Here is a 57,671-nt window from a genome sequence, read left to right on the forward strand (position 1 = left end):
ATCGGCGCTCAACTTCCGGCCAATTGATCACTTCGTAAAATGCCGCAATATATTCAGGACGACGATTTTGATACTTCAAGTAATATGCATGCTCCCACACATCAAGCCCTAAAATAGGCGTGTGATTTTGCATCAGTGGGCTATCTTGATTAAGGCTACTTTCAACAACCAACTGGTTATTATCATCAACACATAACCACGCCCAGCCACTGCCAAAACGGCTTACCGCTGCATTAGTAAATTGCTCTTTAAACTCATCAAAGCTACCAAATGTATCAACAATGGCTGCATTTAACTCTGCACTTGGCATACCGCCGCCATTAGGTGACATAACTTGCCAAAATAATGAGTGATTATGATGGCCACCCACATGCTCTTGCACTGCTTTTTGTAATGACTCAGGCATTGATGAAATAGTGCGTAATAATGTTTCAGTATCTTGCTCAGAGTAATGACTGCCCTCTAGTGCAGCATTTGCTTTATTGATATAGGTTTGATGATGCAAGGTGTGATGAATTTTCATGGTTTTCGCATCAATGTGCGGTTCAAGTGCATCATAGTCATATGCTAAATCGGGTAATGTAAAAGGCATACTGATTCCTTATCGTTAGTGTAATAACTGCGTTTTATGGGGATAGTCAGCTAATAGCTGATTGATTCGGTTAATAAGTACCGGAAATGCCGATGCCATGCTGGCAAACTTAACCAGTTCATAATAGGTTTTATGGTGATGGTGCAGCACCAAGGTGCGAACCTGTTGCTCTGGGTGATTCAAAAGCACGCTTAATCGTTGATGAGCATGACAAAGCCACGTACAGGCTTTATCGGGTTTTTGCATTACTTTAAAGGTGTCAGCTAGATTCAAAGTAGCAACAACAAATGCTGCAATACAATGTTCTAACGAACGTGTTACAGACTGATTGATTGGGATATTAGAAAATTGCGCAAGAAGTGTTTCGGCGCAGCTGCTTGCAACCGTGTAATGATCACGTGCAGTAATAAGCTCGCCAGATTCAAATGCTAAGTTGCCTTGATAAATTGCACTTTGCCAAGGGGCAAGCGCATCATCAATGGCGTTTGCAGTTAAAGGTGTGTGGCGTGTTGTTTGAGTCATAAAAATCACCTGCACTTATACCAATCTTTGTATGTGTATTTAAACTACACACAGAAAAGTCTAAATGCAAATGATTTTTATTTATATTGGTATTTGTTAATTTTGAGCTATATCAAAATTACTTATTGATGCGCAAAGTCGATAAGCTCTTGGCCTGTCAGGCGGTAAATAATCCATTCGTTTTGTGGTTTAGCACCAATGCTGTCGTAAAAATCAATGGCTGGTTTATTCCAATCAAGTACCACCCACTCAAAACGACCACAGTCTTTCTCAAGTGCTTGCTTAGCTAGATATTGCATAATTTGCTTACCAGCGCCTTTACCACGGCTATCAGCACTGACGTAAAGATCTTCTAAATACAAACCATTTTTGCCAAGCCATGTAGAGTAATTATAAAAATACACTGCAAAACCAATTGGCGTGTCGCCCTCTAAACAAATAACACTATGAGCCGTAGCACCTTCACTGAATAACGTTTTTAAAATAGCTTGCTCGTCTGTTTTAACTGCGTCGGGTTCTTTTTCGTAAATAGCAAGTTCGGTAATAAAATGTAGGATTGTTGCAGCATCACTCGCGACTGCCGGACGAATTGTAATTGCGTTACTCACTCTGTATTCCTTTTTTACATCATTATTGTAACGCCCAGTTTATAAGGGCTTTAGCATGGTGTAAACGCCCTTTACAGAAATACACGGCATTAAAAAGGGGCTACTAAAAGTTAGCCCCATTTTGCTTTATTTACTCATCGACTTATAAAGTACCGGCAGTACAAATAAAGTTAAGAATGTTGCACTGACCAAGCCGCCAACAATAACCGTTGCAAGTGGCTTTTGTATTTCAGCCCCTATGCCTGTGCTTAGGAGCATTGGAATTAGTCCAAGCATTGAAGTAAGCGCGGTCATTAGTACGGGTCTGAGCCGTGATACAGCCCCTTCAAATACCGCTTTATCTTTGCTATCGCCGTGACTCACTCGGTGATTAATGCTTTCAACCATCACCACACCATTCAATACCGCAACACCAAACAGCGTAATGAACCCTACTGAACTGGGTACAGATAAGTATTGCCCAGAGACATACAATGCAATCACCCCACCAATTACAGCGAGAGGAACATTGACAAGAATAAGCACCACTTGCGATAAGTTACTAAAGGCAAAATAAAGCAATAACGCGATGAGTAATAAGGCCACTGGCACCACTATAATTAGCCGCTTTTGTGCCCGTTGTTGGTTTTCGAACTGGCCGCCAATCGCCACGCTGTAACCACTTGGTAACTGCACTTTATCAGCAATCGCAGTACGTATATCAGCAACCACAGAGCCCATATCACGCCCCTGTACATTCGCTTGAATGACTATGCGTCTTTGAACATCATCGCGACGAACTTGCGGAGCGCCAGACTCAATCTGTACATCGGCTACATCACCTACCCTAACAACGGCACCCGCGGGGGTACGCAGTCGAAGATCAGCAATCACATTTGGGTTTTGGCGATAACTTTGCGCTATACGCACATAAATATCATAGCGCTCATTGGCATTAATAATTTGCCCTGCTGATTGCCCACCAATACCGTGCTGGACTACATCCATTAAATCAGCTACCGATAAACCAAAACGCGATAACGCCAAACGGTTGGGTTTAACTATTAGCTGTGCTTCGCCGCCTATTTGCTCCATCGCGACATCTTTAGCGCCAGGTATTTGCTGAACTAGCTGCTCAATTTGTTGGCCTTTTTCACTTAAAACAGCCAAATCACTTCCGAACAACTTAATGGCCAATTGAGCCTTTACACCCGATAAAAGCTCATCTACTCGGGTTGCTATGGGCTGTGAAAAGTTAAACAAAAGCCCAGGGAATTGCTCAAGCTTGGCTTCCATTAACTGTTGCAATTCGACACGTGTTTTCGCGTTAACCCATTGCTCATGTGGCTTTAAACCTAAATAGATTTCTATGTTGTTAACCGGTTCAGGATCGCCCCCTACTTCTGCCCGACCGATTCGGCTCAGCGCATATTCCACCTCGTTAAATTCAAGCAACATGGCTTCAAGCTTTGGAGCCACTGAGATTGCTGTTTCGAGACTTGCAGATGGAGCAAGAGTCACACGTAGATTAATCGTACCTTCTTCAAGTTCTGGCACAAATTCAGTACCCAGCTTTGGTAGCATAACAGCCGCTACAATTAGTAATAAACCTGCAATAGCTAAAACGCTGCGTTTAGCCTGCAATGCTTTTTGTAAAGCCCGTTGATAAAGCATATCGATAGGTTTTAGTAAGATACTTTGCTTTACTGTCACGCCCTTAGCAAATAAATAAACACACAGTGCTGGCACCACAACTAAGGCAACAATTACAGCGCTAATAATCGCAAGCATGATACTCACAGCCATTGGCTGAAATAACTTAGCCTCAACACCTTCAAAGCTAAACAGTGGTAAAAATACCGTTAGAATAATCAAAGAGGCAAAAAAGATAGGCCGTGCGACTTCTTTTGCAGCAATTGCAACCAGCTCGGCGGGTAGCTTATGTTGATTGCGCTTCATCCCTAAGTGCCTAAATACATTTTCTACCATAACAACCGAGCCATCTACCAGCATGCCGATGGCAACAGCTATACCCCCTAATGACATTAAGTTAGCCGATAAGCCAAGCCATGCCATTACACTCAGTGCTAAACCAATCGAAATAGGGATCGACAATAACACCAAAAATGTTGCTCTTAAATCCAACAAAAATAGCGCTAATACTATGATAATAAATACAAAAGCTAAAAGCAGTGCATCAATAACTGTTTGTACCGCTTGGCTTATAAGCTCTGCTTGGTCGTAAATTGCTTTAAATTCAACCCCATTTGGCAGTGCTTGATTTATCATCTCGACACGCGCGTTAATGCCATCAATCGTTTGCTTGGTATTAGCGCCCATTCTTTTAAGCACGATACCTGTGACCACTTCACCACGATTGACTATTTCCCCTTGATCATTGCGTTTAGATAAGGTGACAGCGCCTTGGCGAATTTCACTGCCAAGCTCAACATTCGCAACGTCAGCCACTTTAACGACTGTACCATCAATGGTTTTGATAGGCGTTTGCGCAATTTCAGTAAGCCCTTTTTCGCCTGGGGTAAACCAACCTGTACCACGAATAACCAGCTGCTCTTGACCTCGGTTCATATACCAGCCACCCACATTGCTATTGTTAGCATCTAGTGCGTCACTAACATCTTGCTGTGTTAAGTCATAGGCTAGTAGCTTATTGGGGTTTAAGTTTACTTGATACTGCTTGACCTCACCGCCAAATGACAAAATATCAGTAACACCATCAATAGGTAATATAAGTAATTTAACCACCCAATCATTTAAGCTACGTAGTGCCATGCTATCTATGTTTGCATCTGGCTTTGCTTCAAGTAAATACTGATAAACTTGTCCAAGCCCTGATGTGTTAGGGCCCATTGTTGGCATACCTACACCGTCTGGGATCAACTCTTTAGCAGACTGCAAACGTTCAAAAACCAGCTGCCTAGCAAAGTAAATATCAACACCTTCTTTGAACACAACAGTGACGCCCGATAATCCCGTTTTAGAAATAGAACGAACTTGCTCTACATCGGGTAGTGCATACATAACCGCTTCTATCGGGTATGTGATCAGCTGCTCAACTTCTTCAGCCGCAAGCCCCGGCGCTTCGGTATTAACTGCCACTTGCACATTTGTCACGTCAGGAAAGGCATCTAAATTGAGTTTTGGGATCATAAATAAACTTACAGCAATCGCCGCAAGCAAGGCCAATAGCACCAGTAAACGATTTTTTATCACCGCTTCAATTAATAAATTAAACATGCGTCACCTCTAGTGGTTATGCGGATCAAATCCGCCTTTAGCTAGCTGTGATGCAATAAAAAATGCACCTTGGGTGACAACCTCAAGTCCGGCTTGAATACCAAATACTTCGCGATAATCACCAAAACTTCTGCCAAGGGTTACTTCTTGTGCGACAAAACCACCATCGTCATCAACAACAAATAATTGCCAGTCACCATCTGCGCTGCGAGTTAAAGCATTTTCTGGTACAGCAAGTACCGCTTGCTCTGTTTCAAACTGAAAATACACATCGGCAAACATGCCCGGATGCAAACTATGCTGAGTGTTTTTTACTTCGAGCCTAACGGTTCGTGAGCGTGTTTGTTCATCAATGGTATGTGCTTCTTGAATGACTGTTGCTTGATAGCGATTACCGTTTACTTCTAACAGCGCTGTCGAGCCATTATTAATAATACGGTCTTGGTTTGATGAAAGCTGAGCTGCAACCCAAAGCGCTGATTCATCAGCAATCAGCATCAACTCAATCCCCGAATCAACTCGCTGGCCTTGGGCGAAGTTATCGGTTAAAACAGCACCAGATGTTTGTGCAAATAAGGTATATTCGCCGAGTTTTTCTGGGCTTATAGTCAGTGTTTGAGCTATAGCTTGTTTTGATAAACCAAAGGCAACTAAGCGGCTATAAGCTACTTCATACTCGGCTTTGGCAGTTAAGATTTGCTTTTTGCTCACCGTGCCTGGTGTCATTTTAGTTAGCCGTTTTAACTCTGCTTCGGCCAATCTAAATTCAGTTTGCTGGCTGGCAACTTCGCCACTAAATAAAGTGACTAAAGAGTCACCTTTATTGACATGTTGCCCTAACAAGGCATGGCGCTTTACAACGATTGAATCAACGCGCGGTGACACCACATAACTGGCATAACCATTGGCTTTAATTTCGCCCGGTGCATATAAGGTTTGATTGTGTTTTTTCAGTACAAGGCGCTCAACCTTGATATTAGCTAGTTGCTGTTGCTGCTCAGTTAAATTGACTTCATTAGCATGCTCAGCTTGTTCATTTTCTTGATGTTCATGTGCTTCTTTCGCAGAATTATTTGTCACATACATAAAGCATACGCACAGTAATGCGTAACGCATAAAATTTCTTAAAAACATATATCGTCTCTTACTTAAAATGGGCTAAGCCCAAATAAAATCTAAAAAGGGTTTTGGATTAAGTAAGAGCTAAAATAGGTGGGCGATGTAACGGCGCTAAATCTGCTGATGTGAAGTTTAAATCGAGAGATTCAATTTTAGTAAAATAGGTATCAGCAGGCTCAGTCAATTGCAGCGAATCGACAAACACAGGGCTGTGACAAACATGACAATGGCCTTTTTCGGCTGAATCAGACAACTGTTTGCTAAGTTCGGTGTGCTCTAATTGGTGTAGCTGATGATCGCCATTGATAGCGCAATGGGCTTCAAGGTCAATTTCTTCAGATAGTAGTACCGAGGTGTGATTAAACGCAGCATTATGATCGGCCACATCAAAGCTATCCAGCAAGGGCTGGAGCAATAATACGCTAATCAAAATAATAAATGCAGCTTTCACATTGAGCCTAAAAATTAGAACTAAAAATTGGTACAACGGCGATAAATTAACAAATCGACCGGCATTTGAACAGTAAATTATAATCTGTACACGAACAAACTGTACACGAACAAATCATTACAAACATTTCAATACCACGGCACGCATGGTATAAAAATAAAGCAAATCAATAACTCGGTATTTTTATGGGACACGGACACCACCATCATCACGATACAAATAACCAAAGCACCCGCCAACTCATGCTGGCAGTTGCAATCAATGTGTTATTAACTGTCGCTCAGGTGATTGGCGGCCTTGTTTCTGGCAGTTTATCGTTAATTGCTGATGCACTGCATAATTTAAGTGATGCCTCGTCGTTATTCATTGCCCTAATTGCCCGAAAAATTGGTGCCAAACCTGCCAACGATCGTTATCAATACGGCTACAAACGCGCTGAAATTTTAGCAACCTTATTTAACAGCTTAAGTTTAATTGTGATTGGTGGTTACCTAATTGTTGAAGCCATCTCCAACTATTTAAACCCAGAGCCTATTGATGGTTGGATCATCATTTGGGTTGCAGGGTTTGCACTGGCTGTTGACCTAGTCACCGCCCTTTTAACTTACAAAGCAGGCGCAAAAGACAGCATGAATATTCGTGCTGCGTTTATACATAATGTGTCTGATGCATTAGCGTCTGTGGTGGTGATCATTGCGGGTACCTTAATTATTCTTTATCAATGGTATGTTGTTGATTTAATTGCCACCATGCTGATTTCGGTGTATGTCATTTACCATGGTATTTTGCTGCTAATAGCGAGCAGTAAAATTTTAATGCAGGCAGCCCCCGATAGTTTTGCGCTACCAGAAGCTATCACTGAACTTAAAGCCCAATTTGCAATCACTGATATTGATTACCTTAAAACATGGCAGATAGATGACCATCACATTCATTGTGAGCTTAAGTTTAGTGCCAAACAAAGCATTCAAAACGATGAAATACGTCACTTTTTACATGAAAACTTTGCTATTGAAAGCTGCACCATTGAACAAGTTTTAGTGTAAATGTTTCGCGTTATCATTTACAATTCAGTTTTGTTTTAACAGCAAACTGAAGGAACAAACCTTGTTGAAGTTGTGGTTACGTCGTACGCATTTATTACTTGCCTTAGTAAGCGGTTTATTTTTAATTTGTTTAAGCTTGACCGGCGCGTTGCTTATTTACGCAAAAGACATTCAATACCTTACTCAAAGCGATAAATGGACAGTAACGCCAGCACCTTCAGCACTTGATTTCGATGACCTCATCCAACACGTTTCAGCTACAACAAAACAACCCGTTACTCTGTTAATGCCAGAGCAGCGCAGTGATCTTGCCTGGCAATTACAGTTGGCCAATAACCGCTATGTCAGTGTTAATCCTTACAACGGTCAAGTGTTACATGAGTACGATTACTACAGTACAATTTATGGCTTTACCATGGCTCTGCACCGCTGGCTGCTTTATGAAGATGGCGATAAAAATCGCCCGCTAAGAAACTGGGTATCGGTGTGTGCGCTGATTCTTATTACTGAAATTCTGCTTGGCTTTTATATTTGGGTAAAGCCAAAAAATCGTATTAAGCGCTTGGCTATTAAGCGTAAAGCAAAGTTTAGAGTGCTGATGTATCAGCTACATACCGTTCTAGGAGTGTATTTTTTAATTCCACTCATTTTAATTGCATACACAGGTATGGCATTTAACTGGAAAGAACAAACCAAAGCCGTATTAGAATTTGTGATGCAAGGCACAGTTGAAGATAGGCCTAAACCACCAGCAGTTATTCCCCCTTCATCTGATACGCCTTTTCAAGTGCAAAAAGCGTTTGATAACGCACAAACTGTATTTCCTGAGGGTAAGTTATTTAGAATTTACTTACCGAAAAAAGCAACTGATAACATAGGTTTTAGAATAGAGAACCCGGGTGAAAGCCATGCCTATAGCTGGGTATGGGCAAACCCATATTCAGCAGATATTGTTGCAAGCTATGACGCCAGCCAAAGCTCATGGACCACGCAAACATGGAACTTTAAATATAAGTTTCATATTGGTGATTTTGCAGGGCCTATTGTGCAATTACTATGGTTACTATTTGCTTTATCACCGTTATTTTTCACGATTTCGGGTGTTTACTTTTGGTACAAACGGCATTACAAATGAACAACTTTTATCAATAAAAAATTGCTATTAACAATGAGCTCAAACATGCCTTTAGCACTGAAATGATATTGGCTAAAACTAGTTATGCAAAGAAGGATTACACAAGCGCTTTTTATCACTTAGAGCGGGCTCATATTCTTGGCCAAAGCTATATTATTCCGCATACTTTCTCACATTGGTGGATGTGTAAAATTGGTTTTAAAAACCATAATGCCAAGGAAATAATTGGTCAGTTTGCTCGCATGGCTGCGTCAATTGTGTTTTCGCGTATTTGGGTCCCACTCGGTAACACTGGCGGCACCAATGTTAGCCCTGTCAAACCAATGCCTATTCCTGATGACCTAAAACGTTACTTAAACTAGCATCAACTAGAACCGCACTTACTTGTACCCTTCTTATCGCGAGTAACTAAAAAGCCACAATTATTATTGCAAATAATTATCATTAGCCTTGCCTTTACACTTCTTTACATTTAGACTTCCGCACAATCACATAAAATAATTAATACTGATTTAACAAGGATAAACATGTTAAAAACTTCACTTACTCTGATTGCACTCGCACTAAGTAGCCAATCTTTTGCTGATGATGCCATTAATAAAAAACTCACCGCAGAAGAAATGGAACACGTTGTTGTATCAGGCAGCCGTGTATTTGAAAGCATTGATGAAGTACCCGCTTCAGTCACGATTATTAGCCAAAAGCAAATTGAAGAGCATTTAAAAGTTAATCCAGAACTACAAAGCTTATTGGCGCAAATGGTACCTGGCCTTGCACCAGATACGGGTAGCTCGAGTAACACAGGTCAGAGTTTACGTGGCCGTGCACCACTTGTGATGATTGATGGTGTGCCACAATCTACACCACTGAGAAACGGCTCTTTAGGGGTTAAAACACTCGACCCAAGTGCCATTGCGCGTATCGAAGTGATCAAAGGTGCGACTTCAGTTTATGGTAATGGTGCATCGGGCGGTATTATTAACTACATCACAAAACAAGCAACAAGTGATGGTAAGCCAGAGGGTGAAATCAGCCTTTCGTCACGTTTTAGTGCAGTAAAACTAGAAGAAAGCGCTGGTGCGCGAGTCTCTGCGGCAATTAATGGTCGTGCTGATAAAATTAGCTATTTATTTACCGCAAGTTACGAAGAAAATGGCGTTCAACGCGACGCAGAAGGCGATATTCTTGGCTTGCAATATGGTTTATCTGACGCAGTAACAGAAAACTACTTCACCAAGCTGGGTTATGATTTTGATGATGAGAAGCAGCTACAATTTAGCTATAACTACTTTAGCTCTCAGCAAAAAACCGATTTAGGTGATGTTGTAGGGGATCTTAATGATGGCGAAAAAACCTATGCCATTCATGTACCTAAAGAGCTGCAAAAGCAAGGTAAACCACAAGGCCCAGATGGTAACGAAAACATTACCTTAAAATACACAGACTACGCCCTGTTTAGTAATACTCAAATGACTCTCGACCTTTACATGCAAGATATCGAGAATGTGTTTTTCTTTTCTACAAGCTTAGCTAACCCAGACGAAGGCTACGAAGGCGGCCAATCAATTATTCGCTCTGAAAAGAAAGGTGCGCGCGCTACCTTCAATACCCTTGTTGATTTTGACAATGTTGAAGCCACTTTCATTTATGGCCTAGATGCACTTAATGATGTGACGTCTCAGCCGCTAGTAGATGGCCGTGTTTGGGTACCAGAAATGGATATGGAAAGCCTTGCTGGCTTTTTACAAACTAAGTGGGTAATCGATAATGATTTAGTTATTAAAGCGGGTGTACGCCAAGAAAGCATAGATCTTGCTGTTGAGGACTATGAAACCTTAAAACTGTGCCGCTCAGCAACACAATGCTCAGTACCACTTAGCGTAAAAGGTGACACCATTGATTACGATGCAACCACTTACAATGTAGGTGTGAAATACAATTTACTTGAGGCCTTCAGCCCGTTTGCTAATTACTCGCAAGGATCTGATATCTCAGATATTGGCCGCTTATTACGCTCTGCAACAGTAAACGATATTGGTCTAATTCAAACAGAAGCATCAATCATCGATAACTATGAAGTTGGTTTTACCTCACAGTTTGATGACTTGCGTTTTGAATTTGCAGCTTACCGTAGCACATCAGAATTTGGCACCACGAATAGCTTTAATGAAGCAACGGGTGTTTATGAGCCAGTACGTGCGCCGCAAGAGATTTGGGGTTACGAAACACTGGTTGATTATAAAATTAACCCAACCCTAAAACTGGTTGCAACTTACAGCTATGTTGAAGGTAAAAACACCGAAGACGATATTTACTTAGGTTCTCGCCAAATCAGCCCACCAAAAGGTACAGCTAACTTAAACTGGCAGCCTAATGATGAATTATCACTTACGGTGAGTTATTTATATGTGGGCTCACGCAAACGCTTTGAACCAAATGCAGACGGTGACTATGTTGGCGATCAAGGCCCAATTAGCAGTTACAATCTATTCAACCTAAGCGGCCGTTATAGCTTTAGTAAAAACTGGCAAGCGTTTATGGGGGTTGAAAACCTATTTAACAATGATTACTACCCTGCCCGCGCCCAGTCATACACCTACGGTGGCTATAACATTAAAGGTTTAGGTACCACTGTAACACTTGGTGCAACTTATCGCTTCTAAATTAATTTTTATTAGAACAACAAGCCCTTCTTAGTAAGGGCTTTTTTCATTTAAGAATAAAAACGATAAATTGTTCATTTATCAACCATTAACGCAAACTTAAACGAGAATCACACTCAATAGTAAACAACTGATTTACAAAGGAAAAAGTTTGCAATCTTGTTTTTATATACTACAATTACCGCAACTTGGAATTCGAGGACAGCATTATGAAAGGTAACCAAAAAGTCATCGATAGTTTTAACAAACTACTCGCAAACGAATTAGCCGCTATAGATCAATACTTTATTCATTCTCGTATGTATGACGATTGGGGCCTAAATAAGCTGTATGAGCGTCTTAACCACGAAATGGAAGAAGAAAAAGACCACGCAGATTGGTTAATTAAACGTATTCTATTCTTAGAAGGCGTACCAAACATGACTAAACGTCGTGATTTATTAATTGGTTCAGACGTTAAAAGCATGATGCAAAACGATTTAACACTTGAATTAGAAGTTGTTGATTGTGTTAAAGAAGCAATTTCTATCTGTGAACAAGAAAAAGACTATCAATCACGCGAAGTGCTTGAAAAGCTATTATTTGATACAGAAGAAGATCATGTGTACTGGTTAGAACAACAGCTTGGTCTAATCGACAAAATTGGTAGCCAAAACTACCACCAATCTCAAATGGGCGAATAGAGGCTAATTGTATGAAAGGCGATAAAAGCGTCATTGCTGCACTTAATAAAGTATTAGCGAATGAATTAGTGGGTATCAACCAATACTTTTTACACGCTCGTATGTTTAAAGATTTTGGTTTTTCAAAATTAGACAAAGCTGATTACAAAGTATCTATTCAAAAAATGAAAAATGCCGACCGTTTAATCGAACGTATTTTGTTTTTAGAAGGTTTACCAAATTTACAAGATTTAGGTCGACTACGTATTGGTGAAAACTCTGAAGAAATGATCGAAGCTAACATGAGCTTTGAACTTGATTCATTACCTGATCTTAAAGAAGCAATTAAACTTGCTGAAGAGAAAAAAGATTACATCAGCCGTGAAGCGCTCGATAACATCTTAAATGAGCAAGAAGAACAGATTGATTGGCTTGAAACACAGCAGCAGTTAATCAAAACCGCAGGGCTTGAAAATTACCTGCAATCTCAAATGTAATTTGCTAAAACTTCAAAAAGCAGCCTAGGCTGCTTTTTTTATAGCTAGTTTTTGCTATTAATCGTCTTCACGATCAATGATTGACACTTTATTACTTAAAATTAAAGAGTTAGGGATTAAATGCACAGCTCCTTCGCCTTTAATTGTGATATAGCGCAAATTAAGATCAATCACAGTGCCCTTTGAATTACTCACTTCTATGTAATTACCAAGCTTAATAGGTTTATAAAGCACAATCATGACACCAGCAACTAGGTTTGAAATTGCATCTTTCAACGCAAAACCCAGTGCAAAGCCCGTTAAGCCTAAGCCTGCAACCAACGCCGCAACATCAAAACCGAGTTTCGATAACGCAAGCACAATAGCAATGAATAATAAAATAGCGCGCTGCGAGTTAGAAATTAGCCGGAAAGTTTCAAGTGCAGTTGAATCAAACCGACGTTGAAACTGTTTAATTGCCCGGTCAATTATGAGGCTTGCAATATAAAAGGCAGCAAGCACTAAAAATGCTTGAATAAGTTGGCTAGTCATAAGGTTTTCAATTAAAAAATAAAGCCCATCATAGGCTTAAATTTGCATGAGGCAAACATTTATTGTTTTTCAAACACACATGAAACGTCAGGTTTATCCAATGTATAAGTGATATTGCCATTATCTTTAAAACGCAGATCTTCAGTTGTTGAGCCATTATCGTCTTCATTATCACAGCGAAAATAGCGCTTGGTTCTAACAATACCATTTACAAAGTACTTTAGCTTCGAGCTAACAACACAAAAGTTTGGGATTTTTTTTACCTGCGTACCGTTATGCAAATCACTAAAGTCAATTAGCGTGCCTAAACTAAAACCTTGTGTGGGTGTTTTGATTAATGAGAACGATGCATTTTGGCAAACTGCGTCACTGCCCTCTTTGGCTGCATACTCCCCTTGTTTATCTTTAATTAAAGACAAAAATTGGGTTTTATTACTAGGCTTAACATCTAGCAATGCACTTGCTAACGCTGAGTTTGAGAACAAAAAAGCAACTATCCAAAAGTAAGATCTCATTTAAATTCCATAAACTATAAACACTTAATTAGCATAGCATGCCATTTAAGCTTGGTGAATCTAAGAACCATATTGTTAATACGACTAAAATATGAATTTGGTTTTATTTAGTCATTTCTAGATAAGCAATTACTTTATTTATGTGCTATATCTTTGAATGATCATAATTTTGGAGGGAATCAAATGAAAATAATTAAACTATTAGCTTTAACTACTTTACTAACATTAGCCAGTACACATAGTTTTGCTGGTGATGACGAGTGGAAAACTATCGCTGAGAAAAAAGTTAGTTACAAGAGCGAAACTGATACCGTAAACCCTATCACCAGCAGCCGTTATAGTCACATTAAGGTTAAATGCACACATGGCACAGTGAACCTTAAAAGTATTAAAGTCATCATGAATAATGGTGAAGAAAAGGTATTTGAAAACCTGGGTGTTCTAACCAAAGGGATGTCATCACGTAGCTTAAGTTTACCAGACAAAAACGACGCTAAACTCGATAAAATAAAACTTGAATATGAATCTGTAGGCAGCACAGCACTTAGTATGGCTGGTGTGACCGAAAAAGCCGAGGTTGAAATCCTCGCGAAAAAAGCAAAGAAAGATGATTGAAGTTGCGAGTCAATGATGTTTAAGGCCATACACTTTCACAAGTAGCGGCCTCTTTATGCCGCTACTTTTTAAGTGCAGACGCGCGAAACAAGTTTCACGCCTTCGATTGCCCTTGCAGGTCGCCATTTATGGCGACAAAAACCGTGGAGATTTTCACGTAGGAACGGCTTCAGCCGTCAACCTTAGATGTTCGGCGTTAAAACGCCCTTGTAAACTTGTAACTCGATAACTTTACCCTTAATCGCGCTAAAGCACGACCTACAAACGCTCGAAACTCGCTAACTTTACTCTTGCAGCTCGTTACTCTCTCAACGCTTATAAAGCGCTTCAATTGTTGCTGAATCAAGCGAATAAGCATTGATCATATAACCTGCTAACGCACCTGATGCGTTCTCTGGTAATTCAAGCTTTTGTGATAACGCATGCAGTGTAAATTGATATCTGTGAGCGCCATGACCTTCTGGTGGGCAGGCACCGCCAAAGCCTTTAAAACCATAATCATTTGTTATTTGCATACTCCCTTTAGGCAAAGCATTCTTGTCAGCATTTCCAGCACCGCTCGCTAAGCTTGATACTGATTTAGGAATGTTTACAACTTGCCAATGCCACCAGCCACTGCCTGTAGGGGCATCAGGATCATAAACGGTCAATGCGAATGCTTCAGTCCCTTTCGGAGCATTTTGCCAAGCAAGTTGTGGTGATAGGTTATCGCCGTTACAACCAAATCCCTTGAACTCTTGCGAAGTACTCATAAACTCACCATGAGCAATGTCTTTACTTGTTAAGGTAAAAGACTCAGCGAATGTGGTGCCAGACAAACATAGCAGGAATAATGGCGTGGCAATTTTCAATGTTGATGATTTCATAATATTCTCCGATTAATAAGAATAATCATAATACCTAGCAAAGAGAGATCAAATTAGTACCAAAACTGTCAATTATTAGCCTACTTCGCTCATTATTGTTTTACGAAGAGCTGTTGGAGTCGTATTAAACAACAGTTTAAATTTATCTGTGAATCTAGATTGCGACGAAAAACCACATTGCTGCGCAATAGCTCCAATAGGCTCTGAGCTGCTTTGAATTAAATGTAGCCCATGGCTTAAACGCGCTTTGTCTTTAATTAACTGAAAACTACTTTCTTCTGCAGTTAACTTTCTTCTGAGTGTAGACTCGCTCATCGCTAAACTAGCTGCAATACTGTTTGCATCCCAATCTCGTGTTAAATCACTGATGATAATAGTATGCACTTTATGAGTCAGTGTTGGTGGCTCAATGATTGAACCTAAATCAATAAAGCCCTGCAAAAATAACACCTGTAGAAGCTCTTGCCTTCTAATTGGCCATAATTGTGGTGGTGTTACTGCAGCCCATTCAATAAATTGTTTTAAGGACATTTGAAACAAAGAATCTACTTGCCCATTAATGAACTTTTTCTTTGCTCCCGATTGATATTTCAAACACTCAAAGTCTGCGTAATCAAACTCAATCAATAACGCCATGTAACCAATATTTTGCGGAATGTTGCGCATGGCAACCTTAGGTGTATTTGCCATAAAGACAAAATCGCCTGCATTGCAGTTAACTTCTTCTGTATCAATTAGTCTTTTACTGCCAGACAACACAACGACAAGTAATGGTTTTGCGATAGGCACATTAACTATGTGCTGTTCATCATTAGCGCAATAAATCGAAAACGGTAAAGACTGATGTTGCTTTACTGCGCTTAAACCTATCTCTATCAATTCATTCATATTTTTCAGTGTTTTTTATTGGACTCGAAGGAACGGATTGGACCGTGATTCTTAGTTATTCGGCGTTAAAACGCTACCGGCTAACTTTACACTTTAATCACACTAAAGCACGACCTACAAAGGTGCTAAACAAGTTTCACGTCTACGGTAGGATACATTAGGTACTAGGGTTTAGGCTCTAGGACGCGATGTAAAATCGCTGCTACTTGTTCGGCGTTAGAACGCCTCCTACAAACTTTACTTTCACAACTTGCTAACTTTAACCCAATCAAACAAGCATACTGTTTAACATCATTCCTGGCATCAAAAATACCATTGCAAAAGAAAATGATCCGGTGAGTGCAATTGCAAGACAGCAAAATGCCGTTTGCATTAAAAATACGTTGGGTTTACCAGAGGCACTTTTTTGAAATGACACATAGGCAAGTAACAGGTTTTCTTTAATTTTTAGAAAGTAAGAGCGCACTACTCTGGTGATAGGTAAGCTGTACATTGCTAAAAAAGCAAATACAACTTCTATTCCACCAAAATGAAATAACAGTGCAATCTCAGGTGAGAACCAACCAACAATAGCTATCAAGCACCAAAATGCAGCTTTTTGATATTTATTTAGTTCTTGCCATTTGATCATCGTTTTCTTTGTATTTCCAGTTATATTTAAATTAAGTGAGCAGCTGATTTGTCTAATTTAGTTACATAAGCTTTGAGCTCTGCAAGCTGAAGTTTTTCGCCTTGGTGAGCATTCATCGCTTTGGCAAAATAGCTATTGGCTTGCTGCTGATCACCTGCATGCTCATGAATGATTCCAATTCGAAGATAAGTAAAAGCAAGATTATTTGGGCCTATTTCTGTTTGCAGAATTTTAGCGCTATCAAGCTCAAGAATTCTTGCAAGTGAATTTAACGCATAGAGCGCACTATCATGTGAGCCATTTATGTGCTGAGAATGAGCAAGTTCTAGCTCTTTTTTAAGAAACTCAGCTGTAATTTCATTTGCGTTTGTAGGTACTGCTAAAGAGACTAAAGCAGCTAAGGTTAAAACTTTAAACATATTAAACCTCCCTTTAAAATGTGTTTACAGATTAATCAAACCAGATTAACTGGTCAAACTTTATCCACAAGAAAGCAAATTATCAACGAGCTTAATCGCGACCAAAACCAATCAACTTTTTGCCATTTAGGCCATTTTTATGCCATCCGGTTTGCTCTTCACAGAAAATTTGCGCATCTAATTCTTTACTTGGCTCTTCGTTTAAACTGCCTGCAGGAACAAGCAAATAGCTGTTATCTTTTGCAGTGAATGGCAAAGCGGAACCACAGGTTTTACAAAACGCCCGTGATAACGCACGACCAGGGTAATTAAATCGCGTAATGTGCTGTTGACCTTTTACCCATTCAATAGCATCAGGGGAGGTAAACAAATTTGCGGCATGTGCTGTGCCTGATAATTTTCGACACTGCTCGCAATGACAAAAGAAAAAACGTTTAAAGTTGTCAGTTACTTTGTAGCTTACTTCACCACAACAACACCCACCGGTTAGAGTTTTTGCCATTATATGCTCCTTATTATTGTGTTATAAAACGGCGTTTGACAATGCGCTAAAAATTAATTTTAGGTAATAAAAAAGTTTATACTGACATTCAGTATAATCTATGTGATTGATACAGATTAGAAAACAATTTACGACGAAAAACTAAAAATCATTAATTTTCAATTAATTGAATTACATCTGATGCTAATTTGACTAAAATTTGAGTATCATTTTCAGAAAAATCTCTTGGCTGTGTATCAATAATACAAAGTGTCCCGAGTATAACACCAGTCTTAGCAATCAAAGGTGCTCCGGCATAAAAGCGGATATAAGGCTCCCCAGTAACAAGCGGATTATCTAAAAAACGCTCATCAAATAGAGCATTACTAACTATCAAGGGTTTAGTATCAAGGATTGCATGACCACAAAATGATATATCACGAGGGGTTTCGCAAACATCCAGCCCTACTTTAGATTTAAACCATTGACGGTGCGAATCTACAATACTAACTAATGCGATCGGAACACAAAACAGTTTAGCTATAAAATCTGTAATTCGATCTATATCAACATTTTCTTCTGAATCTAACAAGTTTAACGAATTCAGATATTCAAGCCTCAAAGTTTCATTTTCAGGTTGTATTGGAACCTTCATTTTCTCGCCATTAGACAGATTGTATTAATAAACTATAGTTTCCATTAACCGTTTTTGTTAGGACCTGATGTGAATTATTTTATTAAGTTCATTCTGTACTTTCTTTTATCAATTATTGGCATATCACTCTTTTATGTCGAAATTAACGAGTACAACCAACAAAAGGTCTTTAACAAAAGCCTTAATCAATACATTGTCAACCTTGAAGGGCTAGCTAAAGTAAATAACCTTATTTTTTCCCTGCAACGTGAACGCGGAATGTCAACTGGGTTAAAGGGTGAAAAGGATTATTTAGAGCGACTTAACACCTATATCAAGGCAACTAATTTTAGCATTGATGATGTGAAAGCGGCCGATCAGTCAGATTATTTTAAGGAGTTTGCGACGCAAGTTGAAAATGACATAAGGTCTATTAGAAATGAAAACCAACTAGCAAGTAAAAGCAAAGAAAGTATTTTTAAAAGCTACTCGGTTTTGATTAACCTGCTATTAAAAAAAGTACGAATTGTTGAAGCCGAGCAGCAGTTTTTTATTCGCCAAAGTAATGATAATAACCTTGAAGCGTTAGATTTATACACTTTACTAAGAGCAATTGAATTAGGTGGGCAGCTCAGAGCAAAAGTTGCAAGATACATAACATCTGAAGATGAACAAGTTAAATTAGTAGTCTTACGAGAAGCACTTAATCTTCATTCTCAACATAATTCATTGATTAAAAATTTATTTAATGACCAAGATGCTAATATCTACAATAATCAAAACAAGCTATTAATAGAAAATTTAATCAACTCACTATCTCAAGGCAAAGCAACTGGAAAAATCACCAAGTTTGAATGGTGGGATATCAGTACGGCTTATTTGAATGAGCTTATAGAACACAGTAATACCATCATCTCTGAAATGCGGTTGAGTGCACAAAAATTAAAGACGCAAGGTGAAGAAAAGACTTTGCTTGCACTTTGCTTTGCCGTTATTGGCGGGATATTATGTGTTGCTTCAATATGTATGATTATTCGGCTATTATCGCTAAGCAAGGACAAGCGTTTAAACTACAGTACTGCAACCACAATTCAACTTATTATTACCTTTGTGGGAATAACCTCTGTTTTGTTTGTTGAACACTATGCAAGTCAAAAACTTTTAAAATATCAATCAAACATTGAGATATTAAGAAACCTAAACCTTCAAGCGATAGATAATATCTATACATTTGACCAACTTTGGCAAAAGCAGAAAGCCAATCAAATGTTGAGCGCACTTTCCTCCATACAACATCAAAATCATTTAGATTTTAACGATATGGATCTAGATGAGCCTCGTGATCTTCAATTTCTTAATAGTATGAACCTGCAAAGTATCATCCAATCTGAGCGTGAAGCTATCAATGAAGGTCGAATTATTTCAAAAGCAATTGAGACACCTGCAAATGGTGTTATTTACCTCATCGCAGGTTTAAAAATCTCGCAAAGTGGATTAACTAATACACTCATAGTCTATGAGGTGAGTCTTAACCATTTGATAGCTAAAGCGCGAGAGAAAATAATCACATTAGAAAATATGCCCAGAGCTGGTTACTTTGTAGAAGACGACTTACTTTCATTTAAAAGCCTGATAAATAACAATTCTAATCAATATGATAAATCAGAGCTACTCAGTGCATATGTATGGGATCAAGAGCTAAATTTAGGGAGCTACTCATATGAAAGCTCAAAAAATAAAAATGCGTTTTTATCTACCATTCAAAGTAAATTTATCTGGCAAGTTAGTTCGTTGTTTTTCTTATTTCTACTAATCCTATATGTAAGTAATAAGTCACAACAAAAAAATAGAAAACAAGCAATACTCGCACAAGACAATATAAAAACAAGACAGCTATTTATGAGTGCTTCCGAACAGCTCGCTTCTATTGGCAGTTTTGAAGTAGACATAGAGACAAAATGGGTAAATACATCTGAGGGATTTAGAAACTTATTCAATCTTCCTTTAGATACTGAATTCGTAAAAATAAAAGCTATCCTAAAGCGTTTTGATCAAACTCAGCGAAACAAAATTATTAACCAATTAAAAAACCAAAATTTAATGCAAACCTCTGAGTTACAGTTAACGCTTGCAGAACGTCAAACAAGGCACTTCAACCTTGTTTCAAAAATACGCTTCAAAGAAAGCTCTCAAACATACACATTAGTTGGTGTTGTAAAAGAGACAACGACTCAAGTTTACGAGTCCGAAAAACAAAAAAGGATCCAGCTTGAATTAGACTCAGCTCGCAAAGAAGCTCTTAACAAAATGAGTGAAGCTGAAAAAGAAAGAAAAGAGACACAAAAACTACTGACAATTAAACGCTCTACAGAGAAGCTGCTACAAGAAGCAATAAATGCTTTTCCGGCTTCGATAATTATGCTTAATAGTGAGCAAGAAATTACGATGAAAAACCTTTACCCTGATCCGCTTATTACGAGCCAAGTTAATACAGCTACATTCATGGGGGTTGAAATATTAAAAGGAGATAACGTACTAAATATTATTAAAAATTTACCTTTAGTTGAAAAAGATGAATTACTAGATATGTTACATAGCTGTTCTGCAGCAGAAGAATATTGCTGCGAATTAAAATGCAAGTATCTCGTTGACTCTTTTGAGTATTGGTTTGAAATCTTATTAAAGAATATTGCCACTGATTCGGGAAAATACACCTTAATTTACCAAACGAATATAACCAGTAATATAAATTCAGCTAAAGAGTTACAAGCTGCTAAAGTGAATGCAGAATTAGCAAGTGAAGCTAAATCACGTTTCTTAGCAACCATGAGCCATGAAATTAGGACACCAATGAATGGCGTAATTGGAATGTTGGATATGTTGGGTGAGTCACATTTAGACCCTGAACAACAACATTTAGCACATGTAGCGAAAAGCTCAGCATTAATTTTACTTCGTATAATCAATGATATTTTAGACTTTTCTAAAATTGAAGCGGGTAAAATGCAATTAGAATACTTAGCATTTGATTGGCTAGACATAATTAAAGAGTTAGCTGAGCTGCTGGCCTACCAAGCTAATAATAAAAAATTAAAGCTAGCCTTTTACTTTTCTTCTGAATTAGCAATTAAACAGCTAGGTGACCCTGTAAGGCTAAGACAAATTTTACTTAACCTAGTAGGAAATGCGCTTAAATTTACTAAAACAACAGCGACTTTATCTGGGTTAATAGAAGTGTCTATAACGCCAAGTGAGCAGCCAGACTTCTATTTAATCGGTGTAAAAGACAATGGTAAAGGCATGTCGAATCAACAAGTAGATAAACTTTTTACACCTTTTGAACAAGCAGATAACAGCATTCAGCGCCAATATGGCGGCACAGGTTTAGGGTTATCTATCACCAACAAACTGGTTGGCATGATGCAGGGTGAAATTGATTGTCAAAGTCTCGAAGGTGTTGGTAGCCAGTTTGTTGTAAAGTTACCACTTAATGCACAGCAAGAAGTCGCAGATTTTCCGTTCAAGCTTACAGAAATAAAAATTGCCGTTGTCGGTGATGAAGATAAGTTTGAAACCGACTTAAATGCTCACCTCACTAGACTGCAAGCTAATTGCGAAGTGATTCCAAGAGAATTATTCAATGCGCAACTAGTCGATAGTCAAAGATATGACTATCTTATTATCACTGCAGAGTCTTTCCAACAGCTTACTACAGAAGGCAAAGACGTATTCATAGATGGTAGTCGTTGCCATTATATCTTACTTGATAATAACCAAGATAAATTACCTAAACCAAGCAATGTTAATATCTCTAGTCTGCCTTTATACCCATACTATGCCTCAAAGGTGAGTACACACATAGCACAGTTAGAAAATATCATCGCTAAAGAAAATGAAGACTCCCGAAGCTTAAACTCAGCAATGTCACTACCAAGTATTAAAGAGGCTGAGCGCTTGCAAGAGCTAATACTTGTTGTTGAAGACAATGTTTATAATCAAGACTTATTTAAACGCCAGTTAGCAACTCTGGGCTTTCAATCCGTCATTGCGGACAACGGCAAAATAGCACTGCAATTGCTAGAGCAATTTGATTTTGCGCTAATTATTTCTGATTGCCATATGCCAGTGATGGATGGTTATGAGTTCACAAAACAAAGGCGCATCATTGAAAAACAAAATAATCTGCCTGCATTACCAATTATCGCTGCAACTGCTAATGCTTTAGATGGCGAAGAGCAAATTTGCTTGGCGTGTGGCATGAATGACTATTTAGCGAAGCCAATATTACTACAAGAATTAAATAAAAAATTAAAACGTTGGTTAAATGGTAAATCGACACAACCAATTGAGAAGGAAGATCAAGCATCTCAAATTAGCAAGTTACAAACTGAGTCTAGAAACAAAGCTCCTTTTATACAATTAGACGTGCTAGAAAACTATGTAGGAACAGATAAAAGCCTCCAAAAATTGTTTCTAGAGAAATTTGTTAGCGACTCAGAGAAGCTAATTAACCAGTTGAATCTTGATGAGCCTAATAATATTAAAGATATTGCCCATCAGCTAAAAACTTCTGCTAAAACGGTAGGGAGCAACCAACTAGCTGACACACTTCAAGAATTAGAAGAGGTGAGTCAGAAAGCATCATTACAAGAAATCGAAATGTTAATTAACCAGTGTAAAATGCTGTTCAGGAGTGCACAAGATGAAATTACATCTATACTAATTAATACTGATTAAGACACCCAAGGGTAGAACGTATGTTGGAGCAACCTCCTTTGATTCTAGCCATCGACGATAGCCAACTTGTATTAACGCAATTAGAGTTTCTAATTTCTAATCAAACACCGTGTAAATTCATTGGTTTTGATTGCGGTTATAAGGCTTTATCAAGCCCCGAGATCCATCAAGCTTCTCTAATCTTATTAGACATGAATATGCCTTCTATTGATGGTGTAGAAATGCTAAGAAAGCTAAGCGAGTTAAACCTTCAGCAACCGTTAGCTCTATTAAGTGGTGAGAACAGCCTTTTTCTTAAAAATGCCGCTTCACTCGCCTCCCTGCACGGCTTGAATATTATATCATGCATTGAAAAACCATTATCAGTTAGTAAGTTGGCAGAGTTATATAAAGCACTATGTCAGTTTAATAAAGCTCCCCCTTCACAAAAGAAAGATATCACTTATCCAAGTGAAGAGATAATCAACGCACTTTATAAACACGAATATATCGCTTACTTCCAGCCTAAAGTATGTAGTAGAACTGAGAAGATTATTGGTGTTGAGACGCTTGCGAGATGGAATCACCCACAAAATGGTATTGTTTCACCATTCTACTTTATTGAGACACTAGAAAGTGCAAATCATACAGCTGAGCTCACCAAGCAACTCTTAAAACAAACTGTAGAATTTTGGTCTATCAACAGAACCTTATTATCGAACCTTCAATTTAGTATTAATATTAGTGCCAATGAACTCAGTGATGTTAGTCTTCCTGAAAAACTTGAGCGCATATGCACCGATGCTTCCATGCCCACTTCACAGATCACCCTAGAGCTAACGGAAAGTAATATTATTAACAATATACGTTCTTCGTTGGATGTTCTTTTACGGTTTAAACTAAAAGGCTTTAAATTATCAATTGATGATTTTGGAACAGGCTATTCTTCAATGAAGCAACTTAATGAGCTTCCCTTTGATGAACTCAAAATTGATCGCTGTTTTGTCAACGGAAGTGCCGAAGATCCAAGTAAAAAAGCAATAGTAGTAAGTACCTGTGAAATCGCCCATAAACTCGGTTTAGATATTGTAGCCGAAGGTGTTGAGAAGTTTGAAGATCTTCTATTGATAAAAAACCTTGGTGTTAAGTCAATTCAGGGGTTTTATTACTTTAAGCCAAGCACTCAAACTGAGTTTTTACAACTATTTCAGCAAAATAAAGAAGTTACTTACTCAAATTCTTTATAAAACGACTAGTAAATGAGCCACTATCAATGCAAATAAAAGTCGACCACGCGCAAAGAAGACCAAAAGTTATCATTTTATGTGACAAACCTACAGAGTTAGCTGGTGCAGTAGAAGTACTTTCTTCTCAAGTTGATGAATTTAGAACACTAACAAGCCATAAAGATGCTGAAGAGGTTATCGCTACCACAGAGCCAAAGCTCATTATTCTTGCCAGAGAGAGTGTCTCAAAAAGCATTGAAAGTTATAAATTACTTGCTGAGTCAGGATTATTAAATTATCCGCACGAAAATATTCTACTATGCGAAAATAAAGAGTCAGGGATCGCTTTTAAATGTTGTATTAAGGGTATTTTTTCTGATTACTTTGTTTATAAACCTATGTACGAAAATTATCGCTTTAAGATGATTTTACATAACGCACTAAAACGAACTCAAAGCCAAACTGAAGTCAATAAACTCAGAGATGAACACTTTGGTAAAATTGACGACGATTTAAAAAACTTAATTGATGAAGCTGCTAGTTATCGCAGTCAAGCCACTGAGACTTTAAATAATGCCCGTGAAAAGCTGAATAATCATAAGGGTATAAATGTCTTACAAGACCAATTACTACAAGACCTACAAAAAGAGCACCTGTCACCGTTAATCGACTCTTTAGAGTCTCAGCTTGAAAAAGTAGCTGAGGAGCTTAAAAAGCGGTTACAAGAAAGACGCTTTTCTCTTGCTGAACTTGCTGCGTTATTAAATGAAAAAGATAATTCTGACACAGCTGAAACCGTTCAAGAAACAAAAAATAAAACTGCTGAAATGAAAGATAAACCTTCTCCTACTCCATCAGAACAGCATAGTACCCTCTCTGAGACGCCACAAAAAAAGAGCGATATAAAAATTATGGTGGTAGAAGACAACGAATTTTACAGGGAAATGGTATCGAGGATTTTGATTGGAGAGGGATATCAGGTCGTCAGTGTTGAAAGCGGGCTAGATGCAATAAAAAAACTGAAAAAACAGCGCTTTTCACTCGTGTTACTAGATTTATTCATGCCTAATTTAGATGGGTATAACACAACTAAAAACTTACGCAGTATCCCAAATTGCAAAAACCTGCCAATTGTTGCAATTAGTGCCAACAAAAATAAAGAGATCATTCGCAAGTGGGCAACCTTTGGCTTAACTGCCTACATTACCAAACCTTCCACAAAGTCTTCTTTGTTAAAGGCAGTTGATAAAGCATTACTGCAAACAATATAACCAGCCCGTTTTTAATCAAAAACGAGCTGGTTTAGTATTTTATGCAAAATTAGAAATCTAAGTTTGCTAAAATTTCATCATCAACGTTATTCGATAAGGTCACTTTAAGTTTAGGTGTACGAGCCATTTCACGTTTAATCGCAAAATTAGCTTCTTCGTTACGCGCCCAACTACGACGAGCAATACCGTTATTCACATCAAATAATAGCATAGATTTCAAACGGCGCTCGGCAGCTTCACTACCGTCTAGTAGCATACCAAAACCACCGTTGATCACTTCGCCCCAACCTACACCGCCACCGTTGTGAATAGATACCCAAGTAGCGCCGCGGAAACCATCACCAATTACATTGTGAATCGCCATGTCTGCTGTGAAGCGGCTACCATCATAAATGTTTGATGTTTCGCGGAAAGGTGAGTCCGTACCACTTACGTCATGGTGGTCACGCCCAAGTACAACTGGCCCTATCTCGCCACGATTAATGGCATCATTAAAGGCTTTAGCGATTTCAGCGCGGCCTTGTGCGTCTGCATAAAGAATACGAGCTTGCGAGCCAACAACGAGTTTGTTTTGCTTCGCATCTTTGATCCAAGTGATGTTGTCTTGCATTTGCTGTTGGATCTCTTCAGGCGACTCCGCCATGATTTTATTTAAAACATCTGCAGCAATGGCATCTGTTTTATCAAGATCTTCTGGTTTACCTGAGGTACATACCCAGCGGAACGGGCCAAAGCCGTAGTCAAAACACATTGGGCCAAGAATATCTTGTACGTACGATGGGTATTTAAAATCAATACCATTGTCGGCCATTACATCGCCACCAGCGCGTGATGCTTCTAACAAGAACGCATTACCGTAATCAAAGAAGTAAGTGCCTTTTGCAGTGTGCTTGTTAACAGCATCAGCGTGGCGTTTAAGTGTCGCTTGTACTTTTTCTTTAAATACTTCTGGCTCTTCACGAATTAAACGATTTGACTCTTCATAGCTGATATCAACCGGGTAGTAACCGCCTGACCATGGATTATGAAGTGAAGTTTGGTCTGAACCTAAGTGAATGAAAATATCTTCTGCTAAGAAGCTTTCCCATACATCAACCACGTTACCGATAAAGGCAATCGAAACCACTTCTTCATTTTGCTGAGCCGTACGTACACGCTCAACAAGCTCTGGCATGTTATCGATTAGCTCATCAACCCAACCTTGTTGGTGACGCTTAATAGCCGCCTTAGGGTTAACCTCAGCACATACGGTTATACAGTTAGCAATGTTACCCGCTTTAGGCTGCGCACCACTCATACCACCTAAACCAGCAGTTAAGAAGATCTTACCTTTTGGTGATTCGCCTTTTTCAAGCACTTTACGGAATGCATTCATGACCGTAATAGTTGTTCCGTGAACAATACCTTGAGGGCCAATATACATAAATGAACCCGCAGTCATTTGACCGTATTGAGTTACACCCAGTGCATTGAATTTTTCCCAGTCATCCGGTTTTGAATAGTTCGGGATCATCATACCGTTTGTCACAACCACGCGCGGTGCTTCAACTGATGATGGGAATAACCCCATAGGGTGACCAGAATACATGTGTAACGTTTGGTCTTCTTCCATTTCGCTTAAGTACTTCATGGTTAATAAGTACTGCGCCCAGTTTTGGAATACCGCACCGTTACCACCGTAAGTGATAAGCTCTTCTGGGTGTTGTGCTACTGCGGGATCAAGATTGTTGTCGATCATTAACATGATAGCGGCAGCTTGCTCACATTTAGCCGGGTAATCGCTAATAGAACGCGCTTTAAGTTCATAGTTAGGCTTAAAACGATACATGTAAATACGGCCAAATTGCTTAAGCTCAGCTGCAAACTCAGCGGCTAAGTCGGTGTGCCATTCTTTAGGGAAATAACGCAATGCGTTACGAATCGCTAATTGCTTTTCGTCAGCCGATAAAATGTCTTTACGTTTTGGAGCACGGTTTGCATCACTTGGATACGGTTTTGGCTCTGGCAATACGCTTGGGATACCTTGCTTAATTTGTTCTTGAAAAGTCATTATTTGCTCCCTAAATTTACTGTGAACGCTTGCGATTTAACAAGTGTAACCATGGCATCAATGTCTGGTTTAAGTAAGCGGTCTTCTTCTAGTTTGGCAACTTTACTGCGAATTAATGCAAAGTTTTCTTCAATAATGTCTGAACACTTGTTAGGACGTCTAAATTCGATTGCTTGTGCGGCATACATCAACTCAATAGCAAAGATTTTATCTAGGTTACCTAAAATCTGGTTTAACTTACGACCAGAGATACTCCCCATAGATACGTGATCTTCTTGGCCCATTGATGTCGGTACGCTGTCAGCTGATGGCGGGAAACACAATGACTTATTTTCTGTTACCAGTGCTGCGGTTACATATTGCGGGATCATCATACCTGAGTTTAAGCCACCCGATGTGGTTAATAAACGTGGTAAGCCGTGTAAACCTTCAAGCAATAAATAACAACGACGATCAGCAATGTTACCAAGCTCAGCCGCAGCTATAGATGCATAATCTAAAGCCATAGCTAATGGTTGACCGTGAAAACCACCACCCGAAATCGCTTCTTCCTCACTAATAACAATTGGGTTATCAGTCACTGAGTTCATTTCTATCTCTGCAAGCTCTTTTAAGTGGTAATACGCATTGCGTGACGCACCATGAACTTGAGGAATACAACGCAGTGAATAAGGGTCTTGTACACGATCACAATTGGTATGTGAGGCCATATTCTCAGAATTAGCAAAAAAGCTACGCATACGCGCGGCAACTTCAACGTTACCTTTAAAAGCACGAATAGCGTGTAATTCTTCACGGAACGGTGATTGGCTACCTTGCATACCTTCAATGCTCATAGCGCCTGCAATATCTGCAAGGTCTAATAAGTAACGCATTTTAGTAAGCGCTGTAATGGCGTGCGATAAAATAAACTGAGTACCGTTGATTAACGCAAGACCTTCTTTAGCGTGCAGATCAAGTGGCTCTAAGCCATGCTCTTTTAATACCTCTGCCGCGGGTTTGATTGTGTCGTTTACCCAGAACTCGCCTTCACCTAAAAGAGGTAAAAATAGATGTGATAATGGTGCTAAATCACCCGATGCGCCAACTGAGCCTTGCTCTGGTACAACCGGGATAATATCTAGTTCAATAAACTTAAGCATACGCTCAACAACAGTTAAACGAATACCTGAAAAACCTTGGCTTAATGCATGTACTTTGGTGATTAGCATTAACTTTGAAATAGGCTTAGCAATTGGCTCACCCACACCAACAGCGTGTGTGATCAATAAGTTCTTTTGTAATAGGTTTGTTTCTTGTGGAGAAATTTGTGTATCACACAGTGGACCAAAGCCCGTATTGATACCATAAATGGCTTTATCTGAGGCAGCCATTTTATCTACGTTTTGGCGGCTTTTATTAATTCTATCAATAGCTTCTTTGCAAAGCTCTGCCTGTAACGTACCGGCTGCAATCGCATTAACGTTATCTATCGTTAATTGGTCAACACCATACTTAAATGTCATTTATAACTCCTAAAAAACAGGATTAAGTTTTAATTAGTGGCAGTCTAGCTTGCTCTAGTTGTTTTACAAATGCATAATTATCGTTATTCATTCCAGATTTATCGAACTAAAAGAGCTACTATGCAAGTTCATGATGTAGACCTACGATTATTGCGTGTTTTTGTAGCAATTGTTGAGTGTGGCGGGCTTTCAGCCGCAGAGTCACGTTTGAATATTGGCCGCTCAACGATCAGTGCGCATTTATCAGATTTAGAAGTAAGGCTTGGTATTAAATTATGTAAACGTGGCCGCAGTGGTTTTGAAATTACAGATGCAGGTGCTATTACCTACCAAGCATCAATTGAACTGCTTCAGCAATGCGAAGCCTTTGCTAATACCGTCGCAAGCTCTAAAAACGAGCTATCGGGGCGTTTAAGTATTGCTATGATAGATACCATGGTAAGTGACCCTCGCTGCGCCATTCCCCGCGCAATTGCAAGGTTAAAAGGCAAAGGTAAAAACATTCAGTTTGATATTAACGTCTGTGAAGCCCGTGAGGTTGAAACCGCAGTAGCCAATGGCCGTTCATTAGTGGGTATTGGTGTTAGCCGTCATCATATTCGCGGATTAGATTACACTGCCCTACATAACGAAACTAACTTTTTGTATTGCGCAGTTGGTCACCCACTGTTTGAGTGTGAAGACAAACAAATCAATGAGCTTATTAAAGAAGCCGAAGTTATTACCAGTAACTACATGCGCGATAAAGAAAGTAGAAACGATGGCTTAAACTACCAAAACAGTGCGGTAGCCTACCATGATGAAGGTATCGCACATTTGATTTTATCGGGTGAGTTTATTGGTTATTTACCCGACCACTATGCTCAGTTCTGGGTTGATAAAGGCATTTTTAAAGCTATTCAACCAAACAAATATCACTACGATATTCCTGTTGTATTAATAACCTCTAAAACAAATGCCAATTCACCACTCGCAAGCGCCATGATCAAAGAAATCAAAGACTGCTATGGTGTTTAATTCACTTATTGCTAGTTTCGCTGTTCTTGAGCTCGATTATTAGTACAGTACTAAACGCGATCAGCGCAAGATTTGTAGTCACCGGATTGAATGCTTCTATCAATAGCGCAGGTTGTAAAAAAGCTACAAACAGTATTAAACCTATTAACGATAAAATATTGACTATATTGATTAAAATTGAACGATAGAAAATAAAAAACAACACCGCAAAGATGATTTCACCAACCCCAGCAGCTCGTGTTATGAGCATTGAAATTTCGGCATTAAAACCAAAACTGGCTGTCATCCGTTGTTCAAGTGGAGAGATATGGATAATTTTTGGGAAAAGGCCATGGTAAAGCCAAGTAAAGCTAATAATAAACCGTGAAATTTGCACTACCGTTAGATTTTTCATAATACCCTATTAAACGCGTTGTGTGTTCTTTAAAAGAACACACAACAAATAAGTATTATACTGTTGGTTTTCCAAAACGGTTCTCACCTGCATCACCTGCTAGGAAACCATTTTCTATAAGTGCCCAGATCCCACCGATTACAGGAACAAAGCCAATTAGTACCCACCAGCCTGATTTATTACGGTCATGCCAGCGTTTAATTTGAATAGCTAGCGAACACCATATAAGTGGCACATATAAGATAAGCATAATTATAGAGATAGCTGATTCGCTACCACCCGAAAGCAATGCGGCAATAAACATTAAAACGAATGAAGCAGCAATCATTCCTAGTACTGAAAACCAATAGGTTTTGCGAGGAATGCGGCCGTTAAAAGAAAATAGTATTTCTTTTACACTAAGGCTTGTTGTTTCTGTTGAAGTTGATACTACATTTGATTCTGGGGCTTGATATACGTTTTCTGACACTGTCATTTCCTTTGAATTGTGTTTTAGTAAACTACTATTATTTGTTAGCTCACTGATTTATAACATTAACTAAACTAGTATTAGCAAGAATAAGATAACATAAATTTAGTTAATTTGGGTACTAATAAATTTCTTAGCTCTTTTTTATGTAACCTTTTACCCTAAGTTAGTAGCTTACAGAACATAAAAAAAGCACCATGAAGGTGCTTTTAATTAACTCGGTTGTTGCCAATATTTGGCATATAAATTTGGATAGGTTTGTTTTAAATACTTGGCTTTATCTTTAAAGCGTTTACCTTTTGGTTGCTCAAGACCTGATGGAATAAAAGGTAACTCGTCGTCATTACGTTCTTCGTAAAGCATACCGGCAATTAAATCGTATTCATCTAAATACGGGTAAGGCTGTTCGTTTAAATGATAAACCGGCGTACACTCTGCAATTGAGTCTGGGTTTTCAAGCGCCTTTAAAAACGCCTGTTCACCACGTGAAATAAGCCAACATAAAAACTCAGAAAAACCATAATCGTCATTACAACCGGCCATTACATAAGCGGCACCAAATAAGTCCCAGGTATAGGCTTTGCGCATACGTAGGTTAAACTGCTTATCAAATTCCATCAGCTGCTGGTCAGATAAATCAGTCAGCTTTGCTTTTAATGCATTACAAACAGACTCAGGCTCAGCAGTTTTATCTTCGGCGGTCACGAGTTGCCAAAATTCACTTTCGCTTAAAACACTCATGATAAAATCTCTTTCACGCGCCCTACTTGACCATCATCAAGTTGAACTTTAATGCCATGCGGGTGATTCGGTGATTTAGTTAAAATACGTGACACCACGCCTTGAGTTAACTGACCTGTTCGTTGATCTTGTTTTAATACAATGTTGACTTCGCAGCCAATTGAAATTTGTGAACGCGTAGGCACTGCCATTGCAAAATCTCTTTCAATAATTTTTGCCGATTATAGCTATTTGCGGCTGGCTTACCAAATTAAACCTGTTTGATTGGGCTGTTTTTAAGCAGCTCCTTTGGCAATATCTCATTTAAGCGTTTAATGATAGCATCAGCCTTGCCTTTAATTTGAAAGTCGTAACCTTGGCCGTTGCCATCTAATATGACGGCTAAATAGTTATCAGCAACTTTCAGTTGGGTAATACGGCTTAATTCAAGTGTCTCTTCTTTATCACCATAATAAACCTGCTTAACTGTTAGGCTTGTGTCTGTTGTCGTAAGTGTTTTACTAAGGGCTGTTTTGGCTGCGAACTTTTCTGTTGAGCGATAGGCCTGCACCATAAAACCGATTGCAAATATAAACCCATTATAAGATACAAGAGTATGTGGGCCTGATTGCACACTATAGACACCGAACCCAACACATAGCACAGCCAGTGCTAAATTTAGAGTAACTAACTTTTTTGAGGTTAAATTCATCATTATTCCTTTAAAAATGAAATTGCTTTTGCATTAATAGCTAAATCTACAGCGCTCAATTCTTTGATAATTAGATTGGTAATTAACTGGGTTTGCTCAGCGGTTAACGGCAGTTCTTTACAATAACAACTTACTTTTAGTGATTGCGGTAGCTTTTTTAGATCAGCAGTATGAGTTAACCATGAAAATTCGTGTACCTGATCTTTTGCTAGTTCACACGCTTGTGTTAACGCAACTCGAATTGCTTTGTCTTGACGTTTTTCAGTTTTAGTCATGTTCTGCTTGTTGTTTTTTAAACTCTTCGTAACTGTCCTGCTGGCGCTTTACACACTCGTGATACTCTTTATCAGCCATATAATTGCATTCACTTAAACGTGCCGATTGAATTTCATGATAACGGGCATCTGAGCTACACGCTGATAAACACACAGCAACAGTCGCGATTACGGCCAATTTTAAAGCATTAAAAAACATTTAATTTCCTTTATGTAGTTATACATTGGTGCTGCATTTTCCTGTATATTGCGTGGGTTTAAATATTATTACCAAAGGGTTCTATATGATGTTGTCGCAGTTACAACAGCTGTTTCAGCGTATCGATAAAAGTAAAATTTTTCAATCATTTGTTATTGCTGTTATTGTTATTTCGGCATTAACAGTCGGGGCACACACCTATTCACTTCATCCAACGGCCGAGCTTGCCTTACATTGGATGGACTTAGGCATCACGGTTTTCTTTTTAGTTGAGCTAGTGATCCGTTTTATTGCAAGCCGGGGCTTTAAAGATTTTTTTAGCAAAGGTTGGAACATTTTCGATTTTATAATCGTAGTTGGTAGCCTTTACCCTGCAGCTGGTTCAACAATTTTTATCGCTCGATTACTACGTATTTTCCGCGTGTTGCGACTTGTATCAATGATCCCAGAGCTTAGACTGCTGGTTAACTCGCTTTTAAAAGCCATTCCACAAATGGGCTATATCGCCCTACTCATGTTTGTGATCTTCTATATTTATGCCGCTATGGGTAGCATGTTATTTGCTGATATTAACCCGGTATTATGGGGCGATGTATCTATTTCTATGCTCACCCTATTCAGAATTGCCACGTTTGAAGATTGGACTGATGTTATGTATGAAACTATGGCTGTGTATGAGCTCAGCTGGATTTTCTACCTAACGTTCATCTTCTTAACAGCCTTTGTATTTTTAAACATGATGGTTGGTGCAATTTTAGAAGTTATGTCTGAAGAGCATCGCAACGCCCGCGAAGAGCAAACATCTGATGCCGACATGCCAGCAACTAAAGGGCAAATTGCTCAGCTACAAGCTGAAATGGCCGAACTAAAACAATTACTGAAAGAAAAACAGTAAAATTTTTAGAGCTTACTTTTTAGATAATAGCTTTTAGATATTAGGCGCTAGGGGCAAGACCTTAGCGCCTTTTTTATCCTCGTTTTTCTACCTTCCATGGTGGGTTTAAGCGGTTCTCTCCTGCCCAATACAATTTAATTTTATTCCCTGATGGGTCTTTTAGAATTGCTTCCGTCCATAAATAGCGCTGGGCGGTTGGTGGCTGTTCAAAACTAATGCCTTTTTCAACAAGGCTTGCGTAAAGCTCATCGAGCTGCTCATGTTCAAAGTATATTACCGCGCTATTACTAAACTCTTCAGTTTCTAATGACAGCGAAAATGTGGCATCACCATCTGGGCATTGAAAGCGTGCGTAATGCGGGGTATCCACAATCTGAATCATTCCTAATGCTAAATAAAAAGCCACCGCTTCGTTCATATCCTTTACAGGCAACGTCACCTGATTGAGCTTCATTTGTCACTCCAATGTAATGCTTTATTCGTTGCTTCAGCATATCGCGTACAGCTAATTAAGCAAAAGATAGGTAACGAGTTAGCGAGTTACAAGTTTCAAGGAGGAAAGTTAGAAAGCTACAAGGTGAAAGTTTGTAGGAGGCGTTTTAACGCCGAACATCTAAATTCACGGCTAAAGCCATTCCTACACGAGTTCCATATGAAATATTGGAAAAGGCTTGCCCATATCATCTAAAGGGGAACGTGAGGCAACTTTAAAACCCATGTGCTGATAAAACTCAACTGCAAGTGGGTTTTGCTCATTTACATCCACTTTGTTGGCAGCTAATTGCTCAATTGCATAGTTCAGAAGTGCTTTACCAACCCCCTTACCTCTTGCGGCATCTAAAATGAACAGCATTTCTATTTTGCTATCGTGTACACCAACGAAGCCTAAAATTGTTTTATGTTCACTCTTAATGCACTTTAAAGTTACGTTGGGAAAAGCTTGCTCAATAATAATTGGCTTAAAAAAGGCTATATCGTCTTCTGTTATAAAATCATGAGTCGCTCGTACTGAGTTTTCCCACACATCAAGTAGCTCTGGATAATCATCAGAGTTCACACTTTCTATTTTCACTGCAATCCTTTTTTCTCATCAAGTACTTTATGTAGTTCGGTTAATGATAAAGACTTATAAAAGTACCAACCTTGGACTTGATGATCAGAATTATATTCTTTTATAAAGCTGTATTCTTCAACCGTCTCAACACCTTCAAAAATGACCAGACGATTTAGATTTGAAACCAGAGACATGATGGCTAATACCATATCCTTTTTGAATTCATCTGTGATCGATTGGGTAAGTATTTTATCAATTTTAATGATATCGAAGTTAATCTCTGTCAGCCAAACAAGGTTAGATACTCCGGTTCCAAAATCATCAAGTGCTATGACGAAGCCAAAATCTTTTGCCCTTGTCGCAAAATCAGATAACTCTTTTAAAGGCAAACCTATACGCTCCGTTATTTCAATTTTAACTTGCTGAGGTTTTATCTGATACCTAACACAAAGCTTATTCAAGCGGTCTAAATATTCTGGAGTCTGAATTTCATAAGCATTTACATTAATAGCAACTGTGAATTCTGGGTCACGATGCAAAATCGGGGAAAGCTCTATAAATGCACGTTTAACTGAGTCATATGCCAACTTTGAGTACAAACTTAACTGCTCTGCAATACTTAAAAATAGTTCAGGTGATACGTTTCCATGAACCGCGTCTTTCCACCTAACCAAGCTTTCAACACCGACAATTTTACAATTTTTTAATTCAATAATTGGTTGATACTCTAAATATAAATCGCCGCTTTGAATGGCCTTACGCAGCCTAAACTCGATTGAATGATTCTTATCTAAAAATGAAATAATAGAGTAAGCAATTAAAAAGCTGACTAACCCGATCAAACAAATAAGTAATGCAGATACATACACAGGTAAATAAAGTAATCCAGGACGATTATTCGTTGTTTCAACACAGTATTGAAACTTTTTACTACATATTTCTAATACCTGAGATTTCAACAAAGTATTGTTTTTTAATTGGTACTGCGACGAGTAATTATGAAAAGTATGCTCCTTATTTTTTGACACAATTTTATAAGAAAACCCCTTATCTAAGTGATCAAAACTCTTAAATGGCTCATTGATTGTAAAAGCAATAACGTTATCTTTTTTTGTAATGTCATACCTAGTCGAAACTGGAAAAATACCGCTAACTTTGGTAGCAAAGTGATAACCAGAAGGTGAATGATAAAAAATCCCTTCAAGCAAAAATGGAGCATCTAATAATCCCCAGTTAGCTGAACACAAAACCCTATCATCAAAAATCAAACCCAAATCATGGGTGTATTCATATTTTGAGAGAATTATACGAAGTTCGTTTATTGTCTTTGCATCACACTGACTCGGTGATATTGATGAAACATCTTGCATCGAAGCTACTAAATCACTCGATATGCTTTCTGCTTTTAATAATAAAGAATTGGCAAACTGTTTTTGGTAGTTAAATTGTAGGTAACTGATAATAAGGTGGAAGGAAAATATAAAGAAAACCATGATAAAAACTATGTAGATAGTTTGTTTGTTCTTGTTTGTCTTAAATATTTTTCCTAGCATGTTTAACTTATCTTTTGATTATAGTATTACAAAAACTAAACCTTAATTATCATTAGATCAACAAATTCCAATAAAAAAGGAACAGAAAATCTGTTCCTGATATAGAAAATGCATTTTGACCCAATTTTAACTACACCTTAAATTTACCGACTAGGTCGGTAAGTAGATGAGATAGCTGATTCAACCGCTCGCCATTTTCACGCGCTCCCTGTGCAATATCACTAACATCGTCAGCGGCGTTTTTAATTTCTACAACATTACGATTAATATCTTCAGCTACGTGCTGTTGTTCTTCGGCTGCGGTCGCTATTTGTGTGTTTAAATCACTTATATTAACGATTGAAGCAGTAATTTCGCTAAATTGCTGCTGTGCAGAATGCGCCAACTCAACTGTTTTATTTGTGCGGTTCAAGCTGGTTGTCATTTCTTTAGACACCTGATCAGACATCTTGCGCAACGTATCGAGTTGACTTGCTATTTCTTCTGTTGACTCTGATGTTCTTTGCGATAGCGCTCGGACCTCGTCTGCAACAACAGCAAATCCTCGACCATGGTCACCGGCACGTGCAGCCTCAATAGCTGCATTTAGCGCTAATAAATTAGTTTGTTCAGCAATGCCACGGATAACACTAAGAATCGACATGATGTTTTCACTTTCAGCATCGAGTTGGTTTATATCTTGAGTTGCTTTGGTGATCACTTCTGACAAAGATACAACGCTATCAACCGTCTCAGTAATAACACTTTGTCCAAGTTCAGAGGCTTGTTGAGTTTGCGAAGCAAGTTCGGCTGCATTTGCACAACTGGCAGAAACCTCATTTGCTGTTGCCGCCATTTCATTAATGGCTGTTGCCGCCATTTCAAGAGCTTGCTGTTGTTGAGATGTTGAACCTGATAATTGAGAAGCTTGTGACGAGGTGTGTGCAGAAGTCTCACTAACATTCTGTGCGCAGTCATTAATTTGCTTAACCAAGTCCGATATCAAGTTTAAAAATAAATTAAAGCTGTTTGCTAGTTTTGCTGTTTCATCGCGTGTTTTAATAACTAAACGCTTAGTTAAATCACCTCCACCTTGGGATATCTCCGTAAGGCCATCACTTACCTCAACAATAGGTGCAGAAATTAATTTTGAAATATAGCTAGCAACAAGAATGAATACAGCAATCAGAATTGCACTGATGACTAAAATGGTAATTGTCGTTGCGTTTGCTGCACTCATTACTTCAGATTTTTCAACTAGACCTATAAATTTCCAGCCTAGCTTTTGCGAAGTATAAATATTAGCCAAGTAATCTTTGCCATTAATGTCTATTTCAAACTGACCATGATTGTTATTGGCAAGCTGTTTGTATTTACCATTATCAATCTGGCTTAATTGTTTAAACCGATAATCAGCATTTTTAACATCAACCAGCACATTGCCGCTATCTTCAATCAGCATTAGATAGCCGGTTTCACCAAGTTTAATGTTAGCAATAATATCTGTAAGGCCCTGCAAAGAGACGTCCATGCCCTGTACGCCAATAAACTCGCCAGCTTGTTTAATGGCTTTTACTGTGGACACTATAACCATGTCATCTGCCGCCCAATAATAGGCATTGGTTCTTACTGTTTTACCATTTGCTGCTTTACCCGTTTTATACCAAGGCCTAACTCTTGGGTCATAATTTGCTGTCACTTCACCCTCTGGCCATTGAATATAACCACCTTGCTCGTTCCCCATGTAGATGTAAGCAAGGCCTGGATGGGTTTTGCCAAAATGATCAAATAAGTTAAAAGCGGTTTTTTCTGTGTTACTGCCATTTACGTGATCAAGTTTCACTGAATTAGGCGATTGCATGTGGGTTTTAACGCCTTGCTCGGCGTCTAAAATAGCGGAATGAGAAGCAAGATAATCGACGTTTTTCTCTATTTCGTCAAAAAACATACTAATGCCGTTATCGACTTGTCTCGCCTCTCGTTCACTTAGTTCAGCGAAATTATCTAATGCCTGCTGTCTTAATTGAGTAGTGACTAAAACGGCAATAATTATAAGAGGAAGCGCAATGGCCGACGCAAAAGATAACTTTAATTTTTTAGAAATGTTCATGGAGAGTTCTCAGCTAGGTACTTACGAAAATATAGTTAATCACTTAACTTTCAGCAAGCTATTTAACTTATATCTAGTACAACAAAACCACCATTGATAGATTAATAAAATAAGCAATAAGAATTGATATGTACCTAGACTTTATATTGACACAAACTTGTAATGTACTAACTTTAAATATTGTGATTAACACGATTTTAACAACAATGGACTTAGCGGTTTCCAACCAATTGGCAGCATTTGCAGGAAGCAAAATTGCTGCCTATTCTTCTCTTGATTTAATAAACAGCAGTGCAGTATAGATAGTATTAAAACAACTTAGCGTAGTAAGTCTTACTGAATCGATAAATCAGCTAGCGTCTAAATTGCCTATCCCTACCCCATATTTAAGCATATAGCTAAGTAAAGCCTGAGCATCTGGGTGTTTATCTGCTTTTAACCCTGTTACAACACCTTGTTGATCTTCATCCGATTTATGCTGGCCTAACTTCTCTTTTGCCTGAATTGAGTCAAGTTCAATTTTAATACCCACTATGCCACGTAGTAACTTTGCTTGGTAATCGGCTGGCAACAAACTAGTGTCGTTTAAAATACTCGGCTCGTATTGGCTAATTAGCTCATCGAGGCATGCTAAGGTGTTGTCATCATCGAGGTACTCTACTTTCCCCATGGCATGAACCGCAGCGTAGTTCCAAGTCGATACAGCAGGTTTTTCTGCATACCAAGTGGGTGAAATATAACTATGCGGGCCATTAAAAACCACTAATACACGCGTATCTTGCAAGCTTTTACCATGACGATTCGCTCGTGACACATGACCATATAAAGTGCCCAACTCGCCTTCATCAGGTTTATACACCAATGGCAAATGTGTGGCTTCAAATTCACTATCTATCATCAGCGCAAAGCTATAGGTTTTTATAAATTGTGAAACTCGCTCTGGCGTCATTTTCCACTTGTTGGGTGTGTGCATGCTTTTCTCATATTATTAAAATTGCTCAGATTGTTTGAATCTATCATTGTAATTGATAAAGAATTTTCTACTAGCCTTTACCCGCTACTTCAATCACAAATGATGCCGTGTCCTTTAACCAGTTCGAAAAATTAACAAATCAAAACACCTTTAAGTTAGAGTAAAGTAGCTAAATGATAATTGTTTGCATTAGCATTTAATGCATGATACCTTGCTACTTATCGGTACAGGGTGTTGCGGATTTTAATTAATTAGAGACGGAAAAGCTCTTCTGGTCTCTTGGTTACTTAATCAATGTTAAAGGATATACATATGGAAAATTTTAAACCACCGCAATATCAATGGATTAATGATTCTAACTATCAAACAAAAACCAAACAAACTGCTGCCCCACTTTTTGGTGTTTCACCAATGGAGGATTACGCACAATTAATACAATTGGGTATAAGCACCCTCAGCGAGCGTATTAAAGAAGTTAATTCTCCTACCAGTGGAGTACAACCTGCACAGTTACAAGAAGAATTTGCAGCCATTGATCTAAACACACCTTTAAGTGACATAAATCAAGTCCTCGAAGAGCTAGATCACCTTTATTTAAAACACGCGATATACTTCCATCATCAAGATTACCTTGCTCACTTAAATTGCCCAGTAATGCTTACATCCCTGCTGGCAGAGTTGTTTAGCTCTTCGATAAACACCGCTGTTGAAACATGGGATCAAAGTGCAGGCGCAACACTTATAGAACAAAAAGTGATTGATTGGACATGCCAAAGAATCGGTTACGATGAGAGCGCAGACGGCGTGTTTACCACTGGCGGAACCCAGTCAAATTTAATGGCATTATTACTTGCACGTGAGTTGGCAGGCAAATTAGAACCACAAAGCCATACAAATATTACTTCTGGCTTAAGCAGTAATGCACATCGTTATCGAATTCTTTGTTCTGAATATAGCCATTTTAGTATTCAAAAAGCAGCCGCATTATTGGGTCTTGGTCATGATGCTGTTATCAGTATTGCGTGTGATGAAAATCGCTGTATTGATACCCATAGCCTCGAAAACACATTAAATGAACTTCAAAGAGCAAGTTTATTACCAATTGCGGTAATCGCCACGGCTGGTACAACAGATTTTGGCGCAATCGACCCGATAGCAAGCATTGCTCATTTATGTAAAAAGCATAACTGTTATTTACACGTCGATGCGGCTTATGGTGGCGCTTTGTTAGTATCACAACGCCATAACGAACGTTTGTTAGGCATTGATTTAGCTGACTCTGTCAGTATTGATTTTCACAAAACATTTTTCCAGCCAGTATGCTGCTCTGCCCTATTGGTTAAAGACAAGCGGTTATTGAGCTTTCTAACTTATCACGCCGATTACCTCAATCCAAAGGCTCAAGCACAAGCCGGCGTTCCTGATTTAATAAATAAAAGCTTACAAACAACGCGCCGATTCGATGCGTTAAAGCTCTGGTTAAGCTTAAGAACAGAAGGGCCTGATGCGATTGGTGCCATGTTCGATACCTTGCTTGAAAAAACACAACAGGTATACCAACGCTTAACACGTCATAGCCTGTTACAAGCTGCACAAGTTCCATCACTCACTACACTCGTATTTCGATTTAACGATAGCGCCTTGAGCCAAACTCAGCTTGATGAATGCAACCGCACTATTCGCAAGACCTTAGCTCAAAGTAGCCGTGCCATGATTGCAGCAACAAAAGTGAACAATATTCAGTATTTAAAATTCACTTTATTGAACCCTCACGCATCGATAGACAGCATAGACGACGTATTGAATGAAATTTGCAAAATTGGCGAACAATATGTGATCGACTGCAAAAGCAAACAACTGTGCACAGCTTAAGGAAAAGACAATGAAACCAGAAATTTATGATTTAATCGGAATAGGTGTAGGCCCATTTAATTTAAGCTTAGCAGCGCTTTCTTCGCCCCTTTCAGACTTGAAGACGCTATTTGTTGACAGTCGCCCTAAATTTGATTGGCATCCTGGTATGTTATTAGACTCTGCGAGTCTGCAAACCCCTTTTATGTCAGATTTAGTGACGATGGCAGACCCGACAAGTCAGTTCAGTTACTTAAATTTTGCCAAGCAGACTGGTAAATTGTATTCGTTTTATATTCGCGAGAACTTCTTTTTACCGCGACAAGAATATAATCAGTATTGCCAGTGGGTGTGCCGTCAGTTAAATAATCTCAAGTTTAATTTTCACGTAGAAAACCTCGAATACGAGCAACAGCTCGACTGTTACCGAGTATCTGGTAAAGATAAAGTGACTGGCAAGGTACAAGATTTTTATTGTAAACATTTAGTGCTTGGTACCGGTACTCAACCTTGGCTACCTGAATTTTGCCCAACCGATAAGCACATAACTCACTCTTCACAGTACCTTAATAACAAAGCAATGTTACAAAGCAAGTCTGACATTACTATTGTTGGCAGTGGTCAGAGTGCAGCAGAGATTTTCCATGATTTACTGCTAGATATTGATAAATTTGGCTATCAATTACGCTGGTTGACGCGTTCACCGCGGTTCTTTCCTTTAGAGTACACCAAACTTACTCTTGAAATGACATCGCCTGAGTATATTGATTATTTCCATAATTTACCAAGTGCGAAGCGACAACAACTTATCCACTCACAAAAGTCGCTTTATAAAGGAATTAATTCAGAGCTCATTAACGATATTTACGATTTGCTCTATCAAAAGAAACTGAATTGCGATTTCTTAGCCGAGCTTTTAACGAATACCTCATTAACGAACATTAAACAAGAAGGCCAAAAACTTGCCCTCTCATGCCTACATAACGAGCTAGAGCAAGATTTTAGCTTTAATACTAATGCACTTGTAATGGCGACAGGCTATCAATACCAGTTACCCACCTTCATTGAACCATTACGTCATAAATTAAACTTCGATGAGAACGGCGAGTTACAAGTAGAACGTAACTATAACATTGATGAGCAGGGTCGCATTTTTGCACAAAACTTAGGCCTCAACAGCCATGGATTAACCGTGCCAGATCTCGGAATGGTGTGTTATCGCAATGCCATCATTTTAAAACAAGTATTAGGTAAAGCGCCTTACAGCATTGAAGAGCGCATCGCTTTCCAACAATTTGGCATTCCTAAAACAAAGAGCTTTACGCCCTCACGTAGTAAAACAGCTTCAATGTCACAGGAGGCTATGTGAGCAGTTGTAACCACGCAGAGGTCAGTAAAAGCTTCGCTAGCCAGTGCCAAGCAATAATAAACACTGACGCCTTTGTTATTGATGACTTTCGTTTTTACATTTACCAAGCACAGAAGCACTTTTCCTTATTAAATAGCTGGCTTGCTCAAGATTATGCCCACTTTTGGGGAATGCAAAATATGAATGCAGAGCAACGCCAAAGTGAACTTGCTCCCGCACCTCATAAACTAGCACTTATAGCTTACCAAGATGCGACTCCTGCTTTTTTTATTGAATTGTATGACCCGCAGTTTGACGAAATCGGTAAACATTTTGAAAACCAGTCTGGTGATTGTGGGATGCACCTTTTACTTGCCCCCGTAATCACTCCGCAAAGTGGTTTTAGTCGGCGTGCTATTACAGCAACAGCAAAACTCATCTTATATAAATTAGGTTTTACTCGATTAGTTGTTGAGCCTGACATTAACAATCAAAAAATACATAAGCTAAATAAAAAAATAGGCATTCAAAGCAGTCATATCGTTCGCCTTACAAACAAAGATGCATGGCTAGGTTTTGCTGATCTAGCAAGCTTTGAAGCAGCTACAACACAAGGAGACTAATTATGGAAATCTTTAAAAATTCATTCCCTCAACATTTATCTGAATCTTTATGGCAAGGTGCTAATCAACATTTAGTCGCCAAAATACTGTGTGAGTTTAGCCATGAAAAACTAATAAAACCTATTGCAGCAAAAGAAGATAGAAAACAAACAGTGCAGCAATTTCAGTTATTATTAGAAAGCAACCAAGGGCTTTTAAGTTATGACTTTAGTGCTCGCCACTATCAACTAGATCACCTACATATTCACCCAGAATCAATCGTCTGCAAACTAGATGGCATTAACCAAGATTTAGATGCAGTAACGCTCATTATTGCCCTAAAAGATCGTTTAGGTATTACCGATAGCCTCTTACCAACTTATTTAGAGGAAATCACCAGCACCTTATACAGTAAAGCATTTAAATTGCTTCACCAAAATAAACCCGTTTCAGAGCTGGTACATTGCGATTATCAACAAATTGAAGCGGCCATGACCGAAGGCCACCCAGTATTTGTTGCTAACAATGGTCGTATTGGCTTTGATATGGATGACTGCCACGCGCTTACACCTGAAAGTGGTCAAGCAATGAAATTAGTCTGGTTAGCTGTTGCGCGGGTAAACACAAGCCTAGCAATGATAGAAGAGCTTAATTACGAGCGTTTTATTGAAAGTGAATTAGGCAACCAGCAAGTTGCAGCATTTAATAACATAATTGCTGAGCATGGTAAAAAAGCTGAAGACTATTACTTTATGCCCGTGCATCCTTGGCAGTGGCGCGAAAAAATTAGCCGAATTTTTGCTGCTGATCTTGCTCGTAAGCAACTTGTTTATCTTGGTCACAGTGAAGATGACTATCAGGTACAACAGTCGATTCGCACATTCTTCAACTTAGATAACAATAAGCGTTGCTATGTGAAAACCGCGTTGTCTATATTGAACATGGGCTTTATGCGCGGTTTATCTCCTTATTACATGAGCCGAACGCCCGAAATAAACACCTTTGTTGCTGAGCTTGTGAACAGCGACCCATACTTTACTAAAAAACGCTTTGTCGTTTTAAGAGAAACCGTCGCAATTGGTTATCACCATAAATATTACGAGCAAGCTTTAGAAAAAGACACGCCTTATAAAAAAATGCTCAGTGCACTTTGGCGAGAAAGCCCTTTCAATTTAACATTTCAGGGAGAACCGTTAGTTAAAGAAAACCAACAACTTTTGACATTAGCCGCCTTGCTACATCAAGACAGCCAACAAAAGAGCTTGCTTGTTGAACTCATTAATACCTCTCAACTCACAGCAACTGAGTGGGTAAGCAAATTGCTGGATCTTTATTTACAACCTCTATTACATGCGTTCTTTGCGTATGATTTAGTGTTTATGCCCCATGGTGAAAACCTCATCCTTGTTTTAGAAGAACACCAACCAGTTACTATTTTAATGAAAGATATTGGCGAAGAAGTCGCGATTCTAAACGGCAATTCCCCTTTACCTGGTCATGTCGCTGACTTAGCGGTGAGCCTAGAAGAGGACATGAAATTAAATTATATACTGCTAGATATTTTCGACTGTATCTTCCGCTTTATCGCACCTCAGCTTGATGCGCAAAATTGTTTAACTGAACATGATTTTTGGCAATTAGTCGCTGATAAAGTTTATCAGTATCAGCATGAAAACCCGCAATTTTCCGAAAAATACACACGTTACAACTTATTTAAGGCTCGCTTTACGCGTACCTGCTTAAACCGCATTCAATTGAATAATAATCAGCAGATGATTGACCTTGAAGATAGAGAGAAAAATCTCCGTTTTGCTGGGGATATCAAAAACCCACTGCATGATTTTGCCACTCGTCATGACCTTCAACATGACACAACAATGGCCTAAGCATAGGCCTCACTATTTATAGACGTAATAGGACTACGGATAAAAATGAAAAAAACTAACTACTTTAAACTCACGCCTGTCGCACTTTCTTGTTTAGCGATATTTAGCCACTCTTTACAGGCTGAGCAAAAAAAGCATCACGATATGGAAGTACTCACAGTCGTTGGTGAACAAAGCAATGCTCAAGGCTATAAAGTTGAGCAAATGAGTACCGCAACGGGTTTAGAATTATCATTTCTAGAAACACCACAATCAACCACGGTCGTGACAGAGCAAGCGATAAAAGATCAACAACTAAACTCAGTTATTGAAGTGATGAACAGCGTAACAGGGATTAATACCCGCCCTTCTGACAACGACCGCTACTCAATCAGTGCCCGCGGTATTGGCGTAAGCAGCATTTTGTATGACGGCGTGGCAACAACCTACGATACACGCTTTAACTATGGTGACAACTTAATGGATAGCGCAATTTATCAGCGCATAGAAGTTGTTCGTGGTGCAACAGGTTTGATGCTCGGGGCGGGTAGCCCATCGGCTGCGATTAATTTAGTTCGTAAGCGTCCGACAGAAGCGTTTCAAGCAAGCGTAAGCCTAAGTACAGGTTCATGGCAACAGTTACGCGGTATTGTTGATTTATCGGGAGGCTTAAATCAAGACGCAAGTGTTCGAGGTCGAGTCGTCGTAGCGTATCAAGATCGTGAAAGTTATCAGCATCGTTACGAGCAGCAACGACAAACCCTTTACGGTATTATCGAAGCAGATATAGGTCGTAATACATTGCTGACGTTAGGTGCTGACTATCAAGACACCAAACCTGAAGGCTCTATGTCTGGCGGATTACCGTTATTCGACAACCAAGGCAATAGAACTAACTACAGCCACCATACGTCAACAGCCCCACGCTGGGCGTCATCCAAAACCAAAGCATTGAATAGCTTTGCCACGATTGAACATAACTTTAGTGATGACTGGCAACTCAAAGCAAGTTACATCTATGGTGATAACGATTTAGAATATGATGTGTTATGGGCTACAGGTCACCCAGACCCAATAACCAACGAAGGGATGATACCTGGCTCACTGGCATTTATTGATGGTAATCGAACCCAACATACATTCGACTTAAAATTAACGGGCCGCTTTACCCTCTTTGATCGCTCACAACAAATTCTAATTGGTGCAAATCAACAGAAGCAAGAGTTTGCCAATCCATATTATGGCTCTTTAGATGAGGCTCCACCTTTAGGTGACTTTAGAGATAAAGATTTTACATATCCGACCCCTACATGGAGCGATGAAGTTCTGTATGGTTCATGGGGGGAAACAAAGCAACAAGCAATATACCTTGCCTCTGATATTGCGTTAACCGACGCACTTTCAATGGTAATAGGTGGGCGTATTGATAATTGGGAAACTGACCAAGACAATTTTGGCACCGTTCATGATTACGAAGTTGATAATGAATTTACCAGCTATGTCGGCGCCACCTATGCTATTGGGAAAAATGTATCACTGTATGCCAACTACACAGATATTTTTACACCACAAAGTAGAGTGCAAGCTGATGGCAGTTACCTCGATCCTGTTAAAGGAAAGAACTATGAAGCAGGTATAAAAGCCAGCTTATTTGAAGAAGCGTTAGACACCTCACTTTCGGTGTTTGAGATCCGTCAAGATAACGTTGGTGAAGCAACGGGAGAAACCTTACCAGGAACAACAGTTCCTATATACCGCGGTATTGATGGCACTAAAACACAAGGATTCGAATTTGAAGCCAATGGTTCAATCAATGAACAATGGAACGTCTATTTTGGTTATAGTCAATTTGAAACAGAAGACCCTAATGGTGAAAAAGTAACGACCACCAGCCCAAAACATCAAGTAAAGCTCTTTACTACCTATGAATTGGATAACTGGGTAAATGGCTTACAACTGGGTGCTGGTGTTAATTGGCAAAGTGAGATCCGCAGAGATGTCACTAAGCCAGATAGAAGCTCAGTGGAGGTTAGCCAGCAAAGTTATGGGCTTGTTCGATTAATGGCAAGATACAATGTAAACGATCAACTAACATTGCGCGCTAATTTAGACAACGCATTCGATAAACGTTATTACAGCCAATTAGGCTTTTATAACCAGTTTCAATATGGCGCACCACGAAACTTTAGCATCACTGCTCAATATAGTTTCTAAGTAACTCGACATTATTGCGAATTGCTATTATGCCGCCTCTGTATGAGGCGGCATAATATACACTTTAAAGACGCAATTTTATGAAGAAACTTCCACCCCAGCACAATAAAAGTACAAATATACATGGCGTTACACGATACCACTGAGCTAAACTCTTTACTGGAGCGACAAGCTCCATTTTATAGTCAGCATTTTAAAATTATTGAGCCACATCAACCTCTCCCCGAAAACTGCCAACCATTATCACAACGATTAAATAAACCACATTATACCAAAGCGCTTATGACTTTTTCTAAGAGCTATCAACAACAGCAAGAAGCAATCGATCTTAGCGCTTTACATTCTATGTGGAGCCAATGGTTTTTCGGCTTTTTACTTCCACCACTATTAGAATACGCATTAAAAAGCCAGACGAGTGTATTACATGCTGCAATGAACCTTAAAAACTGGCATTGGACTTATCATCAAACGGGGCGAGTAAAATGTTTCTATTTAGTGCTTAAAGAAGATCAAATTCAAAGACCGACTGAGTTAGCTATCACATTGCTAGAGCGGTTACTTGTTAAGCTGATAAATCCTATTATAAAACAACTAAGTACCCTGTCGCCGGTGTCAGAAAAGTTATTTTATAGTCATGTTGCGTACTGTTTTTATTGGTATTTATCAGAAATGTCGTTAGCTCAGGAATTTAAACTTAATTTACTAAACCAGTTATTTAGTAAAGACACATTATTACTCGCTAAAGGCGCTACTTTGCCACACCCCTTATGGCGTAAAATTAGACTTAAAAATAGTGACTACCCGCGTATTATGTGTTGTTTACGGCATAAATTACCTAACACACCAATGTGTACTATTTGCCCATTGAACAAAAATAAACACAAGGTCTGTAAAACTGCGATATGAAGGCTCTGTAAAAGAGCCTCTATAGAATAGAATGTTTGAGCAAGGCTTTAATGCTCAAGCATAGCCTTATTTAGCCATCAACAATTATGCGTAACATACGACGAAGAGGTTCAGCAGCACCCCATAACAATTGATCACCAACCGTAAACGCACTGATATATTCAGGGCCCATCGCTAATTTACGAATACGACCTACCGGAATAGACAAGGTGCCGGTTACTTTTACAGGTGTTAAGTCTGTTGCAGTAATGTCACGATCATTCGGGATCACTTTCACCCACTCGTTGTGAGAGGCAAGGATCTCTTCAATTTTCTCAACACTAATATCTTTGCGTAGCTTAATTGTCATTGCTTGCGAATGACAACGCATTGCACCAATGCGCACACATAAACCATCAACAGGGATAGGCTGCTGGCTGCTACCTAAAATTTTGTTCGCTTCTACCTGCGCTTTCCACTCTTCTTTACTCTGACCGCTTGGCATTGGTACATCAATCCAAGGGATAAGGCTACCGGCTAAAGGCACACCAAACTGATCTTGTGGTAAATCGCTTGAGGCAATTTTTTCGGTAACTAATTTATCAATTTCAAGAATCGCAGCATTAGGATCAGCAAGTTTGTCTGCCACTGTTTCGTGAATTGCACCCATTTGCGCAATTAACTCTTTCATGTTGCGTGCACCAGCACCTGAAGCGGCTTGATATGTCATTGGGCTAACCCACTCAATCAAGTCTTGTTCAAATAAACCGCCTAGCGCTAGCAGCATTAATGATACAGTACAGTTACCACCCACATAGGTTTTAACACCTTGCTCTAGGCCTTGATCAATCACGTCTTTATTGACTGGATCAAGAACAATAATGCTATCGTCACTCATACGCAGTGCCGATGCTGCGTCAATCCAATAACCTTGCCAACCTGATTCGCGTAATTGCGGGTAAACGGCTTTGGTATAGTCACCGCCTTGGCAAGTGACAATAATGTCCATCTTCGCAAGCTCAGCGATATCATTAGCATCTAAAAGCGGTTTAGCAGGACCCGCAAGATCAGGGCCTAATTGACCGGTTTGTGAGGTGGTGAAAAAAGTGGTGTCGATTTTAGAAAAATCATTTTCTTGTTGCATACGTTCTAATAACACAGAGCCAACCATGCCCCGCCACCCGACTAATCCTACTTTTTTCATTGTTTGTTCCACTGTTTGATTCATTCCAATTACCTAAACTGTTAAAAATTAAAGTCCATTGCGTGAGAGTTTAATTTTTACAGGGATAATCTAGCATTGCGGCCAAAGCAAAACCAGCGCAAACCGAGTAACATCAAAATTTTTCATCATCGTATTAGCGGACAAGCATCTGGTAGCACCATGTTTAGCGCACCAGCATGCACTTCAAAACGTTGTTGTTTTGAAGTGATTGGCTCGCCATCTAAGTTTATTGGCATTTCTGTTTGTGTTTGCCATTCAAGCCATGGCACTTGAAAACGTTTTACCCATTGCTGTGATGAATTAGGGTAGTTGCTTAGCTCTTCGATAACCGCTGGTACATCTGAAATTGCAAATGATGTAAACGCCACTAAATCAACCAAGCCATCGTTTATGTATGCATGTGGTGAAAGTTGCTGACCACCACCTGCTTGGCGGCCGTTACACACGGCAGCAGCAATAATATCGCCCGAAGTTCGTTCACCATCAGGGAGGGTAAGCTCGCCACTGTAAGGTACAAAACTCAGCGCTTGAACAAGCCCTGCCAAGGTATATGCGCCACCACCGAGTAAGTTTTTCAGTGCAGGTGGTGTGGTTGCAGTAATTTTTGCCCCAAAGCCCGCACTGGCTACGTTTACAAAATAACGCTTATCAACCTCAACTGTATCAATTGCATACGGCTGACCATGTGCTGCAAGTTCAAGTGCTGGCAAGTATCCGTCAGGAATGTTAGCGGCTGTGGCAAAATCATTTGCCGTGCCCATAGGTAAAATAGCAAGCTCTAAACGCTGTGATTTTTCCATTTTCATTAATGCATTAACGGCTTCATTAACAGTGCCATCGCCACCAGCCACAACAACACGTTTCACGCCTTCGTCAGCGGCCTCATTAATAAAGCGCTCAATGTCACCCCCTTCATAGGTAACACGCACAGCAAGAGACTGACTGGCTCGAAATTGACTAATTGCTTCACGAAGCTGCTCATCAGCCGCTTTTTTGCCATTTAAAATTAATCGTAAGTCCATTTTTAATCCCTGTTTTAACACTTAGAACTACCATAACACGCAATGGTTTATAGACACTACAGAAACAAAAAAGCCCTGCTATTGCAGGGCTAAATCAACGTTAGGATTTATTATTGTATCCTTCCTTGGGGAGTTTAATTAAAACTCGTAGCTGAAGCCTAAGCTAAACTTAGTGCCTTCTTCTTTCTTCCAAAGTGATAAACCTTCTTGCTCAATTTCTTTATCTTGGCCAAGGATGTTTTCAATTTTGAACTTCACTTTTGTGTTAAAGTTCGGGAAGTAAGAATAAACTAAATCAAGCGAATGGAATGGCTTCTCTTCTGCATCTTCATTACCGCGAGTACCCGGTACAATAATACGCGGACCAAACACGTTATATACAAGCGATGTCGAGTGGAAACCATCAGCAGAGTCATAACCCATCTGTAAGTTTGCTACCCACTCAGAGTGACCCACTAAACGGCGCTCATCGTTAGTAACAATGTTAGACACGGTATCGGCATCAAGTGCATCTTTTAATTGCTGCTCAAACAACGAATCAACGCCGTCAGAATCATCAATACCTAGTTTCACACTTGAGTCAGATAGCGTAACGTTACCCGACAAGAACACACTCGACCAATCGGCACTGATAAAACTAAAATCAGTCAAGAAATCAACTTCAATACCCGTTAACTCACCCGATTCAGCGTTTGCAGTTAATAGCTGTGGCGCAGCACCACCTACACCTGCAAGCTCTACCATTTCGATAGGGTTTGTAATGTCTTTGTAGAACAATGCAACTGATAAGTTATTGCCCGATGCCATATACCATTCAAAACGGAAATCAGCATTTTTAAGTTTTGAGCTTTGTAATGTCGGTGAACCACGAACTAGAAATTCAGTTAACGGATCAACGAAGAACGTTGAGCTTACATCACGCATATCTGGACGAATGGTTGTTTCGCTTAAATTTAAACGAAATTGCATTTCTTCATCCATAATATAAGTCACAGCTAAAGATGGATAGAAATCATCTTCTTTAATTGCTACTTCAGCTAGCTCTTCTGTTGTCGCATCAAATAAATTACTGTGAGCCTTAAATGGAACCGATACTTGGGCAAAATCTTCCCAGCGAACACCACCAGTAATACGCCAAGTATTATTGATGAAATAATCAGCCATAAAGTAATAAGCATCTAACTTATGCGCCGCACTGTATTTATCACCGTCTGTTGTTCTGTCATCAAAAATGCCAGAACCGGTTGAACTTGCGTAAAAAGCATCATTGTTGATGTTATCGTAAGCAAAAATTTCATCTAAACGTGAGCCATAGGTAAAATCATCAGCAATACCACGGTGCGTAATACCAAATGTCGTATTATTTGCAGTACGTGTTTTCTCTGAGAAATCGCCACCCACTTTTAGTTCAAGCTCATAGCCTTCACCATAAAATGGCATGCCCATGTTCCAACCCCAAGTATCAACTTCGTCATGAAGAACTTGGAATTCACGGGTTACGTTAGTAGCTGAAACATCTTGTAATTGCTCAGAAACAAACGAACCATCGTCGTAGTTACGTTGGAAAACAGCGTCTACACCACCTGGTGCATCACGATTTGCACGGCTTGTGCCGGCATACCAATCAACAAACAAGTTGTTAAAGTCGATAAAGTTGTGTGTGCCTTTTAATTGGCTAGAGAACATTTCACGCTCTTCGTACACAACATCAACGCGACGAAGGTCACGAACACCTTCTTCAGTTTCGTTGGCATCATAGAAATTACGATTACGAACACGGTCACGCATGTCATGCAGTGCAATGTTTGTCATCTCAATTTTATGGTTTGAATTAAACTCATAACCAATATTGAATGTACCACTCCAACGCACATTTTGTTCCGTTGATGTGCCATCGTAATACTGAGCAAAACACTTGTCTTCACAACCTAAGCTGCCAAGGTTAGTACCACTTTTTTCTTGTGCTACTTCCCACTCATTTTCGTACGAAACAGCGGCAAGTACACCAAACGTACCCATTTCACTTTCAAAGCGGTCGCCTAGCGACACTGAAAAGCTCATTTCAGGATCAACGTCTTTTTCTGTTGCCGAAATATTCCAATCAAGTGACGACATCAATGCTTGGCGCTCAGCCAATGTTGTATTGATATCACCTTCTAGGCCAGTGCCATAAAAGGCATTAATTATTTCAGTAGGTAACGCACGAGTACCATCATCACGGCCCATCCAGTCATCATCGCCACCTTCATAAAAGTAGCCTGTATCACTGTTATTGGTGTTGTAAGAAGTACCAATGTCGACTTTAAACAAAAAATCAGTCGGGATTGATTTTGTTCTAATATTTACGTTACCACCACCAAAATGCGCAGGCATATCGGGTGAAAACGATTTTTGAACGCTTAAACTTTCAATAATATCCGATGGGAATAAGTCAAGCGGTACAACTGAGCGAGTTGGATCTGGACTTGGCACATACATACTATTGAGCTGAGTACTCGAATATCGCTCACCTAAACCACGAACATAAATGAACTTGCCATCAACCAGTGTCAAACCTGTTACACGACGAAGTGCCGATGCAGCATCGCCATCACCAGTACGAGAGATTTGCTCTGCACCCATGATATCAGCAACAAACGCTTGATTTTGACGCTCTTGAAGAACCGCGCCAGCACTCCCTTTTAAACGCTGTCCTACAGCAACCACTTCTTCAATTTCTTGTGCTTCATCCGCTGCGTAGGCAGTATTCATCGATAAGCCAACTAATGCTGCAAGCACTGCATGATTTATCTTTGAACGCACAAGTTTAGAGGGGGTAAAAGATTTCATTATTATACTCCGAAAACAAAACTAGAAGCTGGCCGGGGTATTCCCCCGACCATGGATTAGAAGGGCTTAGTTAAGACCTACTTTTACCCAACCTGCTGTCCAGTCTGTTTGCGCGTCCATTGCACCGATGTAATCTACTTTATCGAAGAAGCTATTTAGGCTTGAAGAATCGAAACCACTACCAAGTAGTGCTGATTCTGCACTTGGTTGATAACCGTTGTCGCTAAGACCTAACATAGCTGCGTCCATGATAGAGTTACCTTCTTGGCCTTCGAACCAAGATTGAACATTACCCGTACCAATTGCTTGGCTTGAGAAGTTATTATCTGCTGTACATGCAACTACTGAGTGGCTGATAGTAAGTGAACCATCTTCAGCGCGAGGAGCTGAATCCGCACCCACTCGTAAGCAGTTTTTATAACCTTCACCACCTGTTACTACCACGTTTTTCAGCATACCCGCAGTACCTGCACGTAAACGGATACCGTTTACACCATCTGCACCGATGATAGTTACGTTAGAGATAGTAGGTGTAGTTAAAGGTGATGCATTTGAGTCAAACTCTGAGTTATCAGCTTCAATTGCATTATCACCTTCTGAAGAAGATTGCTTGATCAATACGTATTGTGCATTACCAGTCCAACCGAATGACCAATCTAGCGAGTCATCACCGATGTTTGTCAGTACTAAGTGGCTGATGCTTGCAGTACCACCGAAGAACTCAACACCGTCATCCAGGTTTTCGTGAACGTGGATATAATCAAGTTCAGTTTGGCTACCAACACCTGCAAGTGAAATACCGTTAAGCTCATCACCGTTACCAAGTGTTTTACCTGCTTGTTTTACAACAACATACTTAAGTGTACCTGAGTTATCTTCTGGTTGGTTACCACCGAATTGACCAGCATCACCTTCTGCAGCAACACCACAGTTTGCAAGTTCATCAGCTGTTGTTTCACCCACTTGGTCACCACAAGAGTTAGCTGGTGCGTTACCAAGAAGTACCACACCACCCCATTGACCAATGCCCGTTTCAGCACCTGTCATATCTTGGATTGATGTCATCACGATTGGTTGAGTTGCGGTACCTACCGCTTCAATCTTAGAATCACGACGAACAACTAAGAAGTCGTCACCGCTTTCACCGATTAGCGTTGTACCAAATTGAACATAAAGAGTAGCACTATCAGTGCGGTCACCACCCACTGCTGTACGACCTTTAAGGATCCAGTGAGCATCGTTAGTTAGAGTTACGTCAGATGTGAAAACTACATCTTGTGCTAACTGATAAACGGGCTTATCGGTAATTTGTGGGAAGCTTGCTGAAACATCAGTCGCTAGACCTTGTTCCATTGCGTTTGTGATATCTGTAGGGAAGCTAGGGTTAACAGCAACTGTCCAACCTTCCATCCAGTTATTGTCACCGTCAAATGCACCAATGTAGCTTGTTTTAGTGAAGAATGGGTCAAGCTCTGACGCATCAACACCTGCACCTAATAGCGGCGAGCTAGATTTAGGTGTGAAACCATCTGTAGCAAGGTTTAGTGTCGCTGCAGTAAGTGTTTGGTTACCAGTTTGACCTTCGAACCAAGATTGAACATTACCAGAACCAATTGCTTCAGTACCGAAGTTATTCTCTGCACTACATGCTACCACTGAGTTTTCGATAGAAAGCTCACCAGACTCAGCATTTGCAACAGAGTCAGAACCTACACGTAGACAGTTTTTGTAACCTTCTGGGCCTGTGATAACCATGTTACGGATAACACCCGCTGTACCTGCGCGAAGACGAACACCGTTTTTACCGTCAGCACCAACAATCGTTACGTTTGAAAGTAATGGCTTAGTTAATGGTGTAGCGTTTGAATCGAATTCAGAGTTATCAGCTTCGATTGCATTGTCACCTTCAACTGATGATTGTTGGATATATACGTTTTGTGCACGACCTGTCCAACCAAATGACCAGTCAAACGCGTCATCACCAATATCAGTTAGTACAACGTTACGAACGTTTACAGTACCACCGAAGAACTCGATACCATCGTCAAGGTTTTGGTGAACTTGGATGTATTCAACTTTTGTTTTAGAACCAACACCCGCGAATGAAATACCATTTAGCTCATCGCCGTTACCTAATGTTTTACCTGCGTGTTTAACAACAACATAACGAACAACACCTGAGTTGTCTTCTGCATCGTCACCACCAAATTGACCTGCATCACCTTCAGCTGCAACACCACAGTTTGCAAGCTCCTCCGCTGTTGTTTCACCTTGTTGGTCACCACATGAGTTAGCCGGTGCATTACCAAGTAATACTAAACCACCCCATTGACCGATGCCTGTTTCTGCACCTGTCATATCTTGGATAGATGTCATAGTAATTGGTGCTGTTGCATTACCATTAGCATTGATTTGTGAACCACGACGAACAACTAAGAAGTCATCACCTGTTTCACCGATTAATGTAGTACCTGCTTGAACATATAATGTTGCGCTATCGGTACGGTCACCACCCACTGCTGTACGACCGTTTAAGATCCAGTGAGCGTCATTTGTTAATGTTACATCTGATGTGAAGGTTGTATCTTCAGCTAAACGATAAACAGGCTTGTCAGTGATTTGTGGGAATTCAGATGAAACGTCTGTCGCAAGACCTTGCGCCATTGCATTTTCGATATCAGTTGGGAAGCCACCATTGATAGCAACAGTCCAACCTTCCATCCAGTTGTTTGTTGCGCTAAATGCACCGATTTGACCATTTGCTAATAATGGTGAACCAGCTAAAGGCATATAACCATTATCATCTAGCATTAAATCAGCCGGTGTTAGAGTTTGGTTACCATCTTGGCCTTCAAACCATGCTTTTACAGTACCACCATTAATTGTTTCACTACCGAAGTTATTCGCAGGTGTTTGACAAGCAACAATAGAGTTTGTGATAGTCAGTGAACCATCTTCAGCGCGAGGAACTGAATCAGAACCAACACGTAAACAGTTTTCATACGTTGCAGGGCCTGTAATGAAAACGTTTTTCAGCATACCTGCAGTACCTGCACGTAGACGAATACCATTGTTACCTTCAGCACCCACGATTGTTACGTTTTCAATTGTAGGGTTAGTCAGTGGTGTAGCGTCTGAATCAAACTCTGAGTTATCCGCTTCAATCGCGTTGTCACCTAAGTTCGCAGCTTGTTGAATGTATACGTTTTTCGCAGTACCAGTCCAACCAAATGACCAATCTAGTGAGTCATCACCAATGCTTGTAAGTACCACGTTGCTTACGTTTACTGTACCACCAAAGAACTCAATACCATCATCTAAGTTTTCGTGTACTTGAATGTAATCAACAGTAGTTGCAGAACCAACACCTGCAAATGAAATACCGTTTAATTCGTCACCATTACCCAGTGTTTTACCTGCATGTTTAACAACTAAGTATTTCAATGTACCTGAGTTATCATCTGCAACATTACCACCGAACTGGCCTGCATCACCTTCTGCTGCAACACCACAGTTTGCAAGTTCGTCTGCCGTTGCTTCGCCTTGTTGGTCACCACATGAGTTTGCTGGTGCATTACCAAGAAGAACTAAACCACCCCACTGACCGATAGACGTTTCAACATTAGTCACATCTTGAATCGAAGTCATTGTGATTGGCTGGCTTACAGTACCTACCGATTCGATTTGTGAACCACGACGAACAACTAAGAAGTCGTCACCCGATTCGCCAATTAATGTAGTACCTTGTTGGATGTAAAGAACAGCATTATCTGCACGATCGTTACCAACCGCTGTGCGACCATTTAAAATCCAGTGAGCGTCATTTGTTAACGTTACATCTGCAGTAAAAGTAGTATCTGCTTTCAAACGGTAAACTGGCTTATCAGTAATCGTTGGGAATTCTGAAGAAACATCTGTCGCTAAACCTTGTGTTAAGGCATTTTCGATGTCAGTTGGAAAACCTGTTGTCGCATTTTGAGAATCATCACGACCTGACTGATCGCCGCCGTTATCACCATTGTCACCACCGTTATCGATGATATTAGTGATGTTATCGCCTTCATTTACAGTGGTGTCGCCTTCTTTAACGACTAAATCACCACCACAACCAGCTAAAGAAACTGCAGCAGCTACCAGACTAACTTTAAATAAGTCAGATAATTTCATTGTTCACTCCGTTAAGATAGATATTTAATTATTGTGTTAGCGCATAAACTCAAGTCACCGAAAAGCACTGAAACTTAATGCTTTTGGGTCACTTGAGTTTTAAACTGCGACTACCTTACGGGAGCTGTATGACAAACTAGTTACACTTTAATAAACATAAAATGACAATATTAATTATTTAAAAAAGAGTAAGTTAGTTAATTTTAAGAACGGAAAAAAGCCGCCCGAAGGCAGCTTTGGTGTTGCGATTATAAATTAGTTCTTTTGTACGCTTACCTGTTGAATACGATTTAGAGTAAAGCGGTACGTAATGTTTCGGCGTGCACTTTTTCACGCTTCACATACTTGATCCATTGCTCAGCTAAACGTTGTGACTTTTTGTGCTTTTCAGCTTGCTCAAACGCTAAAATCGAGGCATCAAAGTTTTGTAAAT

Annotated in this window: 51 protein-coding genes (2 of these 51 running past the window's edge); 18 read left to right on the forward strand and 33 right to left on the reverse strand. The window is 39.5% G+C overall.

Annotated elements, in window-relative coordinates; translation table 11 throughout:
- From AAEU31_RS04195 to AAEU31_RS04220, 6 genes are all read right to left on the reverse strand, one after another.
- Positions 1-592 carry the 5' portion of a superoxide dismutase gene (locus tag AAEU31_RS04195; RefSeq protein ID WP_421966542.1) on the reverse strand. It extends 23 nt beyond the left edge of the window, so 592 of the gene's 615 nt are visible here — the first part of the coding sequence; the start codon lies at positions 590-592; its stop codon lies off the left edge, out of view.
- A 15-nt stretch (positions 593-607) separates the two neighbouring features.
- Positions 608-1,114, reverse strand: a complete 507-nt coding sequence (locus AAEU31_RS04200) for a DUF2753 family protein (protein WP_421966543.1) — start codon at positions 1,112-1,114, stop codon at positions 608-610.
- Positions 1,115-1,236: 122 nt separating this feature from the next.
- Positions 1,237-1,722, reverse strand: a complete 486-nt coding sequence (locus AAEU31_RS04205) for a GNAT family N-acetyltransferase (RefSeq protein WP_054552102.1) — start codon at positions 1,720-1,722, stop codon at positions 1,237-1,239.
- Between the two features lie 126 nt (positions 1,723-1,848).
- Positions 1,849-4,959: an efflux RND transporter permease subunit gene (locus tag AAEU31_RS04210; protein WP_421966544.1), complete on the reverse strand. Its 3,111-nt coding sequence runs from the start codon at positions 4,957-4,959 to the stop codon at positions 1,849-1,851.
- A 9-nt stretch (positions 4,960-4,968) separates the two neighbouring features.
- Entirely contained in the window at positions 4,969-6,093 is a 1,125-nt protein-coding gene (locus AAEU31_RS04215) for an efflux RND transporter periplasmic adaptor subunit (protein WP_421966545.1), read from the reverse strand.
- 58 nt (positions 6,094-6,151) lie between these two features.
- A complete protein-coding gene (locus tag AAEU31_RS04220; RefSeq protein ID WP_421966546.1) occupies positions 6,152-6,529 on the reverse strand; it encodes a hypothetical protein in 378 nt (125 codons plus the stop codon).
- A gap of 185 nt (positions 6,530-6,714) precedes the next feature.
- Here AAEU31_RS04220 and AAEU31_RS04225 point away from each other — a divergent pair, with 185 nt between their 5' ends.
- The 6 genes from AAEU31_RS04225 to bfr (AAEU31_RS04250) all read left to right on the forward strand — a co-directional run bounded on the left by AAEU31_RS04225 (position 6,715) and on the right by bfr (AAEU31_RS04250) (position 12,532).
- Positions 6,715-7,575 carry a cation diffusion facilitator family transporter gene (locus tag AAEU31_RS04225; RefSeq protein WP_421966547.1) on the forward strand — a complete coding sequence of 287 codons (861 nt, stop codon included), beginning with the start codon at positions 6,715-6,717 and terminating at the stop codon, positions 7,573-7,575.
- Between the two features lie 64 nt (positions 7,576-7,639).
- Entirely contained in the window at positions 7,640-8,710 is a 1,071-nt protein-coding gene (locus AAEU31_RS04230; RefSeq protein ID WP_421966608.1) for a PepSY-associated TM helix domain-containing protein, read from the forward strand.
- A gap of 26 nt (positions 8,711-8,736) precedes the next feature.
- Positions 8,737-9,072 carry a DUF3703 domain-containing protein gene (locus AAEU31_RS04235; protein ID WP_421966609.1) on the forward strand — a complete coding sequence of 112 codons (336 nt, stop codon included), beginning with the start codon at positions 8,737-8,739 and terminating at the stop codon, positions 9,070-9,072.
- Positions 9,073-9,237: 165 nt separating this feature from the next.
- Complete coding sequence (locus tag AAEU31_RS04240) at positions 9,238-11,373, forward strand: TonB-dependent receptor (RefSeq protein ID WP_421966548.1); 2,136 nt, start codon at positions 9,238-9,240, stop codon at positions 11,371-11,373.
- Positions 11,374-11,582: 209 nt separating this feature from the next.
- A complete protein-coding gene (bfr, locus tag AAEU31_RS04245; protein ID WP_130052506.1) occupies positions 11,583-12,056 on the forward strand; it encodes a bacterioferritin in 474 nt (157 codons plus the stop codon).
- Positions 12,057-12,067: 11 nt separating this feature from the next.
- Positions 12,068-12,532 carry a bacterioferritin gene (gene bfr / locus AAEU31_RS04250; protein ID WP_062567995.1) on the forward strand — a complete coding sequence of 155 codons (465 nt, stop codon included), beginning with the start codon at positions 12,068-12,070 and terminating at the stop codon, positions 12,530-12,532.
- Positions 12,533-12,589: 57 nt separating this feature from the next.
- Here bfr (AAEU31_RS04250) and AAEU31_RS04255 read toward each other — a convergent pair whose 3' ends face one another.
- Together AAEU31_RS04255 and AAEU31_RS04260 are read right to left on the reverse strand one after the other, a co-directional pair.
- Positions 12,590-13,063, reverse strand: coding sequence for a mechanosensitive ion channel family protein (locus AAEU31_RS04255; protein ID WP_199526952.1), 474 nt, complete (start codon positions 13,061-13,063; stop codon positions 12,590-12,592).
- Positions 13,064-13,122: 59 nt separating this feature from the next.
- Positions 13,123-13,578, reverse strand: a complete 456-nt coding sequence (locus AAEU31_RS04260) for a hypothetical protein (RefSeq protein ID WP_138557665.1) — start codon at positions 13,576-13,578, stop codon at positions 13,123-13,125.
- 183 nt (positions 13,579-13,761) lie between these two features.
- Here AAEU31_RS04260 and AAEU31_RS04265 point away from each other — a divergent pair, with 183 nt between their 5' ends.
- Positions 13,762-14,193: a DUF2541 family protein gene (locus AAEU31_RS04265; protein WP_062567998.1), complete on the forward strand. Its 432-nt coding sequence runs from the start codon at positions 13,762-13,764 to the stop codon at positions 14,191-14,193.
- Positions 14,194-14,501: 308 nt separating this feature from the next.
- Here AAEU31_RS04265 and AAEU31_RS04270 read toward each other — a convergent pair whose 3' ends face one another.
- The 6 genes from AAEU31_RS04270 to AAEU31_RS04295 all read right to left on the reverse strand — a co-directional run bounded on the left by AAEU31_RS04270 (position 14,502) and on the right by AAEU31_RS04295 (position 18,133).
- Complete coding sequence (locus AAEU31_RS04270) at positions 14,502-15,059, reverse strand: YbhB/YbcL family Raf kinase inhibitor-like protein (protein WP_421966549.1); 558 nt, start codon at positions 15,057-15,059, stop codon at positions 14,502-14,504.
- A gap of 75 nt (positions 15,060-15,134) precedes the next feature.
- Positions 15,135-15,947 carry a helix-turn-helix transcriptional regulator gene (locus AAEU31_RS04275; protein WP_421966550.1) on the reverse strand — a complete coding sequence of 271 codons (813 nt, stop codon included), beginning with the start codon at positions 15,945-15,947 and terminating at the stop codon, positions 15,135-15,137.
- A 268-nt stretch (positions 15,948-16,215) separates the two neighbouring features.
- A complete protein-coding gene (locus AAEU31_RS04280; protein ID WP_421966551.1) occupies positions 16,216-16,578 on the reverse strand; it encodes a hypothetical protein in 363 nt (120 codons plus the stop codon).
- 26 nt (positions 16,579-16,604) lie between these two features.
- Entirely contained in the window at positions 16,605-16,997 is a 393-nt protein-coding gene (locus AAEU31_RS04285) for a hypothetical protein (protein WP_421966552.1), read from the reverse strand.
- A 91-nt stretch (positions 16,998-17,088) separates the two neighbouring features.
- On the reverse strand, positions 17,089-17,499 hold the full coding sequence (locus AAEU31_RS04290; protein WP_421966553.1) for a GFA family protein: 411 nt from the start codon (positions 17,497-17,499) through the stop codon (positions 17,089-17,091).
- Between the two features lie 151 nt (positions 17,500-17,650).
- The gene (locus AAEU31_RS04295; RefSeq protein WP_421966554.1) at positions 17,651-18,133 is read right to left on the reverse strand and encodes a GAF domain-containing protein; all 483 of its coding nucleotides are present in this window, start codon (positions 18,131-18,133) and stop codon (positions 17,651-17,653) included.
- A 69-nt stretch (positions 18,134-18,202) separates the two neighbouring features.
- Between AAEU31_RS04295 and AAEU31_RS04300 the strand changes: the two genes are divergently transcribed.
- Genes AAEU31_RS04300 through AAEU31_RS04310 form a run of 3 tightly spaced genes read left to right on the forward strand, consistent with a single transcriptional unit; the run spans position 18,203 to position 25,325 of the window.
- Complete coding sequence (locus AAEU31_RS04300; RefSeq protein WP_421966555.1) at positions 18,203-22,849, forward strand: ATP-binding protein; 4,647 nt, start codon at positions 18,203-18,205, stop codon at positions 22,847-22,849.
- A gap of 20 nt (positions 22,850-22,869) precedes the next feature.
- A complete protein-coding gene (locus tag AAEU31_RS04305) occupies positions 22,870-24,075 on the forward strand; it encodes an EAL domain-containing response regulator (protein WP_421966556.1) in 1,206 nt (401 codons plus the stop codon).
- Between the two features lie 26 nt (positions 24,076-24,101).
- Positions 24,102-25,325 carry a response regulator gene (locus AAEU31_RS04310; protein WP_421966557.1) on the forward strand — a complete coding sequence of 408 codons (1,224 nt, stop codon included), beginning with the start codon at positions 24,102-24,104 and terminating at the stop codon, positions 25,323-25,325.
- A gap of 49 nt (positions 25,326-25,374) precedes the next feature.
- Here AAEU31_RS04310 and hutU read toward each other — a convergent pair whose 3' ends face one another.
- The gene (gene hutU, locus AAEU31_RS04315; protein ID WP_421966558.1) at positions 25,375-27,375 is read right to left on the reverse strand and encodes a urocanate hydratase; all 2,001 of its coding nucleotides are present in this window, start codon (positions 27,373-27,375) and stop codon (positions 25,375-25,377) included.
- Complete coding sequence (gene hutH, locus AAEU31_RS04320; protein ID WP_421966559.1) at positions 27,375-28,880, reverse strand: histidine ammonia-lyase; 1,506 nt, start codon at positions 28,878-28,880, stop codon at positions 27,375-27,377. Before hutH ends, hutU begins: the two co-directional genes overlap by 1 nt.
- 120 nt (positions 28,881-29,000) lie before the next feature.
- On the opposite strand from hutH, the gene AAEU31_RS04325 reads away from it, so the two are divergent.
- Positions 29,001-29,897 (forward strand): LysR family transcriptional regulator, encoded by an 897-nt coding sequence (locus AAEU31_RS04325; protein WP_135926477.1) that lies wholly within the window; start codon positions 29,001-29,003, stop codon positions 29,895-29,897.
- 1 nt (position 29,898) lies between these two features.
- On the opposite strand, the gene AAEU31_RS04330 is transcribed toward AAEU31_RS04325, so the two are convergent.
- The 7 genes from AAEU31_RS04330 to AAEU31_RS04360 all read right to left on the reverse strand — a co-directional run bounded on the left by AAEU31_RS04330 (position 29,899) and on the right by AAEU31_RS04360 (position 32,666).
- Positions 29,899-30,291, reverse strand: a complete 393-nt coding sequence (locus AAEU31_RS04330) for a DoxX-like family protein (RefSeq protein WP_135926476.1) — start codon at positions 30,289-30,291, stop codon at positions 29,899-29,901.
- Positions 30,292-30,346: 55 nt separating this feature from the next.
- Complete coding sequence (locus AAEU31_RS04335) at positions 30,347-30,760, reverse strand: DUF805 domain-containing protein (protein WP_199527695.1); 414 nt, start codon at positions 30,758-30,760, stop codon at positions 30,347-30,349.
- Between the two features lie 213 nt (positions 30,761-30,973).
- Complete coding sequence (locus AAEU31_RS04340; RefSeq protein ID WP_421966560.1) at positions 30,974-31,501, reverse strand: DUF4240 domain-containing protein; 528 nt, start codon at positions 31,499-31,501, stop codon at positions 30,974-30,976.
- Positions 31,498-31,692, reverse strand: coding sequence for a YwbE family protein (locus AAEU31_RS04345; RefSeq protein WP_036971837.1), 195 nt, complete (start codon positions 31,690-31,692; stop codon positions 31,498-31,500). Before AAEU31_RS04345 ends, AAEU31_RS04340 begins: the two co-directional genes overlap by 4 nt.
- Before the next feature lie 59 nt (positions 31,693-31,751).
- Complete coding sequence (locus tag AAEU31_RS04350) at positions 31,752-32,192, reverse strand: hypothetical protein (RefSeq protein ID WP_135926473.1); 441 nt, start codon at positions 32,190-32,192, stop codon at positions 31,752-31,754.
- A gap of 2 nt (positions 32,193-32,194) precedes the next feature.
- Positions 32,195-32,467, reverse strand: a complete 273-nt coding sequence (locus AAEU31_RS04355; RefSeq protein ID WP_135926472.1) for a hypothetical protein — start codon at positions 32,465-32,467, stop codon at positions 32,195-32,197.
- Positions 32,460-32,666 (reverse strand): hypothetical protein, encoded by a 207-nt coding sequence (locus AAEU31_RS04360; RefSeq protein WP_135926471.1) that lies wholly within the window; start codon positions 32,664-32,666, stop codon positions 32,460-32,462. The genes AAEU31_RS04355 and AAEU31_RS04360 overlap by 8 nt, the downstream gene beginning before the upstream one ends.
- An 88-nt stretch (positions 32,667-32,754) precedes the next feature.
- Here AAEU31_RS04360 and AAEU31_RS04365 point away from each other — a divergent pair, with 88 nt between their 5' ends.
- Positions 32,755-33,561: an ion transporter gene (locus AAEU31_RS04365; RefSeq protein ID WP_171040467.1), complete on the forward strand. Its 807-nt coding sequence runs from the start codon at positions 32,755-32,757 to the stop codon at positions 33,559-33,561.
- A gap of 73 nt (positions 33,562-33,634) precedes the next feature.
- Here AAEU31_RS04365 and AAEU31_RS04370 read toward each other — a convergent pair whose 3' ends face one another.
- The 5 genes from AAEU31_RS04370 to AAEU31_RS04390 form a co-directional block, all read right to left on the reverse strand.
- Positions 33,635-34,015, reverse strand: a complete 381-nt coding sequence (locus AAEU31_RS04370; RefSeq protein WP_421966561.1) for a VOC family protein — start codon at positions 34,013-34,015, stop codon at positions 33,635-33,637.
- A 183-nt stretch (positions 34,016-34,198) separates the two neighbouring features.
- Positions 34,199-34,633 carry a GNAT family N-acetyltransferase gene (locus AAEU31_RS04375; RefSeq protein WP_421966562.1) on the reverse strand — a complete coding sequence of 145 codons (435 nt, stop codon included), beginning with the start codon at positions 34,631-34,633 and terminating at the stop codon, positions 34,199-34,201.
- Positions 34,630-36,168, reverse strand: coding sequence for an EAL domain-containing protein (locus AAEU31_RS04380; protein WP_421966563.1), 1,539 nt, complete (start codon positions 36,166-36,168; stop codon positions 34,630-34,632). Before AAEU31_RS04380 ends, AAEU31_RS04375 begins: the two co-directional genes overlap by 4 nt.
- A gap of 130 nt (positions 36,169-36,298) precedes the next feature.
- Positions 36,299-38,257, reverse strand: coding sequence for a methyl-accepting chemotaxis protein (locus AAEU31_RS04385; RefSeq protein ID WP_421966564.1), 1,959 nt, complete (start codon positions 38,255-38,257; stop codon positions 36,299-36,301).
- A gap of 349 nt (positions 38,258-38,606) precedes the next feature.
- Positions 38,607-39,230, reverse strand: coding sequence for an FMN-binding negative transcriptional regulator (locus tag AAEU31_RS04390; RefSeq protein ID WP_421966565.1), 624 nt, complete (start codon positions 39,228-39,230; stop codon positions 38,607-38,609).
- A 312-nt stretch (positions 39,231-39,542) separates the two neighbouring features.
- Here AAEU31_RS04390 and AAEU31_RS04395 point away from each other — a divergent pair, with 312 nt between their 5' ends.
- The 6 genes from AAEU31_RS04395 to fhuF all read left to right on the forward strand — a co-directional run bounded on the left by AAEU31_RS04395 (position 39,543) and on the right by fhuF (position 48,016).
- Entirely contained in the window at positions 39,543-41,102 is a 1,560-nt protein-coding gene (locus tag AAEU31_RS04395; protein WP_421966566.1) for a pyridoxal phosphate-dependent decarboxylase family protein, read from the forward strand.
- Positions 41,103-41,112: 10 nt separating this feature from the next.
- Positions 41,113-42,450 carry a lysine N(6)-hydroxylase/L-ornithine N(5)-oxygenase family protein gene (locus AAEU31_RS04400; protein ID WP_421966567.1) on the forward strand — a complete coding sequence of 446 codons (1,338 nt, stop codon included), beginning with the start codon at positions 41,113-41,115 and terminating at the stop codon, positions 42,448-42,450.
- The gene (locus tag AAEU31_RS04405; RefSeq protein ID WP_421966568.1) at positions 42,447-43,052 is read left to right on the forward strand and encodes a GNAT family N-acetyltransferase; all 606 of its coding nucleotides are present in this window, start codon (positions 42,447-42,449) and stop codon (positions 43,050-43,052) included. Before AAEU31_RS04400 ends, AAEU31_RS04405 begins: the two co-directional genes overlap by 4 nt.
- Positions 43,053-43,054: 2 nt before the next feature.
- Positions 43,055-44,917 carry an IucA/IucC family protein gene (locus AAEU31_RS04410; RefSeq protein WP_421966569.1) on the forward strand — a complete coding sequence of 621 codons (1,863 nt, stop codon included), beginning with the start codon at positions 43,055-43,057 and terminating at the stop codon, positions 44,915-44,917.
- A 45-nt stretch (positions 44,918-44,962) separates the two neighbouring features.
- Positions 44,963-47,110 carry a TonB-dependent siderophore receptor gene (locus AAEU31_RS04415; protein WP_421966570.1) on the forward strand — a complete coding sequence of 716 codons (2,148 nt, stop codon included), beginning with the start codon at positions 44,963-44,965 and terminating at the stop codon, positions 47,108-47,110.
- Between the two features lie 123 nt (positions 47,111-47,233).
- The gene (gene fhuF / locus AAEU31_RS04420; RefSeq protein WP_421966571.1) at positions 47,234-48,016 is read left to right on the forward strand and encodes a siderophore-iron reductase FhuF; all 783 of its coding nucleotides are present in this window, start codon (positions 47,234-47,236) and stop codon (positions 48,014-48,016) included.
- A gap of 70 nt (positions 48,017-48,086) precedes the next feature.
- On the opposite strand, the gene asd is transcribed toward fhuF, so the two are convergent.
- The 5 genes from asd to AAEU31_RS04445 all read right to left on the reverse strand — a co-directional run.
- Positions 48,087-49,223 carry an aspartate-semialdehyde dehydrogenase gene (gene asd, locus AAEU31_RS04425; RefSeq protein WP_421966572.1) on the reverse strand — a complete coding sequence of 379 codons (1,137 nt, stop codon included), beginning with the start codon at positions 49,221-49,223 and terminating at the stop codon, positions 48,087-48,089.
- 122 nt (positions 49,224-49,345) lie between these two features.
- Entirely contained in the window at positions 49,346-50,242 is an 897-nt protein-coding gene (yegS, locus tag AAEU31_RS04430; protein WP_421966573.1) for a lipid kinase YegS, read from the reverse strand.
- Between the two features lie 138 nt (positions 50,243-50,380).
- Complete coding sequence (locus AAEU31_RS04435; protein ID WP_036971859.1) at positions 50,381-53,071, reverse strand: TonB-dependent receptor plug domain-containing protein; 2,691 nt, start codon at positions 53,069-53,071, stop codon at positions 50,381-50,383.
- Positions 53,072-53,137: 66 nt separating this feature from the next.
- Positions 53,138-57,238 carry a beta-helix domain-containing protein gene (locus AAEU31_RS04440; RefSeq protein WP_421966574.1) on the reverse strand — a complete coding sequence of 1,367 codons (4,101 nt, stop codon included), beginning with the start codon at positions 57,236-57,238 and terminating at the stop codon, positions 53,138-53,140.
- 290 nt (positions 57,239-57,528) lie between these two features.
- Positions 57,529-57,671, reverse strand: partial view of a tetratricopeptide repeat protein gene (locus AAEU31_RS04445; RefSeq protein ID WP_421966575.1) — the final stretch only. The gene runs 1,165 nt beyond the window's last position; only the last 143 of its 1,308 coding nucleotides appear in the window; the start codon falls outside the window, past its right edge; it ends in the stop codon at positions 57,529-57,531.

The sequence above is a fragment of the Pseudoalteromonas thalassia genome (assembly GCF_049257215.1).
GTDB lineage: Bacteria > Pseudomonadota > Gammaproteobacteria > Enterobacterales > Alteromonadaceae > Pseudoalteromonas > Pseudoalteromonas lipolytica_C.

Bases quoted from the DNA above. Each gene is read 5' to 3' on its own strand.
- AAEU31_RS04390 (WP_421966565.1), bottom strand. From the start codon at position 39,230: ATGCACACACCCAACAAGTGGAAAATGACGCCAGAGCGAGTTTCACAA.
- AAEU31_RS04215 (WP_421966545.1), bottom strand. From the start codon at position 6,093: ATGTTTTTAAGAAATTTTATGCGTTACGCATTACTGTGCGTATGCTTT.
- AAEU31_RS04225 (WP_421966547.1), top strand. From the start codon at position 6,715: ATGGGACACGGACACCACCATCATCACGATACAAATAACCAAAGCACC.
- AAEU31_RS04355 (WP_135926472.1), bottom strand. From the start codon at position 32,467: ATGACTAAAACTGAAAAACGTCAAGACAAAGCAATTCGAGTTGCGTTA.
- AAEU31_RS04255 (WP_199526952.1), bottom strand. From the start codon at position 13,063: ATGACTAGCCAACTTATTCAAGCATTTTTAGTGCTTGCTGCCTTTTAT.
- asd (WP_421966572.1), bottom strand. From the start codon at position 49,223: ATGAATCAAACAGTGGAACAAACAATGAAAAAAGTAGGATTAGTCGGG.
- AAEU31_RS04265 (WP_062567998.1), top strand. From the start codon at position 13,762: ATGAAAATAATTAAACTATTAGCTTTAACTACTTTACTAACATTAGCC.
- bfr (WP_062567995.1), top strand. From the start codon at position 12,068: ATGAAAGGCGATAAAAGCGTCATTGCTGCACTTAATAAAGTATTAGCG.
- bfr (WP_130052506.1), top strand. From the start codon at position 11,583: ATGAAAGGTAACCAAAAAGTCATCGATAGTTTTAACAAACTACTCGCA.
- AAEU31_RS04345 (WP_036971837.1), bottom strand. From the start codon at position 31,692: ATGGCAGTGCCTACGCGTTCACAAATTTCAATTGGCTGCGAAGTCAAC.
- AAEU31_RS04370 (WP_421966561.1), bottom strand. From the start codon at position 34,015: ATGAAGCTCAATCAGGTGACGTTGCCTGTAAAGGATATGAACGAAGCG.
- AAEU31_RS04270 (WP_421966549.1), bottom strand. From the start codon at position 15,059: ATGAAATCATCAACATTGAAAATTGCCACGCCATTATTCCTGCTATGT.
- fhuF (WP_421966571.1), top strand. From the start codon at position 47,234: ATGGCGTTACACGATACCACTGAGCTAAACTCTTTACTGGAGCGACAA.
- AAEU31_RS04395 (WP_421966566.1), top strand. From the start codon at position 39,543: ATGGAAAATTTTAAACCACCGCAATATCAATGGATTAATGATTCTAAC.
- AAEU31_RS04440 (WP_421966574.1), bottom strand. From the start codon at position 57,238: ATGAAATTATCTGACTTATTTAAAGTTAGTCTGGTAGCTGCTGCAGTT.
- AAEU31_RS04305 (WP_421966556.1), top strand. From the start codon at position 22,870: ATGTTGGAGCAACCTCCTTTGATTCTAGCCATCGACGATAGCCAACTT.
- AAEU31_RS04210 (WP_421966544.1), bottom strand. From the start codon at position 4,959: ATGTTTAATTTATTAATTGAAGCGGTGATAAAAAATCGTTTACTGGTG.
- AAEU31_RS04385 (WP_421966564.1), bottom strand. From the start codon at position 38,257: ATGAACATTTCTAAAAAATTAAAGTTATCTTTTGCGTCGGCCATTGCG.
- AAEU31_RS04435 (WP_036971859.1), bottom strand. From the start codon at position 53,071: ATGAAATCTTTTACCCCCTCTAAACTTGTGCGTTCAAAGATAAATCAT.
- hutU (WP_421966558.1), bottom strand. From the start codon at position 27,375: ATGACTTTTCAAGAACAAATTAAGCAAGGTATCCCAAGCGTATTGCCA.
- AAEU31_RS04260 (WP_138557665.1), bottom strand. From the start codon at position 13,578: ATGAGATCTTACTTTTGGATAGTTGCTTTTTTGTTCTCAAACTCAGCG.
- AAEU31_RS04295 (WP_421966554.1), bottom strand. From the start codon at position 18,133: ATGAAGGTTCCAATACAACCTGAAAATGAAACTTTGAGGCTTGAATAT.
- AAEU31_RS04415 (WP_421966570.1), top strand. From the start codon at position 44,963: ATGAAAAAAACTAACTACTTTAAACTCACGCCTGTCGCACTTTCTTGT.
- AAEU31_RS04275 (WP_421966550.1), bottom strand. From the start codon at position 15,947: ATGAATGAATTGATAGAGATAGGTTTAAGCGCAGTAAAGCAACATCAG.
- AAEU31_RS04350 (WP_135926473.1), bottom strand. From the start codon at position 32,192: ATGAATTTAACCTCAAAAAAGTTAGTTACTCTAAATTTAGCACTGGCT.
- AAEU31_RS04310 (WP_421966557.1), top strand. From the start codon at position 24,102: ATGCAAATAAAAGTCGACCACGCGCAAAGAAGACCAAAAGTTATCATT.
- AAEU31_RS04340 (WP_421966560.1), bottom strand. From the start codon at position 31,501: ATGAGTGTTTTAAGCGAAAGTGAATTTTGGCAACTCGTGACCGCCGAA.
- AAEU31_RS04200 (WP_421966543.1), bottom strand. From the start codon at position 1,114: ATGACTCAAACAACACGCCACACACCTTTAACTGCAAACGCCATTGAT.
- AAEU31_RS04290 (WP_421966553.1), bottom strand. From the start codon at position 17,499: ATGGCAAAAACTCTAACCGGTGGGTGTTGTTGTGGTGAAGTAAGCTAC.
- hutH (WP_421966559.1), bottom strand. From the start codon at position 28,880: ATGACATTTAAGTATGGTGTTGACCAATTAACGATAGATAACGTTAAT.
- yegS (WP_421966573.1), bottom strand. From the start codon at position 50,242: ATGGACTTACGATTAATTTTAAATGGCAAAAAAGCGGCTGATGAGCAG.
- AAEU31_RS04380 (WP_421966563.1), bottom strand. From the start codon at position 36,168: ATGCTAGGAAAAATATTTAAGACAAACAAGAACAAACAAACTATCTAC.
- AAEU31_RS04410 (WP_421966569.1), top strand. From the start codon at position 43,055: ATGGAAATCTTTAAAAATTCATTCCCTCAACATTTATCTGAATCTTTA.
- AAEU31_RS04325 (WP_135926477.1), top strand. From the start codon at position 29,001: ATGCAAGTTCATGATGTAGACCTACGATTATTGCGTGTTTTTGTAGCA.
- AAEU31_RS04285 (WP_421966552.1), bottom strand. From the start codon at position 16,997: ATGTTTAAAGTTTTAACCTTAGCTGCTTTAGTCTCTTTAGCAGTACCT.
- AAEU31_RS04240 (WP_421966548.1), top strand. From the start codon at position 9,238: ATGTTAAAAACTTCACTTACTCTGATTGCACTCGCACTAAGTAGCCAA.
- AAEU31_RS04330 (WP_135926476.1), bottom strand. From the start codon at position 30,291: ATGAAAAATCTAACGGTAGTGCAAATTTCACGGTTTATTATTAGCTTT.
- AAEU31_RS04280 (WP_421966551.1), bottom strand. From the start codon at position 16,578: ATGATCAAATGGCAAGAACTAAATAAATATCAAAAAGCTGCATTTTGG.
- AAEU31_RS04400 (WP_421966567.1), top strand. From the start codon at position 41,113: ATGAAACCAGAAATTTATGATTTAATCGGAATAGGTGTAGGCCCATTT.
- AAEU31_RS04365 (WP_171040467.1), top strand. From the start codon at position 32,755: ATGTTGTCGCAGTTACAACAGCTGTTTCAGCGTATCGATAAAAGTAAA.
- AAEU31_RS04360 (WP_135926471.1), bottom strand. From the start codon at position 32,666: ATGTTTTTTAATGCTTTAAAATTGGCCGTAATCGCGACTGTTGCTGTG.